At 71.3% G+C, this 40,964-nt stretch carries 38 protein-coding genes, 2 tRNA genes, 2 pseudogenes and 1 riboswitch; of the genes and pseudogenes, 18 read left to right on the plus strand and 24 right to left on the minus strand.

Annotated features, from left to right (window positions below; genetic code table 11):
• Window positions 1-249, plus strand: a pseudogene (locus ACFXPK_RS15515) (RNA helicase); the annotation flags it as partial.
• Between the two features lie 250 nt (window positions 250-499).
• A tRNA-Lys gene (locus tag ACFXPK_RS15520) sits at window positions 500-572 on the plus strand.
• 603 nt (window positions 573-1,175) lie between these two features.
• Here the strand turns inward: ACFXPK_RS15520 and ACFXPK_RS15525 are convergent.
• From ACFXPK_RS15525 to xerC, 3 genes and pseudogenes are all read right to left on the minus strand, one after another.
• Window positions 1,176-1,997 carry a hypothetical protein gene (locus tag ACFXPK_RS15525; protein ID WP_385075539.1) on the minus strand — a complete coding sequence of 274 codons (822 nt, stop codon included), beginning with the start codon at window positions 1,995-1,997 and terminating at the stop codon, window positions 1,176-1,178.
• Between the two features lie 61 nt (window positions 1,998-2,058).
• Window positions 2,059-2,829, minus strand: a complete 771-nt coding sequence (locus tag ACFXPK_RS15530; RefSeq protein ID WP_385075542.1) for a hypothetical protein — start codon at window positions 2,827-2,829, stop codon at window positions 2,059-2,061.
• Window positions 2,830-3,075: 246 nt separating this feature from the next.
• Window positions 3,076-3,957, minus strand: a pseudogene (gene xerC / locus ACFXPK_RS15535) (tyrosine recombinase XerC); the annotation flags it as partial.
• Between the two features lie 55 nt (window positions 3,958-4,012).
• Between xerC and ACFXPK_RS15540 the strand changes: the two are divergent.
• Window positions 4,013-4,858 carry an ImmA/IrrE family metallo-endopeptidase gene (locus ACFXPK_RS15540; RefSeq protein ID WP_385075545.1) on the plus strand — a complete coding sequence of 282 codons (846 nt, stop codon included), beginning with the start codon at window positions 4,013-4,015 and terminating at the stop codon, window positions 4,856-4,858.
• 153 nt (window positions 4,859-5,011) lie between these two features.
• On the opposite strand, the gene ACFXPK_RS15545 is transcribed toward ACFXPK_RS15540, so the two are convergent.
• The 6 genes from ACFXPK_RS15545 to ACFXPK_RS15570 form a co-directional block, all read right to left on the minus strand.
• On the minus strand, window positions 5,012-5,449 hold the full coding sequence (locus ACFXPK_RS15545; RefSeq protein ID WP_385028357.1) for an NUDIX domain-containing protein: 438 nt from the start codon (window positions 5,447-5,449) through the stop codon (window positions 5,012-5,014).
• A gap of 30 nt (window positions 5,450-5,479) precedes the next feature.
• Entirely contained in the window at window positions 5,480-6,271 is a 792-nt protein-coding gene (locus ACFXPK_RS15550; RefSeq protein ID WP_385075548.1) for an SDR family NAD(P)-dependent oxidoreductase, read from the minus strand.
• Window positions 6,252-7,316 carry a hypothetical protein gene (locus ACFXPK_RS15555; RefSeq protein ID WP_385075551.1) on the minus strand — a complete coding sequence of 355 codons (1,065 nt, stop codon included), beginning with the start codon at window positions 7,314-7,316 and terminating at the stop codon, window positions 6,252-6,254. Before ACFXPK_RS15555 ends, ACFXPK_RS15550 begins: the two co-directional genes overlap by 20 nt.
• Before the next feature lie 50 nt (window positions 7,317-7,366).
• The gene (locus tag ACFXPK_RS15560; RefSeq protein ID WP_385075554.1) at window positions 7,367-8,059 is read right to left on the minus strand and encodes a nucleotidyltransferase domain-containing protein; all 693 of its coding nucleotides are present in this window, start codon (window positions 8,057-8,059) and stop codon (window positions 7,367-7,369) included.
• Entirely contained in the window at window positions 8,029-9,273 is a 1,245-nt protein-coding gene (locus ACFXPK_RS15565) for a hypothetical protein (RefSeq protein ID WP_385075556.1), read from the minus strand. Before ACFXPK_RS15565 ends, ACFXPK_RS15560 begins: the two co-directional genes overlap by 31 nt.
• Before the next feature lie 121 nt (window positions 9,274-9,394).
• Window positions 9,395-9,580 carry a hypothetical protein gene (locus ACFXPK_RS15570; RefSeq protein ID WP_385075559.1) on the minus strand — a complete coding sequence of 62 codons (186 nt, stop codon included), beginning with the start codon at window positions 9,578-9,580 and terminating at the stop codon, window positions 9,395-9,397.
• Window positions 9,581-10,144: 564 nt separating this feature from the next.
• On the opposite strand from ACFXPK_RS15570, the gene ACFXPK_RS15575 reads away from it, so the two are divergent.
• Entirely contained in the window at window positions 10,145-11,170 is a 1,026-nt protein-coding gene (locus ACFXPK_RS15575) for a tetratricopeptide repeat protein (protein ID WP_385075561.1), read from the plus strand.
• Window positions 11,171-11,950: 780 nt separating this feature from the next.
• Here the strand turns inward: ACFXPK_RS15575 and ACFXPK_RS15580 are convergent.
• Together ACFXPK_RS15580 and ACFXPK_RS15585 are read right to left on the minus strand one after the other, a co-directional pair.
• Window positions 11,951-12,412, minus strand: coding sequence for a cupin domain-containing protein (locus ACFXPK_RS15580; RefSeq protein WP_385001831.1), 462 nt, complete (start codon window positions 12,410-12,412; stop codon window positions 11,951-11,953).
• 9 nt (window positions 12,413-12,421) lie between these two features.
• Window positions 12,422-13,381 (minus strand): helix-turn-helix domain-containing protein, encoded by a 960-nt coding sequence (locus tag ACFXPK_RS15585; protein ID WP_385075563.1) that lies wholly within the window; start codon window positions 13,379-13,381, stop codon window positions 12,422-12,424.
• A 239-nt stretch (window positions 13,382-13,620) separates the two neighbouring features.
• Here ACFXPK_RS15585 and ACFXPK_RS15590 point away from each other — a divergent pair, with 239 nt between their 5' ends.
• Together ACFXPK_RS15590 and ACFXPK_RS15595 are read left to right on the plus strand one after the other, a co-directional pair.
• The gene (locus ACFXPK_RS15590) at window positions 13,621-14,295 is read left to right on the plus strand and encodes a class I SAM-dependent methyltransferase (protein ID WP_385075566.1); all 675 of its coding nucleotides are present in this window, start codon (window positions 13,621-13,623) and stop codon (window positions 14,293-14,295) included.
• A 70-nt stretch (window positions 14,296-14,365) separates the two neighbouring features.
• Entirely contained in the window at window positions 14,366-14,893 is a 528-nt protein-coding gene (locus ACFXPK_RS15595; protein ID WP_385075569.1) for a GNAT family N-acetyltransferase, read from the plus strand.
• 55 nt (window positions 14,894-14,948) lie between these two features.
• Here the strand turns inward: ACFXPK_RS15595 and ACFXPK_RS15600 are convergent, their stop codons facing one another.
• The 6 genes from ACFXPK_RS15600 to ACFXPK_RS15625 form a co-directional block, all read right to left on the minus strand.
• A complete protein-coding gene (locus ACFXPK_RS15600) occupies window positions 14,949-15,554 on the minus strand; it encodes a DNA-binding response regulator (protein ID WP_385075572.1) in 606 nt (201 codons plus the stop codon).
• Window positions 15,551-16,762: a sensor histidine kinase gene (locus ACFXPK_RS15605; RefSeq protein WP_385001816.1), complete on the minus strand. Its 1,212-nt coding sequence runs from the start codon at window positions 16,760-16,762 to the stop codon at window positions 15,551-15,553. Before ACFXPK_RS15605 ends, ACFXPK_RS15600 begins: the two co-directional genes overlap by 4 nt.
• An 86-nt stretch (window positions 16,763-16,848) precedes the next feature.
• The gene (locus ACFXPK_RS15610) at window positions 16,849-17,667 is read right to left on the minus strand and encodes an ABC transporter permease (RefSeq protein WP_385001813.1); all 819 of its coding nucleotides are present in this window, start codon (window positions 17,665-17,667) and stop codon (window positions 16,849-16,851) included.
• A complete protein-coding gene (locus tag ACFXPK_RS15615; RefSeq protein WP_385001810.1) occupies window positions 17,664-18,590 on the minus strand; it encodes an ABC transporter ATP-binding protein in 927 nt (308 codons plus the stop codon). The genes ACFXPK_RS15610 and ACFXPK_RS15615 overlap by 4 nt, the downstream gene beginning before the upstream one ends.
• A gap of 156 nt (window positions 18,591-18,746) precedes the next feature.
• On the minus strand, window positions 18,747-19,649 hold the full coding sequence (locus ACFXPK_RS15620; protein ID WP_385075577.1) for a serine hydrolase: 903 nt from the start codon (window positions 19,647-19,649) through the stop codon (window positions 18,747-18,749).
• On the minus strand, window positions 19,639-20,619 hold the full coding sequence (locus ACFXPK_RS15625) for a LysR family transcriptional regulator (protein ID WP_385075580.1): 981 nt from the start codon (window positions 20,617-20,619) through the stop codon (window positions 19,639-19,641). Before ACFXPK_RS15625 ends, ACFXPK_RS15620 begins: the two co-directional genes overlap by 11 nt.
• A 144-nt stretch (window positions 20,620-20,763) precedes the next feature.
• Here ACFXPK_RS15625 and bla point away from each other — a divergent pair, with 144 nt between their 5' ends.
• From bla to ACFXPK_RS15640, 3 genes are all read left to right on the plus strand, one after another.
• Window positions 20,764-21,741: a class A beta-lactamase gene (gene bla / locus ACFXPK_RS15630; RefSeq protein WP_385075583.1), complete on the plus strand. Its 978-nt coding sequence runs from the start codon at window positions 20,764-20,766 to the stop codon at window positions 21,739-21,741.
• Window positions 21,742-22,014: 273 nt separating this feature from the next.
• Window positions 22,015-22,887 carry a phytanoyl-CoA dioxygenase family protein gene (locus tag ACFXPK_RS15635; RefSeq protein ID WP_385075585.1) on the plus strand — a complete coding sequence of 291 codons (873 nt, stop codon included), beginning with the start codon at window positions 22,015-22,017 and terminating at the stop codon, window positions 22,885-22,887.
• A 19-nt stretch (window positions 22,888-22,906) separates the two neighbouring features.
• Window positions 22,907-23,542, plus strand: a complete 636-nt coding sequence (locus tag ACFXPK_RS15640) for a DUF6309 family protein (RefSeq protein WP_385001794.1) — start codon at window positions 22,907-22,909, stop codon at window positions 23,540-23,542.
• On the opposite strand, the gene ACFXPK_RS15645 is transcribed toward ACFXPK_RS15640, so the two are convergent.
• A complete protein-coding gene (locus tag ACFXPK_RS15645; RefSeq protein WP_385075588.1) occupies window positions 23,471-24,241 on the minus strand; it encodes an SDR family oxidoreductase in 771 nt (256 codons plus the stop codon). The two genes, ACFXPK_RS15640 and ACFXPK_RS15645, sit on opposite strands and share 72 nt — an antisense overlap.
• Window positions 24,242-24,417: 176 nt before the next feature.
• On the opposite strand from ACFXPK_RS15645, the gene ACFXPK_RS15650 reads away from it, so the two are divergent.
• Both ACFXPK_RS15650 and ACFXPK_RS15655 read left to right on the plus strand, forming a co-directional pair.
• Window positions 24,418-25,869, plus strand: a complete 1,452-nt coding sequence (locus tag ACFXPK_RS15650; RefSeq protein ID WP_385075591.1) for an aspartate aminotransferase family protein — start codon at window positions 24,418-24,420, stop codon at window positions 25,867-25,869.
• Window positions 25,870-25,947: 78 nt separating this feature from the next.
• Window positions 25,948-26,163, plus strand: a complete 216-nt coding sequence (locus ACFXPK_RS15655) for a hypothetical protein (protein ID WP_385001784.1) — start codon at window positions 25,948-25,950, stop codon at window positions 26,161-26,163.
• A gap of 88 nt (window positions 26,164-26,251) precedes the next feature.
• Here the strand turns inward: ACFXPK_RS15655 and ACFXPK_RS15660 are convergent, their stop codons facing one another.
• The gene (locus ACFXPK_RS15660; RefSeq protein WP_385001781.1) at window positions 26,252-26,893 is read right to left on the minus strand and encodes an HAD family hydrolase; all 642 of its coding nucleotides are present in this window, start codon (window positions 26,891-26,893) and stop codon (window positions 26,252-26,254) included.
• A gap of 62 nt (window positions 26,894-26,955) precedes the next feature.
• Between ACFXPK_RS15660 and ACFXPK_RS15665 the strand changes: the two genes are divergently transcribed.
• From ACFXPK_RS15665 to ACFXPK_RS15685, 5 genes are all read left to right on the plus strand, one after another.
• A complete protein-coding gene (locus ACFXPK_RS15665) occupies window positions 26,956-27,150 on the plus strand; it encodes a hypothetical protein (RefSeq protein WP_385001778.1) in 195 nt (64 codons plus the stop codon).
• 96 nt (window positions 27,151-27,246) lie between these two features.
• Window positions 27,247-27,320, plus strand: a tRNA-Met gene (locus ACFXPK_RS15670).
• Between the two features lie 115 nt (window positions 27,321-27,435).
• A complete protein-coding gene (locus ACFXPK_RS15675; protein ID WP_385075594.1) occupies window positions 27,436-28,182 on the plus strand; it encodes a MerR family transcriptional regulator in 747 nt (248 codons plus the stop codon).
• Between the two features lie 317 nt (window positions 28,183-28,499).
• Window positions 28,500-29,663, plus strand: a complete 1,164-nt coding sequence (locus ACFXPK_RS15680) for a PP2C family protein-serine/threonine phosphatase (RefSeq protein WP_385075615.1) — start codon at window positions 28,500-28,502, stop codon at window positions 29,661-29,663.
• A 297-nt stretch (window positions 29,664-29,960) separates the two neighbouring features.
• Window positions 29,961-30,115, plus strand: a riboswitch (cyclic di-AMP (ydaO/yuaA leader).
• 11 nt (window positions 30,116-30,126) lie between these two features.
• Window positions 30,127-31,176 carry a M23 family metallopeptidase gene (locus ACFXPK_RS15685; RefSeq protein WP_385075597.1) on the plus strand — a complete coding sequence of 350 codons (1,050 nt, stop codon included), beginning with the start codon at window positions 30,127-30,129 and terminating at the stop codon, window positions 31,174-31,176.
• Window positions 31,177-31,276: 100 nt separating this feature from the next.
• Here ACFXPK_RS15685 and ACFXPK_RS15690 read toward each other — a convergent pair whose 3' ends face one another.
• The 4 genes from ACFXPK_RS15690 to ACFXPK_RS15705 form a co-directional block, all read right to left on the minus strand.
• Window positions 31,277-32,620 (minus strand): PrsW family intramembrane metalloprotease, encoded by a 1,344-nt coding sequence (locus ACFXPK_RS15690; RefSeq protein ID WP_385005189.1) that lies wholly within the window; start codon window positions 32,618-32,620, stop codon window positions 31,277-31,279.
• A gap of 120 nt (window positions 32,621-32,740) precedes the next feature.
• Entirely contained in the window at window positions 32,741-33,538 is a 798-nt protein-coding gene (gene trmB, locus ACFXPK_RS15695) for a tRNA (guanosine(46)-N7)-methyltransferase TrmB (protein ID WP_385075600.1), read from the minus strand.
• 106 nt (window positions 33,539-33,644) lie between these two features.
• On the minus strand, window positions 33,645-34,862 hold the full coding sequence (gene lhgO, locus ACFXPK_RS15700) for an L-2-hydroxyglutarate oxidase (RefSeq protein ID WP_385075602.1): 1,218 nt from the start codon (window positions 34,860-34,862) through the stop codon (window positions 33,645-33,647).
• Between the two features lie 198 nt (window positions 34,863-35,060).
• Window positions 35,061-36,563, minus strand: coding sequence for an MFS transporter (locus tag ACFXPK_RS15705; RefSeq protein ID WP_385075605.1), 1,503 nt, complete (start codon window positions 36,561-36,563; stop codon window positions 35,061-35,063).
• A gap of 686 nt (window positions 36,564-37,249) precedes the next feature.
• Here ACFXPK_RS15705 and ACFXPK_RS15710 point away from each other — a divergent pair.
• Both ACFXPK_RS15710 and ACFXPK_RS15715 read left to right on the plus strand, forming a co-directional pair.
• Window positions 37,250-39,361, plus strand: coding sequence for an asparagine synthase-related protein (locus ACFXPK_RS15710; protein ID WP_385075607.1), 2,112 nt, complete (start codon window positions 37,250-37,252; stop codon window positions 39,359-39,361).
• A 45-nt stretch (window positions 39,362-39,406) separates the two neighbouring features.
• The gene (locus ACFXPK_RS15715) at window positions 39,407-39,826 is read left to right on the plus strand and encodes a VOC family protein (RefSeq protein ID WP_385075610.1); all 420 of its coding nucleotides are present in this window, start codon (window positions 39,407-39,409) and stop codon (window positions 39,824-39,826) included.
• Window positions 39,827-40,073: 247 nt separating this feature from the next.
• On the opposite strand, the gene ACFXPK_RS15720 is transcribed toward ACFXPK_RS15715, so the two are convergent.
• On the minus strand, window positions 40,074-40,964 hold an 891-nt coding region (locus ACFXPK_RS15720), incomplete at its 5' end, for an NPCBM/NEW2 domain-containing protein (protein ID WP_385075612.1).

Below are 40,964 nucleotides of genomic sequence, written 5' to 3' on the forward strand. Positions count from 1 at the left end.
GGTGGTGACGACCGTGGCGGCGACCGCCGTGACGGCGCCCGTCCCTTCGAGCGCCGGGACCACCGGGGCGGCAGCGACCGCCCGTTCAACCGCGACCGCCGCGACGACCGCCCCTCCGGCGGCTTCCGCTCCGGCGGCCACGACCGCCCGGCGACCCGCCGTGACGACCACCGTGGCGGTACGACGGGCACCGGCACCGGCTCCTTCGGCCGCCGCGACGACAAGCCCCGCTGGAAGCGCAACGGCTGACCGCCCGCGCTCCTGACACCCCACCAGGGCCCGCGCCCCACCCCTCCCAGGGTGGCCGGCACGGGCCCTGGTGCATTGCCGGGCCCCTGAGACGGCGCCGTACCCCGCAGGGCCCCACTCCGCACCCCGCACCCCCGGCGCCCCTGACTTCCCCCCGAACCACCCCTCCCGGCGCCACGCGACATCCCCAGGGGGGATACCCGATCGGCGCACGACCCCGGGCGGGCTATGCTCGTATGTGTTGTGTCGAGGGCCGTTAGCTCAATTGGCAGAGCAGCGGACTTTTAATCCGTTGGTTGTGGGTTCGAGTCCCACACGGCCTACCGACAGCAGGGCGGGGGAAACCCCTCTGACCTGCTACTTAGCGCCTCGACCGGCTTCGGCCGGTCGGGGCGCTTTATCGTTTCCGGCCTCGTGCGTGAGCGATGCGTGAGCGGACAGCCCGACAGCAGGCACTAGCAGCGCCGTTCTGCGGGGACTGCGGGCTGCGAGGAGCGCTGGGCGGCGCCTGAGCGCACATGTCCAGGAGCCGGTCATGGAGTAGCCAGTGCCTCTTCAATGGCGTCTGCGGCTTCGGCAAGGTGGCGGAAGACCTGTGTACCGAGCCCCAAGCGCCTGAGGCCGTGGGTCAGAGGGTCACGCATGTGCCGTTCGCACACGACGAAGTCGGCGTACCCTGCGGCGCAGGACAGATAGACCATGTCCGTAAGGTCGTTTATGCGCCACTTGGTTCCCTTATTGAGATGCCGGTTGTGGAGCATCTCGCGGAACAGCCCCAGTGCTGGGAATCGGCGGATGTCGTCGGCGGCCTCCGTCAATATCCAGTGACGGAAATCCTCGATAGGGAAGGCTGCGGCGTGAGCTTCCTCGGCTAGTTCCGCGCTGATATCTGACAGGAGGAAGGCGTCGATGGCCTTCCGCTTCTGCTAAGAGTCGAGATCTTGTTCGTCGAGCCAGTCGCTGAAACGTTGATTCGAATCAGCCCAGCCTGTGGCCGGTCCCGGCTCGATGCGCTCGGTGTCCAGCATGGTGTCGATCGATGCCGTCGCGGAGACCAAAGCCTCAGTCGCGAAGGCTAGCGTTGGCTCGAAGGTTGTTGGCGCCGCATAGTGCTGCATGCCGCGTACAGCGGTTGAATGCAGTGCGTCCGGGGACAGCGTAAACACGGGAGCTGGGCGGACTTTCGCGAGTTGCCCAGAACGACGGCAAAACTCGGCATGGAGTTCGTTGCGTCGCGTCTGCAGGGCGTCGCGCATCTGCCAGCCTCGGCTGAGCGTCAGGACCGTCAAACCGAGGCTGTATCGCTTGGTGGTGTCGAAGCGCTTGGTGGTTTCGGAGTAGTGGCCTGCGGATGCAGGTAGGACGATGCGTTCCTCTACCACCCACTGCGCCAGCCTTTTAGCGGCACTACGACTGGCATCGCTCACCTTTGACGGCGCGTGGAAGGCATTGCTGATCTCGCTCCACTTGTTCTGGTCGAGATACACGACGAGGCGCCCAGCCAGTTGATCTTGTGCGCCATCGCGCTTCGGCAGCTCAAAGTGAATGTTGTCGCCTGCCCGCGTGACGGCCAGCAGCATGTCGAGAGACGGAGTGACATGCAGTCTCGACAGTGTGCTGCTGGACTCGAACGGCGAAGACTCCATAGGTATCCGCGCCTCCTTGCCATCCGAGCGAGACAGGACGATGGATGCCGTCTCTCGGTCCATCGTGATTAGGACCACGGTGGGTTCCTCTTCGGTGCTCACGACGGCATCCTCCGGTAGATCGCGACGCAGTGCGCAACGGGTGAGCGTTCGCTCGGAGGGGTCACGGGAGGTCGTCCCCGGTCGGGACCACCCGAAGTTCCTTGCCACCACTATCCGAGACAGTGCGGTGGTGGATCTTCTTGCCGTCCCACCAGGTGATCGTGGCCCGCCACTGGCAGTCGTAACGCTGGGTGCGTCCCACCAGGAAGAGCGAGTAGAAGTCGTCAGCTGCGACGGTGTGGGGCAGACTCAGCGACTGGCCCATATCTTCCTCCATCTGCCGTGCAGCCTTCTGCTGTGGGCTGCGAAGCAAATACGCGGCGGGGACAGGGCGGTTTAGTGGCAGCGTGTCCAGGTCGACCACCAGGTACGCGGGTTCTTCGGGGCCAGCCCCGCAGCCAGGTGGACCGGTTACCGTGCCATGCGCGGGCTTTACCCGGCGCGTCACCGTGACGGAGATGTCGCGGATCTCGACAGACGAACCGGCGTTGCCGTGGACACTGACGGCTGCCTCCAGCCCGCCTGCGTGGGCGATTCGGCCTTCCCGTCGCCAGGTCGTGAGTTGCTCGGGAGCAGCCGTGCCGCCGACGCTCGAACGAAGCTTGGCGTCGGTGTCGGGGACATACCAACGGGTCATGCAGTTGTGGTCGTTGGGCGTGACCAGCAATGTGGCCGTGTCATCAGGGAAGAGCGTCTGCCAGGCAGAAGCGGTGATGGGGGCGGCGAAGGCGAGCGCAGCGACGACGACGGCCCAAAGGGCGAGCTTGTTGCCGGTGGAGAGGACACGATAGCTGCGGCCCGCGCGCCGCAGGCGGTTGTCGGGCGTGGTCACGGGAGACGGCGGATCCGGGGCAGGGGTGGGTGCCTGACCAGGGACCGGGGCTATCGGTGACGTTCCCCCAGCGGTACCACCCTGTTGTGGATCCCCCGCTTGACCTGCCATGGAACGCCCTCCCCGGTTGACGGTCCCGGGACCGTCTCGCGCTTGGCCTTGACCAGCCCCTCGGTTGCCACAGTCTACGAACCGTCGACCATCCGACGCCCTAGCTGTGCAGGGGCGTTGACAGTGGGTAGCCGCTCACTCGGTCTCTTGCGAGAGCGTTACGTGAGCGGACGGCCCCACGGTAGGTGCTACGAAGGGGGCCTTACGGGGACGCGGCACCAGGGCGGCTGCGGCTTCGGCTGCAGCCTTGTCGACCTTGGGCAGCAGGCTCGCGTAGGTGTCCGAGGTCAGTGTGATCGTGGAGTGGCGCAGCGTCTCCTTGATCGTGTGCAGGTCGCCGCCCCCGCCATGAGTGAGAGTGGCCGCGACGTGACGCAGATCGCGAAGGGTGATGGGCGGCAGATCCCTGGTGGCGAGGATGCGCCTGAACGTCTCGGAGACCGCCTCCGGGTGCAGCCAGGAGCCGTCCTCGCGAGTGAGGACCTTGCCCGTCTCGTTCCAGGCGTCGCGCCACTCCTCCCGAGCGCTCAGCATGGCCTTGTGCTGCTCCCGCAGGAGAGCGACGTTGACGCTGTCCAGGGCGATCGTCCCGGCGCTGCCGTCCGTCTTGGGGACGGACTCGTACGGATCCCAGCCGTCGACCACGATCTCTTTGGCCGGTGTCATGAGGCCGGCGTTCAGGTCGACGTCCGTCCAGTTCTGGCCGACGGCCTCGCCCCTGCGAAGACCACGGGTACCCACAAGGTGGAAGAGCGCGTAGAGCCGGTCGGATTCGGCTGCGTCCAAAAACGCTCCGAATTGAGCTGGCGTCCAGACCATCACCGGCGACGGCAGCTCACCGGTGGCACGCCAGCGCTCCACCCGCTGCGCGGTCCAGAGGAGTGGCTTGGGGCGCTTTCCGGACTCCAACTCGATGTGGGCGGCCGGGTTGAAGGTGATGAGCTGCTGGGCGATGGCGGAGTTCAAGGCCGCGCGGGCACGCAGTTGGTCCTGGTCCCTTTGCCTGCAACGCCTCCGAACTCCTTGAGGCGTACTGGGGCATCGCGGCGCTCGGGATGAACCGACAGCTGGAGTGGGCAACCGTCCCGGAGCCGCTCCACCTGCCTCAGGAGGTCACCTCGTACACCCTGCGCCCGATCAGCATTCCGGGCCGGGTCACGGCACACACCGGCTTCGCCGAAGGACTCGAACCCACTCTTACGCTGTCCTCTCGTACCGCCTCGGACCAGGCCCTGCACGTACCCGTGCAGACCGAGGCAGAACCCGTTGCGGACCAACCCAGCGAAGACGATGCGAGGAGTCCCACGGGATCGTGGTGGTCCTGCCGCCTGCTAGCGATCCCTCCGCCGCGAGCGTGGAGGCCTATTCCACCCGGGCAGCACGGCCGCTCGTGGTCCTGACCGCAGCCAGGGCCGACGACATCTACCGGCACCGGTTCACGGCTGCCCATGAGCTGGGCCACCTTGTGCTTCACGCCGATGCCACCGGTGACAGCCGTCAGGAGAAGGAGGCGGATGCCTTCGCCGCCGAGTTCCTGACCCCCCAGGACAGCATCCTGCCGTTCCTGCCGGGGCGAATGGATCTTGCACGCCTGGCCGAGCTAAGGGGCGTCGGGGGAGTCTCCCTCCACTCGCTGGTCTACCGATGCCGCGAGCTGGGGCTGATCTCCGACGCGACTGCCAGCCGGACGTATCAGCGTCTACGCGCTCTCGACGGCCAGCCGGGCTTCACCGCCGAATCCGTCTCGAACTTCCCCGGTGAACGGCCTTCGCTGCTTAGGCAAGCCTTCGAGCTGGCTGCCAAGGAGGCGGGCCTATCGGTTTTCCAACTGGCTCATGAGCTGGCGTGGACAAGCGGGAGAGCGCAGGACTTGCTGGGCGTTCAGGAACAGAGGCCGGTGCTCCGGCTGGTCCAGTAGCAGCGTCTTTCGACCTGAGTAGCCGTGGGGCACGGTCGTTTCCCGATGCTGCTGTCGAGAGTCTCCAGCGCCAAGCCAACAACACGTAGCGACGTCATCAGGGCCGACTCACCTCGGAGTCGGCCCTGATGACCTGCTGACGCACTCGGATGTTCAGAGCGATGCCTCAACTCCGAGGCTTCCGGCCCTGATGGCTCCTCGTAGGACGTGGACGATGTCCTCGGGCTTGAGGTCGATACCGTCGAGACCCGCCAGGGTCAGCGGGATCTCCTCCAGCGCGTACTCACCGCGGCCTTCGGTGCTGAACTCGGGACCGGTGCGGTCGTCGAAGGACCAGGTCGCGATGCGGGCGAGGTAGAAGAGCTGACGCTCGTCGTCGGACTCCATCGTGTGGAGCAGACGGATGATGTCGGCCTTTCCCGCGATCTCCTCGTGGATCTCGCGGTGGAGGGCGGCCTCGCGTGACTCATCGGTGGGCTCGACGCCGCCGCCGGGCAGGACCCAGTACTCGGGGATGCCGGGCCTGGTGCGGCGGATGACCAGCATCGTGTGGTCGCGGGTGACGAGGACAGCACGGACTCGTTCGATCATTTCGCTGGGTCTCCTTGCTTGTTGACGTTCTCAGTGGAGCAGCCAGCCACCATCGACGTGGACGGACTGCCCCGTAATGAACGAGGCGGAGGGGCCTACGAGAAACGCCACCAGGGCGGCGACGTCCTCGGGGCGGCCACGGCGCGGGACGCACTGGCGCTTGATCTGGTCCTCCGGCCGCGCACGGTGCCGGGCGGGGAGGGCGTTCTCGGCCTCTACCTGGATGGCGCCGGGCATGACGGTGTTGACGCAGATCCCGAACGGACCCAGTTCGCGGGCGAGGGAGCGGGTCAGTCCCAGCAGCCCGGCCTTCGCGGTGCTGTATGCGACGAGGTTCGTTCGGCCGGCGCGGGCGTTGACGCTGCCGATGTTCACGATCCGGCCCCAGCGGCGTTCGATCATGCCGGGGGTGAATGCGTGGCAGGTGCGGTAGTGGGCGGTGAGGTTCACGTCGAGGGAGTAGTTCCAGGCGGTCTCGTCGGTGTCCTGCCAGGCGACGCGGGGGTAGGAACCGGCGTTGTTCACCAGGATGTCGACGGGTCCGATCTCGGCGCGGACGAGGTCGGCCATGGTCCGAACGGAGCCCGGATCGGTCAGGTCGGCGTTCACCGCGATCCCAGGGCTGCCCGCGCGTTCGAAGGCGGCGAGGAGGGCGTGGGCGTCGGGGTCTTGGCCGAGGTGGTTGACCGCCACGGTTGCTCCGGCGGCCGCGAGCGTCCGTCCGATCTCGGCGCCGATGCCGGTGGCCCCGCCTGTGACGAGGGCGGTGCGCCCCTGGAGGGGCCGACTCTGGAGAGGACTCTCAAGCAGTGGCAGGGACATTGCCGCTCCGTTCGCCGGGGTGGGGGTGAGAGGCCGGTGTAGTGGTGAAGAAGGTGTCGAGGGTCATGTGCGGGTCCTGGCTCTCGGCGAGTTTGATCAGAACGAGCAGAAGGTCGTGTCCGGTGAGCCGGGAGGGCGGGATGACGCCGAGGACGCGCAAGGCGAAAAAGGCACGGATCTCCTCCATGCCGCCGCTGCTCTCGATGCGGAGGCCGTCCAGGGCACGAGTGATGGCCGCAGCGCGGCCGGGGCTGGTGTTCCAGGAGTATCGGACATCGATGTGGCGACTGCTCCTGTGCAGTTCCAGGTGCTCGATGCGAGGGCGGGCCAGAGGCGGCAGGGCAAGGCGGAGGGTGCGGGCGTACACGTCGGGCTGGTAGCGAGGGACGAGCCAGCCGCCCAGGGACACCAGGTACCAGAGCAGGTTGGCGGCCTCGCCCGCGACGGTGTTGCGCCCGGCGTACTCGAAGTCGAGCCAGCACAGCGGGTCGGCGATGTTGGGTTCGGTGGGGTCGCCCTGCGTCAGGCCGGCGCGCAGGCGGCGGTCAGGGGCCAGCGCGTCACGGAGGCGCTCGATGGTGTCGGCGACATCCAGCGTCAGCGGTCTGCCGTTGGCGGTGAGGGTGAAGTCGGCCAGTTCCCGGACGGTGAGGGTGGTATCGGTGTGGGGCAGAGCGATGGGCAGGTCGCGGCGCAGGTACCAGCGGTCCAGCCGTCCCCCGGGGCGGATGCGGTCGAGGTAGAGGTCCGGTACACACTCGGCCAGTGGCATGTGCTTCCCGGTCTCCTCGGCCGCCGCCCGCAGGTCGGCGCAGACGCCGTCCACGAGGCGGGCCAAGCGGGGCTGGACGGCCGGATCGCGGTCGGCGAGGGCAATCACGTCGCCCATCAGCAGCTCGCACCGGCCGGTAGCGAAGACATCCTCGTAGACGAGGATCTGCCTGTCCGGTAACGCGATCTGCCCGCAGAGGGCCGGAACCGCGACGCGAGAGGCGAGCCGCGCACGCCCCTTCGCCTCGTTCTCGGCCTGCTCGCGGGTAGCCACCGGCTTGTGGAAGATACCCGTTGCTGCCGTGGCCCACCTGCCCGTCGCGCTCACCGCGTCTCTCCGGGAAGAGTGTCCAGCCATCCCTGGAGAACGAGGAGCGCGAGCGCTTCGGCAGCGAGCGGCTCGGTGCGAGCGGTGGTGACCAAGCTTGTGTCCTGCCGTGTGGCGTCGAGGAGGACGGTGAGGGCGTCGCTGTCGGAGGGGCACTCGATTCCCTTGAAGCGGAGCTGGATCTTCGCGAGCAACGCCGTGACCTTGTAGAGGGCGCGGAGGTCCGGGCTGCCTTTGAGGAACTGGCGGCGGATCTCGATGGCGGCCTGGATACCGTCGCGCAGGCTTGCTGCGATGTCGGTTGCCGCGTCCGGAGCGGGCAGAGACAGACCGGGGGTGCACCACAAGGGGACCAGCGACCCGCTACCGATGAGAGCGAGGACGTGAAGGAGTCGAGAGGTGATGGCGCCGGCCCGGCACTCGGCACGGGTCAGTACGGTGATGCCCAGCTTGACCCCGCCGAGTTCGGTCGCCAGATCCGCGAGGATCTGGCGCATCTCGTCGAGGGAGGAGGTGTCGGCCACGACGAGGACGTCGAGGTCGCTCCAGCCGTGCTGGTACTTGCCCCGGGCGCCGCTGCCGGTGACGGCCAGCAGATCGATCAACGGGCGGAGGCCGGTGGTGCGGTCGATGAATTCGGCCAGATAGGACTCCAGGTTCACGGGGAGTCCGAGCGCGTTGACCGGCATGGTCGAGGGCTCGTGTTCCGGCCAGCGGCGATCGAGCGCGATGCGGTCCAACCGCCGCTCCAGCTCCAGGCGCGGTCCGTCGTTGCTGATGACCTCATGGGCGATCGAGACGATCTTGTCCGCGCCTCGTGCGCATTTGGTGAGGTCGCGGTCGACGACGTCCTGGGAGCCAGCAGTACCTCGCCGGATGCGTGTGGCCTCGGAGGCGTCCAGGTACGCGATGGTGAGCTGGGGCCCGAGCATCCGGGCGAGTTCGGCGGTCGAGTCGAAGTCGTGCAGCGACTCGATGCTGACGGAGTCGAGGAAGTGGTGGGCCTGGTAGAAGCGGTCCAGCGAGTCACGATCAACTCGGCCTGCACGACTGGACCCAGTCGGTACGGGTCGCCGATTCCGGCGTGGCTGGCGGAGTTCTCGATGAGATACCCGATCTTGAGGCGGGCGTGGCCGTGCTGGGTGCGCAGATACTCGCCAGCCGTGCTCTTGCCGCTCTCCGACATCCCGCCCAGCGCGGTGACGTGCACTCCGGCCAGGGCACGGCCGGGCACCTCCGGATGCAGCGGTGCCAGAAGCCGGCGCACCTCGTCCTGGACGGCGACGGTCGGCCGATCCCCGATGCGGATGGCCATCGGGAAGCGCCCCTCGTCGACGAGGCGGTTGATCTGCTCATGGAGGTGGCGTTGGTAGGCCGCGTAGATGTCGGTGACGGACACCTCGTGGGCCAGGCTCCGGCGGGCACCTTCCTCCGGATCCTCGCAGTGCAGGAGGACGAGGGCGTGCTCGTCCTCCTCGGCGGCCCGCAGGTCGGTCTCGTACGGGGCCAGCAGGATCCGGGCCCGGTCCGTGGCCTGCGCGGCGTCCAGATCCTCCCGTACGGCGACCGTCGCGGCGACGGACGCCTCCAGCATCGGGATGCCCCGGTCCAGCAGGCGCACGGGTGCGGAGAAGGGGAGGCGGGAGCGTTCGAGGTAGGAGGTGGCGAGGACGTCGGCGACCTCCTCCACCGGGCCGGTCTCGAACCACCAGCGAGCCATGCCGTCGGCCTTGATGACGTTCCAACGGGGGTCGTAGCGGTCGAGTGGGCCTGCTGAGCTCGCGGCCGGGCCCATGCGCCGGGCGAGGATTCCGATCTGCTTGGTCTTCCCGGTGTTGTCGGGGCCGCTGAACGCGACCGACACGGGGAGGGGATACGTGTCGCTGTTGTACGGACTGGACATCGGCTTCCCTTCACGGGTGATGCGGAAAGGGGGGGTACGTCGGTGAGGCATCGTGGATGGCCTGCGGCAAACGAGGTGGGCTCCGGCCCCGGCCGGGGAGGACAGACCGAGGCCGAAGGGTTTATACGGTTCCGTCGGCCGACGGAACGTCCTCAACGCTGAGCGTCGGCTGCGCCGACGGGGCCGACGCGGAGGGGTGCTCGGTGTGGGCCAGAAGGCCGACCGCGACGAGTCCGGAGGCCGTGCCGAGGGCCCAGATCCAGCTCAGGACTGTCTCCAGCGGGTCGGATAAGGGGGAACGGCTCACCGCGTAGCCTCGGGTACGACAGGGTGCCGAGCGGCACTGGGCCGTCGCGTGAAAGGGATCGTGCGGGTCCGTGCGCTGTCCGTGGGCATCTCCACCATCGGGTCCTCTCACGTGTTCGGGCAGGCACCAATAGGCCCTGAACAGGGCCTATTCGAGCCATTCGGAGATCTGCGGGGTGATGTTCAGTGAACGACGGGCCGCGCTCCCGGGACAGGGCCCAGGATGTAGTCCTGCGTAATCCCGCGTAATCCAGGTGGGGAGGGTGACGGGGTGCCGAGGAACCCGGCCATCGCGGAACTGATCAAGCGGGCCTGCCAGGAACGAGGCTGGGGACCCTCGGAGTTGGCGCGTGCTCTCGGCCTAGCCGAATGCGGTGACCCGCGTCGCCTGCAGCGACAGCACGCCCGGCGGTGGATAGAAGGCGAACGAACCCCAGGCCACTGGTGGCCCTACATCGCGCAGGTGCTGGCACTGGATCCCGAGGCGATCAACCTCCCGGAGCCCACGCCTGCGGCACCCCACACAGATACCGTTGCATCAGTCCTGCACCTGGGAAGGAGCGACGTGGAACGCCGGGAGTTCATCCTCGCCTCCAGCGGATACGCGCTGTCCGCACTCGGCCTGCCCGACATGGACAGCATCACTCGCCGGACCAAGACCGCCCTTCCCAGTGCTGTCCGAGTCGGTCAGGGCGAGGTGGCCGCCGTACGGCACATGGTCAAGGCCCTCGGCGACTCCGCCTCCGAACTCGGTGGCGGGCACGCCCGCCACCTGGCCGTCCGCTACCTCACCCAGGACGTCGCTCCCTGGTTGGAGGGTCACTTCACCGAAGCCACCGGCCGCGACCTTTTCGCCGCGACCTCCCAGCTCGTTCATCTCGCCGGCTGGATGGCTCAGGACGAGGGCGACACCCCCGAACTGCGGGGACTCGCCCAGCGCTACTACGCCCACTCCTTCCGCCTGGCCGCCGAGGCCGGCGATCCGGAACTGTCGGCAACGGCTCTCCGGGGTCTTGCTGTTCAGTGCGTCGATCTCGGCTACCGGGCCGAAGCCGTTCAGCTCGGCGAAGCCTGCGTGGAGTACGGCCGCCACCTCGACAATCCGCGCGCCGTCGCTTACTACGAGGCCACTCTCGCCAACGCCGCCGCCCAGGATGACGATCGCCGTATGGCAACCAAGCACCTGGCCTTGTCAGAGGCCGCCATTGGCAGGCCGACCGCCGCAGCCGGCGATTCCTGGGCCGCCCACTACTCCCCTGGCCGCTGGGCCCATGAATCCGGCATGATCCTCTCCCGCCTCGGCGACCTCGACGCCGCCGAGGAACACCTACACCTCGCTCTCGATATCCACGGCCTCGACCGCCGCCGCACCCGCGCCATCGTTCTCGCCGACCTCGGCGGCGTCCGCCTGCGCCAAGGAGACGTCGACGGCGCCATGGCCACCTGGCGCGACTTCCTGGACTGCGCCGACGGCATCCGCTCGGTGAAGGTCCAGGCCGCGCTTCAGGACATGCGGGTCCGTCTGCGCCGGTACAGCGGCGTCCCGGAGGCCCAGGCGCTCCGCGAGCAAGCGGCTCGCTTCTCCGATTGAACTAGAACCCATTGCCATCTTCAGTTTCTACACCCCCCTTCGATTGTCAGTGGTGACTGCTAGCGTTTTCCTGACGCTGGCGCCACGCGGCGCCCAAGGGGGATGAAATAGCAGAGTTCGTCGAGCACGCCTTTCTGTCTGATACTGCGCTGGACGTAATTAAGGAAGCTTCAAAATCTCAGCTGTTTGGGTGCAAAGAGTCGGGCCGTAAGCGGTTCGATTTTTCGTGCGACTTGGTGCTGCGCGACGTACTCGCGGACGGGCTTCTCGCCAAGGCCGGTGTAAGGCGATCAGAATGTCGACGCAGGACCGGCACGCGCGGATCAAGGTCTGTCCCTCGGGGATGACGATCTCGCCGATGCGGGTGGTCTGGACGCTGGTGCGCTCGCAGCGGAAGCGGTCGCTCAGGGCGAAGTCGAGCGCGTCGAGGTGCCCGGTGGTCACGCGCGTTCCGGCGCCTCGTGCCGGGTCCACCCCGCGGCGACGGCCTCGGCCCGCTCGTCCTCGCCGATGGAGCTGCCCGGTTGCACCCCAGCGACGGGGTGTCCCAGATGGGGAGTCACTTACCGCCCGAACTGAACGTACGGAAGCGCACCGCCCTCCCGGAGGCACCGGCGGTTCCCGGGCCGGGAGGAGGCTCGTGCACGTATGTCCGAGGTCAGGGCGATGGTGCCGTCGCTCGGACGTGGACGTGAACCTCGTCCGGACCCGGGCGTGGTGGCTCGAACTCGGCGAGCCGCGTCACCTCCGGGCCGCCGTGGGGGTCGGGTGGAAGGCGCTTCACGAGGCGTATTCGTCCGAGATCTCGGTGGCGTAGTTCTTCCAGAGCGGTTTCATGGTCTCGGCGTCGACCGGCTGTCCGGAATCGATCATGGCCTTGAAGTCGCGGAAGTACTGCACATACAGGTCCGGCGTGAAGGTGTTCAGCATGACCGCGTTCTCGTCGCCGACGTTGGCGAACGTGTGCGGCGCCCCGGTCGGCACGATGACCCAGGTGCCCGGCCCGGCGTCGTACCGGTCCTCGCCGACGGTGAACCGGAACGTTCCCGCCAGCACGTAGAAGCCCTCGTCATGCTGGGCGTGGCGATGCTGCAACGGGCTCGGGGTGCCCGGCGGAATGGTGACCTCGGCGAATCCCAGCCGGTGTTCGGTGTGTTCGCCGTTCTCCAGGATGCGGATCTGCTGCGCCCCGCTGCCGAGGATCTCGCCCTCACCGGGGCGGACGATGTTTACCTTCGCCACGACTTTCTCCTACTGCTGTTGCCTGCCTTGGTCACCACCATCCTTTTCCGGGCCGGCTGTGCGCGTCCTGGTCGTCCGTGCACGGTTGCTGGTGACCAGTGCGCGGGCGTTGTAGCCGTACGTCGCCTTGAAGAGCTTGCTGAAATGGGTGGGGTCGGAGAATCCCCACCGGGCGGCGACGGCGGTGACCGTACGTCCGCTTCCGGTCAGCTCGGCCCGGCAGCGCTCCAGGCGGCGACGGCGGATCAGGGCCGCGACGGTGAGCGGCTGGTCCTCGAACAGTTTGTGCAGCCGGCGTACGGAGATGTGGTGGGCGGCGGCGATGGCGGGCGGGGACAGTTCGGGATCGGCCAGCCGGGCTTCGATGTAGCCGGTGATCCGGCTCCGCAGCCACTCGTCCGGGGCCGGTTGTTCGTCGCCGAGCCGGGCCTCCAGCGCGACCGCGATCAGCTCGACGACGGCCGCCGCCGACCGCAGCGCCTCCGCCTCGCGGAACTCGGTCGCCGACCACGCCGACTGCCGGGCCAGCACGGAGACGAGCGCGCCCGGACCGTGGCTGCCGTCGATGCGGACGCCGACGAGCCGGTCGATCTGCGCGGGCCGGATCCGAAGCTCCCGGCGCGGAACCAGGATGGTGACGTGCGCCGCGGCGGTGCTCTCGAACCGGAGCGTACGCGTGGGATCGAGCAGTACCAGGTCGGTCGGCCCGAGTTCGGCGTCGCCGCGTCCTTGCTCGATCCGCGTCCGGCCCCGGGTCATCACCTTGACGGCCAGGTTCTTGTCGTCGGAGGCGTCGCGCTCCCGCCCGATGCAGGCGCTCTCGGGCGTGTCGAGGGAGACCAGCCGCAGCGGCCCGAGGTCACGGGTGGCGATCCCGCCCCGGAAGCCGGCCCCGGCCAACTTGTTTACCAGCGGCGGAAACCCGCTGGCGGCCAGCTCGTCCTGGAACGACTCAAGGTTGCCGATCACCGGTCAACGATAACGGCGGCGCTTCTGCGCGGGCACGGTGTGCGGCGGGGGCGCGAGCGACGCCGGACCGCGTCCCCCTCCACCAGGCTCCGGTGCACGTGGTGGGCGCCGAGGAGTTGACGGCGCGTCAGCTCAGATCGGGTCCCGTCGGCGGGGCGGGGCCTCGAAACGGGCACTCTTGAGGTGAGGAAGGGCGGGCGCCGGACGCCTGCCCGCCTCCACCACATCAGGAGACCGCCATGGCCGAAGCGGTGTCGCATCCGCTGTTCGCACGGATCTATCCGCGCATGAACGCCTTCGCCGAGGCGCACGGCTCCGTCGACCATCGCCAGGAACTCCTCGCGGGCGTACGCGGCAGGGTGATCGAGGTCGGTGCGGGGACGGGCGCGAACTTCAGGCACTATCCGCCCGAGGTGGAAGAGGTGGTCGCGGTGGAGCCGGAGCCCCGGCTGCGCGCCCTCGCGGAACAGGCCGTCACCGGGGCGACCGTACCGGTGCGGGTGGTGTCCGGCCGGTCCGAGGAGCTTCCCGTACCGGACGGAAGCTTCGACGCGGCGGTGATCTCGCTCGTGCTGTGCACCGTCCCGGACGTCCCGCGCTCGCTCGCCGAGGTCACGCGCGTCCTCAAGCCGGGCGGGGAGCTGCGCTTCTACGAGCACGTCCGGTCCCGGAAGCGGAGCGCCTTCCGCCGGCAGAGGCTGCTGAATCCGCTCTGGCGGCTGCTCTGCGGCGGCTGCCGCCTCACCCGCGACACGGAACGCGCGATCATCGAGGCGGGGTTCGGCGTCGACGGGATCCGCCGCTTCGACTTCCTCATCAACGGCCGGAGCGGCCCGGCCTCCCCGTCGGTCATCGGAGTCGCCCGCCCGCCGGCCGCCGGTCAGGGGCGCGGGGGTGTCACCACCGGGTCGTGAGGACCCTTGCGCCGGACACGAGCCGCGCCCAAGAGTGGGGAGACCGCTGCCGAAAGGGAGGGAGACGACCGTGAGCGCCGCCGATCTGGACGTCCGCCACTACGCCCGTGAAGACCTGCCGAGGATTCGGCAGACCGTCATCGACGTGCACGCCGAGGCCCGGGGCGGCGACCCGGATGACGAGGTCACGAGGAAGTTCCCCTGGTTCGTGGACCATTGGGGCGGCCACCCGGACTACTCCTGCGTGATCGCGTACGACGGTGACGAGGCCGTGGGCTTCGCGTACGGGGCGCCGTCGACGCCTCGGCGGGAGTGGTGGCGCGACTGTCTCGATGGGGCTCCGGTGAAGTCCCGGACCTACTCCTACTCGGAGTTGGCCGTCAGCACGAAGTGGCGGAAGAAGGGTGTGGCGGAACTGCTCACCCACGCGCTTCTGGACGGCCGGGACGAGGACCTCGCCGTACTCCTCGTCGACGTCGGGCACCCGAGGGTGCGGGCGCTGTACGAGTCCTGGGGCTTCCGGAGGATCGGGGAGCGCCGGCCCTTCCCCGACTCCCCGCTGTACGCGGTGATGCTGGCCGAACTTCCTCTGGGCTGAACTCGCGGGTGGGCAGGACGAGTTCGGCCCAGAGGCCATGAGCGGGCGTCCGGTGTCAGAGCCATCCCCGTTCGCGGGCGCGGCGCGCCGCGACGTGGCGGTTCTCCGCGCCGAGTTTCGTCGCCGCCGACGAGAGATGGTTGCGGACCGTTCCGGTGGACAGGCGGGCGCGGGTGGCGATGTCCGCGACCGGGGCTCCGTCCTCCGCGTACGACAGGATCTCCGCCTCGCGGGGGGTGAGCGGGGATTCGCCCGACGCGATGGCGTCGGCCGCGAGTTCCCGGTCGATGTAGCGGCTGCCCGTGTGGACCGTACGGATGATCCGGGCCAGGTCGTGGGCGGAGACCGTCTTGGTGACGAAGCCGCGTACCCCGATGCTCAGCGCGCGGGTGAGGGAGCCGGCGCGGGCGTGACTGGTGACGATCATCGCGGCGCATTCGGGGACCGTGTCGCGCAGGCGTTCCGCGACCGTCACTCCGTCGAGGCCGGGCATCTGGAGGTCCAGGACGGCGACGTCGGGGCGGTGTGTCCTGGCGAGGGCCAGGGCCTCGTCGCCGGTTCCGGCCTCGGCGACGACGGTGATGTCGTCCTCCAGGGTGAGGAGGGAGGCGAGCGCGCCCCGGATGAGGTGTTCGTCGTCCGCCAGCAGGACCGTGATCATGCGGGTTCCTCCCAGGGGACGCGCGCGGTGAGGCGGAAGATCCCGCCGGGATGCTGTTCGGTGGTGAGCGTGCCGTTCAGGGCGGTGAGGCGTTCCTTCAGCCCGTTCAGGCCGGTGCCCGTGCCGGACGGGGGGTCGGAGGCGCTGTCGTTCTCCATCACCAGCAGGGCCTCGGTCGGGCCCGCGGTGCGCAGGGACAGGGCGCAGCGGGACGCGCCCTGTGCGTGGCGGAGCACGTTCGTCGTCCCCTCGCGGACCACCCAGCCGAGGGCCGCCTGCACCTGGTCGGGCAGGCGGGCCGCCGGGCCGTACTCGATGCGGCAGGCGATGCCCGCCGCCTCCAGGACGGAGCGGGCTCCGGCGAGTTCGGTGTGCAGGTCGGCGGTGCGGTAGCCGCGTACCACCGAACGGATCTCCCGCTGGGAGTCCTGCGCGATGCGCTGCACCTCCAGCATCTGCTCCCTCGCCTCGGGGCGGTCGCGCTGGGCCAACTGGGCGGCGAGTTCGCTCTTGAGCGCCACGACCGCGAGGTTGCGGCCCAGTACGTCGTGGAGGTCGCGGCCGAAGCGCAGCCGTTCCTCGGCGACGGCGAGCCGGGCCTGTGTCTGCCGTGCGGCGGCCAGCTCCTCGATCAGCCGGACGCCCCAGCCGGAGACCCGGAACGCCAGGGCCATGATCGGCGCCATGAAGACGGTGCCCCCGATGACGAGCGCCAGCTCCGTCCCGGAGAGCCCGGCCGCCACGCTGCCGACCGCGAGGGCCGCGGAGACCGCCGTGACCAGCGTCGCCGCCGCCCGGCGCGAGAGCGCCAGCGTGGGCGGTCCGGCGTAGAGCATCGACAGCCAGAACAGGTACGGCGCCAGGCTCTGGTCGTCGATCCGGCCGGTGACCAGCAGCGCGATCCCCCACGCCATCATGGCCACCGTGACGGCCGTGTACGCCGCGACCAGCGGGTAGGGCCGCCGGCCCGCGCCGATGTAGTGGCGCAGGGCGGCGCGGGAGAGCGCGACCTGGACGGCGGCGTGCGTCACGCCGAGGACGGCGACGGATGTCAGGGTGAGCGTGTCCGCGTCCGTCTGCATCAGCCACAGCAGCCACAGGCCGACTTCGAAGAGGGCGAAGTAGGCGAGGCTGGCGAGGGTGTACCGGCGGTAGCGTTCGAGGCCGTCCGGCCCGCCGAGCCGCTCCACCCAGTCGTTCACGCTCATGGTGCCGCTCCGCTTCCTCGCCCTGGTACCGCCGTGCGTACGCGTGCCGTGCCTTCCCGTGCCGTACGCAGGCGTGCCGTACGTGCTCAATGGCGCGGGCTCCAGCGGAACCACCGCCGCACACCGAACGCCACGACGCAGGTCCAGGCCAGGGCGGCGAGCACCGGGCGCCCCTGGTCCAGGGCGCCGAGGTCGCCGGTCCAGCCGCCCTGGAGGAGATCCATGACGGGCGAGAACGGCAGCCAGGCGCCGATGTCGGCGGCCACGCCGGGCAGCACCTGACGCGGCATGAAGACCCCGGAGCCGGCCATGCTCACCAGCATGAACGGCAGGAACGTCAACTGCGCGCTCTCCGCCGTCCGGGTGAAGGCGGCGGTCAGCGCGGCCGCGGCCACGAGCAGCACGATACCGAGCAGCAGACCGAGGACCACCAGGTGCGGGGCCTTGGGCAGGGGCGCGTCCAGGGCCACGGTCAGCCCGATCCCCAGCAGCACGCTCTGCACCAGCGCCAGCACCACCGCGGGCAGCGCGCCCCCGGCGAGGATCTCCCAGTCGCGCACCTCTCCCGTACGCAGCCGCTTCAGCACCAGGCTCTCGCGGCGCGTGACGTACACGCCGACCAGGTTGGTGTAGATGGTGAAGAAGAGGCCCATGGCCAGGGTGCCGGGGACGAGGACGGTCGCGATGGACAGTCCGGTGCCGGCCAGGTCGATGCCCTTGACCAGGCTGCGTGCCGACAGCGGCATGATGAGGGGCAGGACGAGCGCGGTGAACAGGGCCGCCCGGCTGCGCAGCAGCAGGGACAGCTCCGCGCGGGCGAGGGCGGTCATCCGCGCGGCGGGACCGGGCTGTACGGGCGCCGCGGCGGCCTGCGGCCGGGCGGGCGTGGTCGTGGTGGTCGTCATCGGATCTTCTCCTTGTCCAGGTCCTTCGCGATCTCCATGAACGCCTCTTCCAGCGACGCCGACCGGGCGTCCAGGGCGTGCAGCGCGACCCCGCTCCGCTGGGCCCAGACGAGCAGTTCGGTGGCGGTGCGCTGGAGGTCCCGGGTCTCCAGGTGGACGGTCCTGCCCGCGGTCTCGTGCCGGACCACGCCCAGTGGCGCGAGCGGCGGCAGTTCACCGAGGAAGCGGTCCTGGGGCAGCTCGAAGCTGATCCGGGACGGCCGTTCGGCGACCACGTCGGCGACCCGTCCGGTGGTCGCGATCAGCCCCTGGTGCATGATCGCCAGCCGGTCGGCAAGCTGCTCCGCCTCCTCCAGGTAGTGCGTCGTGAGCAGCACGGTCGTGCCCTGGTTCTTCAGCTCGCGGATCAGCTCCCAGGTGTCGTGGCGGGACTGCGCGTCGAGACCGGTCGTCGGCTCGTCGAGGAACAGCACCTCGGGGCAGCCGAGCAGGGCGAGCGCGAGGTCGAGGCGGCGGCGTTCACCGCCGGAGAGCTGCTTGACCCGTACCGCGCTGCGGGCACTCAGGTTGGTCAGCTCCAGGGCCTCCTCGGCGGGGCGGGCGCCGGTGGTGCAGCCCGCCCACATCCGTACGGTCTCCAGGACCGTCAGCTCGGAGGGGAAGCCGCCCTCCTGGAGCATCACCCCGATACGGGGCCTGATCGCGGCCCGGTCGCGGTACGGGTCCCGGCCGAGCACCCGGACGGTCCCGCCGGTCGGGGCGGCCTGGCCCTCCAGGATTTCGAGTGTGGAGGTCTTGCCGGCTCCGTTGGTGCCCAGCAGGGCGAACAGTTCGCCGCGGGCGACCGTGAAGTCGATGCCGCGTACGGCGTCGAACCCCTGGTAGCTCCGCCTCAGTCCGACGGTTTCGATGACTGCGTTCATGGACTCCACACTCCCGGCGCGGCGGGCGCGGCGGCAGTGCGGTCTGTCATCGGTTCCGCTGACAGACGTCAGAAGATCGCATGACAGACCGCACAGCGGAGGCCCGGGAGCGCGTGCGTGGCGCCTCCCCGCAGGAGGCACTTCGGAACAACTCGTCTAGAGCTGGCGGAGGTGGTCGCGGAGTCTGCGGGCGGCCTGTGCCATGAGGGCGTCCGCGCCGGGCTGGTTGCCGGCGGGGACGCGGGACTCGGTGAGTACGGCGACGGCGAAGATCTGGCCGTCCGCGTGCTCCACGACGCCGACCTCGTGGCGGAGGTTCATGAAGGTGCCCGTCTTGGACGACCAGGTCGAGGCGTCCGAGCTGAAGTCCGGGGCGAGCCGCTGCCGCATCAGGTTCTCGCTCATCAGGGAGCGCAGGCGCGCGGCGACCTCGGGGTGGACGGCGGACGGGGTCCACAGGAGTTGGAGCAGTTCGACGAAGGCGCGCGCCGTGCCGGAGTTCGCGCGGGTGACGTCGAGCTGCGGCACGCGGTGGCCGCGGCCGCCCGTGCCGGACTCGATCGCCAGCGCGTGGGCCAGGTGGAGGTCGGCGGCGTTGAAGCGCTTGACGGGGGTGTCGGTGAGCGCGTTCATCGTGTGCCGGACGAAGATGCCGCGCACCCCGAGCCCGCCGAGCATCTCCGCCACGTCGGACGGCGGGGTGAGCGCGAACAGGGTGTCGGCCGCCACGTTGTCGCTCACCGCCATGCTCAGGTAGAGCAGGTCGTCGAGGGCGATACGGGCGGGGTGACGGAACCGGCTCAGCCCCGTGGGTCCCGCGTCGGTCGCCCGCCCCGGGGGCACCTCGACGGGGGTGGCGCCGTCCAGCTCGCCCCGGCGGATGCGGTCGAGGGTGGCGAGCGCGAGCGGGACCTTGATGAGGGAGGCTGCGGGCAGCTCCGTGTCCGGGTCGATGCCCAGCTCCTCGCCGGTGCGCAGGTTCCGTACGAGCATCGAGGCGGTGAGACCGCCGTCGTGCAGCTCCCGCCGCAGTGCGCCGATCAGTCGTTCAGGCTTCACGTGGGGCGCCGTCCTCCGTTCCCGGTCCTGTTCCCGTCCCGGTGCTGGTGACGGTTTCTGTTCCCGGTACGGTTCCGGCTCGCGGCGCGGTCACGGCCCCGGCCCGTGCGTCGAGGCAGCGGCCGATGTGCTCGCCGAGCCGCTGCCTGATCCGGTCGGACTCCCCGCCCGTGTCCGCGACGACGGCGAAGCCCCGGACGAGTTCGACCTCCCCGAGCGGCCGCCAGGCGAGCCGGAGATCGGCGGCCTCGGCGCGGGAGCAGAGCAGCAGGTCGTCCGAGTACAGCGCCTCCGCCGCGCCGGCGGCGAGCCCGCTCGCCATGAGGTGCTGCGAGGGCCGGAGCCCGACCGCGTCGCAGAGCCGCTTCAGGGGGTCGCGGATGTGCGGGACGTCGTCCTCGGGCTGGATCCAGATCCGGCGGTACGGGGCGGTGTCCGTCCGCCCGGGGCGCAGCGTCTCCACGTAGACGCGCTCCACCTCCGGGTCGCGGGCACCGGCGAGTCCCAGGGGCACCTGCCAGGTCGCCTCGGCGGGCGGCAGGGCGATCAGGGCCGCCCGTACCTCCTGGGAGTGGAGGAGTTCGGCGCGCCGCGACGGGGTGGCGAGACAGAGTTCGAGGGGGACGCCGTCGCGGCGGGCCCCGGCGACGAGACGGGCGAGGCGCCCCGTCGAGCAGGTGTCGGGGACGGCGAGCCGCAGCCGTCTGCCCCTGGCCGTCTCCGCCTCGTCCTCCAGGGCGTCGGCGGCCCGCAGCAGACGTCGCGCCGCCGGGAGCACGTCCTGGCCGAACGGGGTGAGCGCGACCCGGCGCCCGTTCCTCTCCAGCAGGACCTCACCGAGGTGCCGCTCCAGCGCGGCGACCCGGCGGCTGGCGACCGACTGGGACATCCGCGCCGCCGCCGCGCCGATCGTGAAGCTGCCGCGCTCGCTCACATGGACGAACGCGAGAGCGGCCCTGACGAGATCCATGGCGCGTGATCCTATGCGGAAACAGCATCGCACCGCCCATTTCTGGCTTGGACCGCATAGCCGCACCGCCGTCAGGATGCTTCCAGATCACCGGCCCGCACTCCGGCGGGCCGGTGCGCCATGCGCCAACGGAGGTTGAAAGCCATGCGTGACGTTCCTGCTCGCCGTATCGCCCTGGGCACCCTCGTCCTCACGCTTCTGCCGCTCACCGCGTGCGGCGGGGCGGAGAGCGCCGCCGGAGCGCGGGAGGAGCGGACCCGTACCGTCGCGTCCGTCTCCGACCTGAGCGGCGCCGACGTGTCCGGCTCCCGCGCCTCCTCCGGCTCTCACGCCTCCGGCCTGTACGACAGCCGGTTCAAGAAGCTGGAGAGCAAGTTCGACGCGCGTCTGGGGGTCTACGCCCTGGACACCGGCACCAACCGCGAACTGGCCTTCCGGGCCGACGAGCGGTTCGCCTACTGCTCCACGTTCAAGGCGCTCCAGGCGGGCGCCGTCCTGAAGAAGCACAAGCTGGCGGGTATGGGCCAGAGGATCAACTACACCGAGGACGACATGGTCCCGGACTCGCCGGTGACCAAGGACCACGTCGACACCGGCATGACCGTGGGCGAACTCGCCGACGCCTCCGTCCGCCACAGCGACAACACGGCGGCCAACCTGCTGTTCGACACGATCGGCGGACCTTCCGGCCTCGGCGCCTTCCTGAAGACCATCGGCGACGACGTCACCCAGGTCGACCGCTACGAGCCGGACCTCAACGAGGCCACTCCCGGGGACACGCGCGACACGAGCACGCCCCGGGCGCTCGCGAAGGACCTCCGCTCGCTCGTCCTGGGCGATGTCCTCGGCAAGGGGGAGAAGGCGCTGCTGACGAAGTGGCTGACGACCAACGTGACGGGCGCGAACCTCATCGCCGCCGGGATGCCCGGCGGCTGGACCGTGGGCGACAAGAGCGGTGGCGGGAGGTACGGCACCCGTAACGACATCGCCGTCGTGTGGCCCGACCAGGGCGCGCCCATCGTCGTCGCGGTGATGTCGACCCGTGACGAGCCGGACGCCACGCGCGACGACGCGCTCGTCGCCGGGGCCGCCTCGGTGGTCGCGGACGCCATGGACCGCTGAACGGCGGTTCGCGGGGCCGTTCTCCGGCCGGCTGCACATGCGGGCGGGCCGCGTTCCGGTATTCGCGTATTTCTTGCCATGACGGCATGCTTCGGCCATTGTCTTCCGCTCCGGGTATGACCGGATGAATTATTGGCTACCTTTGGGCGCTGTTCCGGAGCATTCCGGAACAGCGTGGCCATCTCGGGTTCCTCGGTGCGCGCGTGCCGCGCATATGCCGCGAACGGTTGCCGACGAAATTCAGTGGAGAGCGGAAGAGAGGGGTGTCGCACCATGCGCGAAAGAATCTCCCCGGAACCGGAGCTCGACGGGGATCTGCTGGAGCAATTCGAGGAACGGGGGTATCTCGTTCTTCCCGGATTTCTTCCGTCCGCTTCGCTGGATCGGCTGGAGCGGGAAGTGGATCTCTGGGTGGACAGCGGTCTGCGGCAGAAGTCGATCGACGCGTGCAGGGAACCCCAGGAGTACGGGACCCCCGATGTGCTGGAGATACAGCTCGAAGCACATGGCGAACTGGCCGTGCACGCCCCGCTGATGGCCCTGCTCTCCGAGGTGATGGGGCCCTCGTTCGTCTTTCACCACATGCACTGCGACCGGCGTGCGCCCGGTGCTCCCGGCAAGGGGTGGCATCACGACTACGAGCAGGTCCCGCAGCGGGGCCGGGACCGGATCATGGTGCACGCGCTGCACTACATCCGCGGTCTGCGCCCGGAGCTGGGCGGGCTCGCGGTGCTGCCCGGCTCGCACCGGGAGATCGCCGAGAAGACCGCCCGTGCCCATCTCGGGACCCGGGAGCTGCCCTCCGAGACCGTCATCGACGAGCTGCCCGCCGGGTCGACGGTGGTGATCCACTCCGCGCTGTTCCACGCCCGCCGCTCCGCCCCCGGCGCCACGGGCGGGCCCCGGTACATGATCGACGCCTCCTACTGCCAGACCGGCACGCGCTGGCCGCCCGTCAAGCCGTACTGGCGTCATGTGCTCGCCACCGCGCGGGGCCTGGGGCTCGACCGGGGGTGGCCCGATCTGTTCGACGAGCGTCACTTCACCGAGTACGGGGCGACGGGCGCCGGGGTGACGGGCGCCGGGGCGACCGACGCCGGGGCGGCCGAGGACGGGGAAGCCACGAGAGGGGCGCGCGAGAGGTGAGAGGGGTGTGGTCCGCCGTATGAAAGTGGTCGCTTCCGTTCCGTTCGAGACCGTCCAGCACCGTTTCGCACGGGCGCATCCGCTCGAACTCGCCCACGAGGCGAACACGAACGACGAGGCCGAGGAGCACATCCGGCAGGCCCAGCACACGCTGGGGGCGTGGCAGCGCGTACTGCTCGACCGGGACGATCTCCTCGGGATCGTGCTGCCGTGGCACCTGGGCGAGGGCGGCACGTGCGAACTCGTCCCCGCGTCCGGTCTGACCGTCGCCGAAGCGGTCCACCGGTTACGGGAGCTGGCCGGCACGTACGCCCGTACGAACCCGGTCTGCGCCCGCAAGCTCGAACGGATGACCACCATGCCCTTCACCCCGCTCTTCCTCAGCACCCGCGCGGTGCCCGGGGTCGACTACGAGGGGCTGGTGGTGCGGGAGGGGCTGATCCATCTCGACGGGCTGCACCGCGCGCTCGCGTGGGAGCGCGCGGGCCGGCTCACGCCGGGCACCCGGATCGAGGCGTTCCTCGCGCACGCCACCCCGGCCGGAGCGGAGCCGGGGCAGGGACCGCCCGGACCGGGGCAGGGCCTACCCCCGCCCCACGTACGGCATCGCGCTGGGCATGACGGCGACGGACTGGATGTTCACGCCCCTCGGTAGGTTCGCCATGACCAGCACCATCTCCACCACATGGCGGATGTCCATCGTCGGCTCCACGCGCAGCGTCCCGTCCGCCTGCCGGACCGCAGGCTGCTCCCGGCCCACCGGGGTCACGTTGCCGATGTCGATCTGGCCGCACGAGATGTCGTAACGGCGGCCGTCCAGCGACAGCGAGCGCGTGATCCCGGCGACGGCGTGCTTCGCCGCGGTGAAAGCGATCGAATCCGGTCGCGGGACCTGGGCGGAGGGGGCGCCGTTGTTGATGATCCGGCCACCGCGCGGCGTCTGGTCCTTCATCATCCGGTACGCGGCCCGCGAGCAGAGGAAGGTGCCGGTGGCGATGGAGTCCATGACGCGGTGCCAGTCCCCGGCGGAGACATCCTCCGTCGGGGTGTACGGCATGGTGTCCGCCGCGTTGTTGAACAGCAGGTCCAGCCGGCCGAACCGCGCGCTCACCTCGTCGAACAGCCGGGTCACGGCGTCCGCGTCCGTGATGTCCGCGGGCACCGGAAGCGCACGCTCCGCCGCCGGGCCCGCGAGCGCCGCGGTCTCCTTCAGCGCGTTCTCGCGCCGCCCGGCCAGTACCACCGTCCAGCCGTCCGCCAGCAGCCCCAGCGCACAGGCGCGCCCGATGCCGCTGCCGGCACCGGTGACGACGGCGATCGCGATCTTTTCGGCCAATTCGACGGGTTCGGGCATGCCCGACTTCCTTTCGCCGCATTCTGGATCTCCGTGAGGACGGAGACGGGCCGACGAGTCTGGGGATTGACCGTGAGGCCCGTCAAGACCGCGTGAAACGTGAATCCCGCCGAGTTCGCCCACCTCTTTTCGAGTTCACCCACCTCTTTCGAACACATTCCCGGGCAGGAGCGATCATGACCTCGATGAATCCATCCGGCGTACCTGTTTCCGGCGTTCCCCGCGTTTCCGGTGAGCCCGGTGCTTTCGGTGTTCCCGGATTTCCGGGTGTTCCCGCCCTCGGCGGAACCGCGAACAGCAGCGCCCTGTTCGAGCGCGCCAAGAAATCCCTCGCCGGAGGAATCAGCTCCTCCTCCCGGCTCACCTCCACCGGGCCGCACCCGTATCCCCTCTACATCACCAGTGGATCCGGCGCCCGCATTCGCGACGCGGACGGAAACGAGTACGTCGACTACCTCGCCGCGTACGGCAGCGCCGTACTCGGCCACGCGCCCCCCGCGCTCACCGGCGCCCTCACCGCGGTCCTCGCCGGCGGGACCATGTTCGGCACCTGCAACGTGCCCGAGGTGGAACTCGCCGAACTCATCCGCGCGATGGTCCCCTGCGCCGACCTCGTCCGCTTCGCCAACTCCGGCTCGGAGGCCGTCCAGGGGGCGATACGGGCCGCCCGCGGCCACAGTGGGCTGTCCAAGGTCCTCAAGTTCGAGGGCCACTACCACGGTTGGACGGACACCCTCGCGATCTCCAACCGCCCCCCGGAGGCGGCGGCCGGGCCCTACGAGGCCCCGCACTCCGTGCCGCACTCCCCGGGCATCCCGGCCGGAGTCAGCGGCGATGTCGTCGTCTGCCCGTGGAACGACCCGGACGCCCTCGTCGCCGTACTCGACGCCCACCGCGGCGAACTCGCCGCCGTCATCTGCGAACCCGTCGTCGCCAACAACGCCTGCACGATGCCCGCCCCCGGCTATCTGCGCTTCCTGCGCGACGAGTGCACGGCGCGCGGCGTCCTCCTCGTCTTCGACGAGGTCTGTACGGGCTTCCGTACCGGACCCGGCGGCGCGCAGGCCCTGTACGACGTCGTGCCCGACCTGGCCGTCTACTCCAAGGCCCTCGGCGGCGGGCTGCCCATCGCCGCCTTCGCGGGCCGCCGCGAGGTGATGGCGGCGCTCGCCAACGGCCGGGTCAAGCACGGCGGTACGTACAACGCCTCACCGCTCTGCGCGACGGCCGCCCTCGTCACGCTCACCGCGCTCGCCGACCCCGCCGTCGTCAAGAAGATCGACGACACCGGACAGCGGATCATGGAGACCATCCGCAGGGCCGCCGCCGACCACCGCGTGGAGTGCGCGGTGCAGGGCGTCGGCGCGATGTTCCAGGTCGTGTTCTCGCCGGGCGGCGCCCCCACCCGCAACTACCGCGACACCCTCCACCTGGACCAGCGGCGGTACGACGTCTTCCGCCACGAGCTGCTGCGCCGCGGCATCCACACCAACGCGCACGGACTGGCCTGCTGGTTCGTGTCGGCCGCGGTGACGGAGGACGACACGGACCGGACCTGTGCGGCGATCGACGAGGTCTTCGCCGTCCTGGGGGGAGGGGGAACACCGGGTACGGAGGGGCGGATGTGACGCACGCTACAGCCCGGTGCGGAAGACGGCGCCGCCGAGATGCTGCGGACGGGGCGGGATCGTCGCACTCTTGGCCGTATGAGTGATGCACCGATCGTCGTCCACCGGGCGTCCGGGACCGGCGGGCGGCGGGTCACGGTCCGCGGGCGGATCATGGGACTCGCCCATTCCGACGACCACCTGGTCGAATTCCTGCGGCTGGCCGGGCTGCCCGACGCCTGGGAACTGCTCGACGACCCCACCTGGGTGGAGTGGCAGGGCGGCCCCGCGCACGAGTACAGCGTGGTGGTGTGAGGGCCCCCGGCCGTCCCGCCGTCCCGCTGTCCTGCCGCTCCGCCGTCCCGCCCGGCCTCCCTCGGCCCCCGCGGGGCCCCGGCGCCGGTCAGTCCGCCATGATCGCGGCGAGCTGCGTCAGGCTGTCGATGCGCCAGTCCGCCGCCTTGACCACGGCCGGGTCGTCGGCCCACAGATACCCCCACGGACCGCGCCGCAGATGCGCCGTGCGCAGGCCCGCCTCCTTCGCGGGGAACAGGTCGTACGCCGGGTGGTCGCCCACGTACACCGTCCGGTCGGGCGGCGCCTGCGCCACGTCGGCCACCCGCGCGAAGAACTCCGGGGACGGCTTCGCGACGCCCCACTCGTCCGAGGTGGCGACGAGATCGGCCGGCAGGTCCAGTCCGCGCAGCAGCTCACCCGCCCGTACGGTCTGGTTGCCCGCCAGGACGACCCGGGCGCCGAGCTTCCGCAGGCCCGCGAGGGCCGGCCGGACATCGGGGTAGAGGTCGGACTCGTCGAGATGCTGGCCGCGCCCCGAGGCCTCCCTGGCCCGGTACGCCTCGGCGACGTCCATGCCGGGCCGGATGAGGCGCAGGGCGTCCGTCTCGTCCCTGTCCTGGACGGTGGCGGCGCCGACCAGCGCGGAGACGGTATGGCGCGGAATGCCGAGCCAGTCGGCCCAGGAGGCCCAGTGGCGGTCGTCGCGCACCAGGGTCTCGCCCACGTCGAACACGATGGTTTCGATCATCGGCCCCAGCGTAGAGGGATACGCTCCGCCGATTGTCAGTGGCTGGCCGTAGCCTTGCTCCTATGTTCGCTTCTTCTTCTCACCCGAAGTCCGCGTCCCCGTCCCCCGTCAGATCCGCCGCGGTGGTGAACGCGGAGATCCGCGCGCTGTGGGCGCGCGCGGGCAGCGCGCTGTCCTCGGCCGAGCAGGAGCGCTACCAGCGGCTGCTGGTGGAGTGGGCCGCGGCCGTACGGGCGGACGTGGTCGAGGCCGCGTAGCGCGGCGCCTTTCCCGGCGGTCCCACGGGAAAAGGGCGGCTCCACGGGAAAGTGGTCATGACCGTGCTCCGGATGGCGTAGAGTTGCATTCAACGGCGCGGGGTGGAGCAGCTCGGTAGCTCGCTGGGCTCATAACCCAGAGGTCGCAGGTTCAAATCCTGTCCCCGCTACTGGAAGAAAACGAAGGCCCGGATTCCTGGTGAATCCGGGCCTTCGTCGTGCCCGGAGCCATGGGGGAGACCGGGGCTTGACCTTTACGTAACGTCAACTTCTACCGTGAACGTCATGGAGTGGTCGATCCAGGACATCGCGAAGAAGGCCGGCACGACGAGCCGTACCCTCCGGCACTACGGCGAGCTGGGACTGCTGGAGCCCAGCAGGACCGGCGCCAACGGGTACCGGTACTACGGCCAGGAGGCCCTGGTCCGGCTCCAGCGGATCCTGCTGCTGCGGGAGCTGGGGCTCGGGCTGCCGGAGATCGCCCGGATACTCGACGGCCGGCAGGACACGGCCGCCGCCCTGCGCGGCCATCTGGACCTGCTGGAACAGGAACGCGAGCGCATCGGACGGCTGATCACGTCGGTGCGGACCACTCTCCACAAGACCGGGAACGGAGAGGAACTCATGGCGGAAGAAGTGCTGGACGGCTTCGCGCACACGCGCTACGAGCGGGAGGTCACCGAGAGGTGGGGCCGTCCCGCCTACGAGAGGAGCGACCGCTGGTGGCGCTCGCTGAGCGGGGAGGAGCGCCGGGCGTTCGGGGCGCGGCACGAGGCGATCGCCCGTGACTGGGGGCGTACCGCGGCGGCCGGTCACGGCGCCGCGAGCGAGGAGGCGCAGGCGGTCGCCCGGCGTCACTGCGACTGGCTGTCGGTGACCGTGGAGCCCACCAGGTCCTATGTCATCGGCGTGACGGCCATGTACGTCGATGATCGACGTTTCACCGCGGCGTATGACCAGTACGGTGAAGGTACGGCTGTGCTCGTGCGGGACGCCATGAAGGTGTACGCCGAGCGCCACCTGACCGACTGAGCTTCTGTACAACGGTGCTCCGTGGTCCCAGTACCGGTCCCCTACCGGTCTTTCGTAGCCCAGTCGGCCGAGGGCGGGTCGCTGCCCGGCGCGGCAGCGACCAGCCTGGGTGGAGCGCGGTACCGTCCGCAGCCGTCGGCGGACCGGGCAGGAGACGACTGGTGGGGAAGCTCAGGAAGATCGGAGAGCGCCTCGGCGGCAGGAGCAGGCGGGACGCCGACGGAGCGGGTGTCCTCGGTGCCGACGGCGCCGGCTTCTGGGCGACCACGGGCAACGGGCGCGACCACCGGCGCGACCCCGCCCGCAACCTCGCCCAGGTGGGCGAGGCGGCGCCGTACGGGCCGCACGGACCGTACGGGTACGCGGCGCGGCGTCTCGCCGGGCGCCGGCTGGTCCGGTTCCTGCCCGCGCTGGTGATCATCGGCGGGGTGGTCCTGGATCTGGCGACCCCGGCGCGGGTGACCGGGGCGCCGCTCTTCGCCGCCGCCCCGCTGATCGCGGCGCCGTTCTACCCGATGCTCGGCACCCTGACGGTGGCCGTGGTCTCCCTCGTGGCCGAGGCGGTGCTGCGGGTCCACACGGACACGCTCTTCTCGGTGGTGTCGTACAGCGAACTGCTGACGGTGCTGCTCGTCTCCGCCCTCGCGCTCTACATCAACGGGGTCGTCAGACGCAGCGGCGAACGGCTGGCGTCCGCCCGCATCATCGCGGAGACCGCCCAGCGCGCCGTGCTGCCCAGACCGGCGGAGCGGATCGGCGGGCTGCGGATCGCGGCGCGGTACGAGGCGGCGCAGGAGGGCGCGTTCATCGGGGGGGACCTGTTCGCCGTGCAGGACACGCCGTACGGGGTACGGCTGGTGGTCGGCGACGTACGGGGGAAGGGGCTGGAGGCGGTCGAGGCGGTCGCCGTGATCATCGGGTCGTTCCGGGAGGCGGCGGAGCAGGAGAGCTCGCTGGAGGGTGTCGCGGAGCGGCTGGAGCGCTCGCTGCTGCGGGAGGGGACGCGGCGGGACGGGCTGGATGTCTTCGAGGGGTTCACCACGGCCGTACTGGCGGAGATCCCGCACGGCGAGGACGTCGTACGGCTCGTCAACCGGGGCCATCCCGAGCCGCTGCTGATGTGCCACGACGGGGCGGTCCGGATGCTGGCGACGCGCGATCCGGCGCTGCCGCTGGGCATGAGCGAGCTGGGCGCGTGGCCGGACCGGGCGGAGCAGTCCGTGTACCCGGACGGCGCGACGCTGCTCTTCTACACGGACGGGCTCACCGAGGCGCGCGACGCCCGGGGGGTCTTCTACGTACCGCGTGAACGGCTCGACGGGCGGATCTTCCAGGGGCCCGACGAGATGCTCCAGGCGCTGATCGACGACGTACGGCTGCACACGGGCGGCGGCAGTCAGGACGACATGGCGCTGCTGGCGGTGAGCCGGCCCGCGGAGGGGGAGCCGGAGCGGCGCAGGACGATGCGGATCGTGCCCTGAGGGCAGCCGGTGATCGCGCCCCGACGGGAGCCGGGGGCGGTACGGCTCCGGCCGTCCGGTCGCGGAGGGTGATCGGTACGTACCCCTCCGCATAACATATGACATACCGTCAGGTATGTGGAGTGGATCGATCTGCTCAGGTTGTCGATCAACTCGCCCTGATGTGGACTCTTGTGTCCCGGTACATCCGATGCGAAGTCGTTAACGATCACCGGGAACAGCTTGGAATAAAGCCCTGGTCTCTATTAACGTTCGATAACGCAGCGCGGTCGTCCCAGCCGTCGTCAGAGATGGCACCGTGCGCGTGCGCCGAATCCCGCGAGGGAACCGGGGAACCACCAATTGGGGTGAATCGGGAGCTACTTGCCGTCCTGGACGGCAGGGGGCCTCCGTAGGAGACCTTCCTGCTCCGAACCCGTCAGCTAACCCGGTAGGCGAGAAGGAAGGAAAGGAGCACGCCTCAGTGGCGTCCAACCAGCCTGCCCCCACGGCCACGGCGACCTTCGCACCCCACTCCTTCGGCAGCGGCGGTGAGAACGAGGCGCCCGGCACCTGGGGGGAGTGGAACCCCACCGAGGAGTCCGTCCGCCCCGTACGCGGCAAGCACCGCGTCGCCAAGCAGCGCAACGGACTCGCCCGCAGCTCCACCGTCCTCGGCGTCGGTGTCATCGCCGCCGTCGGCGCGGGCGGCATCGCCACCGCCCAGGACAAGCCCGCGGTCTCCATATCTCTGCCCGATGCCATCGCGGACAATCTTCCCGACGCCAAATCCCTGCCGGGGATGGGCTATCTCGGCTCGGACGACTCCGACTCCGAGGTGCTGGCCGGCGCGCCGCTGACGACCGCCGGGCTGACGGCCTCGGACACCGAGCAGGGCGCCACCGACGCCGGCGAGGCGCTGCGCGCCCGCATCCTCCAGCAGGCCGAGCGGCAGCAGACCGAGGCCGACGCCACGCAGAAGGCGGCGGCGCAGGACGCGGCGGCCGAGAAGGCCGCGGCCCAGGCCAAGGCGCGCCAGACCGACGCCGAGAAGAAGATCGAGGCGGCCAAGAAGAAGGCCGAGGCGGAGGCCAAGGCCAAGGCCGAGAAGGAGCGCCTCGCCAAGCTGGCGGCCAGCTACTCGCTCCCCACCTCCTCGTACACCCTCACCTCCTCCTTCGGCCAGTCCGGCTCCCTCTGGTCCTCCGGCTACCACACCGGCCTGGACTTCGCGGCGCCGACCGGCACCCCGATCAAGGCCGTGCACAGCGGCACCGTCAAGTCGGCCGGCTGGTCGGGCTCGTACGGCTACCGCACGGTCCTGGAGCTGGATGACGGCACGGAGATCTGGTACGCGCACCAGTCCTCCCTCTCCGTCAGCGCCGGGCAGAAGGTCTCCACCGGTGAGGTCATCGGCCGCGTCGGCGCGACCGGCAACGTGACCGGGCCGCACCTCCACCTGGAGGTCCACACGGCGGGCGGCACGGGCATCGACCCGATGGCCTGGCTGAACGGCAAGGGCATCAACCCCTGAGACGCGCCCCCGCCCTCGCGGGGGACTCCTCCGGCGAGGGGCTCCTCCGCAAGGGACTCCTCCGAGAGGGACCCCTCCGCGAGGGACCCTCCGCGGAGGATCAGTACTGCCGGTACGGGTTGTAGCCGTCGTAGTCGATGTACGGCGGCGGCACCCGCACCCGGCCCGTGGCCCGCGCCGCGTATGTCAGCGCGGGCCCGGCTATCTCCTTGCGTTCCCACAGGTGGTGCAGCAGCTCCTGCTCGCGCTCCACGAAGTCCGGGCCGACCCGGTCCCGCCCGGCCCGGTGGCGCAGGAACGCCAGGGACGTCGCGAACGCCTCGTACTCCCCGACCGCCCGCGCCGCCGCGCGGCCGTGGCCGCGGTTCGCGAACCCCCGCGCCATCGCCCGCGCCCGCATCGAGGAGAGCGCCAGAGGCGCGGCCGGGGGCAGCCACCCCGCCGCGGCGTACGCGGGCAGCTCGGCGGCGAGCGTCCGCAGCTCGCGCTGGCGGCTCCAGATCACCAGCCAGGTCAGCAGCCCGAAGACCGGCACCATGAACGCCCCGTACACGGCGTAGAAGCCGAAGGGCCCGAAGAGCGACGCCGAGGCGTTCCACAGCGCGTGCATGCCCATCGCGAGGACCAGCCCGAGCAGCGGCAGCACCACCCGGCGCACCTTCTGGTGCCGGGCCGCCACGGCCGCCAGACCGAAGCCGATGCCCGTCGCCGCCGTGAAGAGCGGGTGCGCGAACGGCGACATCACGACACGGACGAAGAAGGTCGCCGCCGTGACCGAATTCAGCCCGGAGTGCCCCTGCGTCTGGTCCTCGCCGAAGGCGTTGCCCAGATAGAGGATGTTCTCCGTGAAGGCGAAGCCCGTGGCGCTGAACCCCGCGATCACCACGCCGTCCACCAGTCCCGTGAAGCTCCGGCGGCGGAAGAGGAAGATCAGCAGGATCGCCGTGGCCTTGGCGCTCTCCTCGACGACCGGCGCTATCACCGTGGCGCCCAGGGACTCGGCGCCGGCCGGGTCGGCGGTGGCGGTGGCGATCCACTCCGTCGCGAAGGAGTTGGCGATGATCGCGACGAGCGCCGCGGCGAAGGCGCCCCAGGCGAACGCGAACAGCAGATTCGTCCACGGTCCCGGCTCCACCCGGTCCAGCCAGCGGAAGGCGGCGGCCAGCAGCGGTACGGGCAGCACGGCGAGCCCCAGCCCCACCAGGAAGCCCTGGGGCCCGGTCTGTTCCCGGACGAGCGCGAGGATCACCAGCGCGCAGAGCGCCAGCACCGTGATCAACGCCCCGGCCCTGACCCCCCTGTTGCGCCAGAGCGCGCGCGTCGGCCGGTAGCGCCTGCGGGCGGGCGGGGGCACGGCGCTCCACAGATCGCCGCGCAGCTCCTGCTGCTCGTAGACGGGGATGGCCGGGTGCGGGTCGAGGCGGTGCGGGGACGGTTCTGACACCTGATGACCCTAACGAGGGACACTGACACCTGGCGATCACCCCGGGTGATCCCGGGGCCCGGCATCCGGTCCGGAACCCTCCCGGCAGGGGCCCTACGGGCCTTTTGGGTCTTACGGGTCTTACGGCGCCCGGCGGAACAGCAGGTCGTGCACCACATGCCCCTTGTCGAGCCCCTGGCCCTCGAACCGGGTCAGCGGGCGGAACGCGGGCCGCGGCGCGTAGCCGCCGTCCGGCGCCGTGTTCCCGAACCGCGGATGGGCCGTCAGCTCGGCGAGCATCTGCTCGGCGTACGGCTCCCAGTCGGTCGCGCAGTGCAGTACGGCCCCGGGCTTCAGCCGGTCCGCGGCCAGGTCCAGGAACTCCGGCTGGATCAGCCGGCGCTTGTGGTGGCGCTTCTTGGGCCAGGGGTCGGGGAAGTAGACCCGTACCCCGTCGAGCGAGGCGGCCGGCAGCATCTCCCGGAGCAGGATGATCGCGTCGCCGTTGGCCACCCGTATGTTGGACAGCCCGTTCTCCTCGGCGAGCCGGAGCAGATTGCCCTGGCCCGGGGTGTGCACGTCGACGGCGAGGATGCCGGTGCCGGGGTCGTCGGCGGCCATCCGCGCGGTCGCCTCGCCCATTCCGAAGCCGATCTCCAGGACGACCGGCAGCCCGTCGAAGAGCGCGGCCGGGTCGAGCACCCGCTGTCCGTCGATGTCCAGGCCCCAGGCCGGCCACAGCCGCCGCAGCGCCTCGGCCTGCCCGGTGGTCACCCGGCTGCGGCGCGGCTGGAAGCTGCGGATCCGCCGCTCGAAGTGCGACCCGGCGGGGTCGGCCGCGGGGCCCGTGCCCTCGGGGAACATCCGGCTCGCGGGACGGCTCGCGGGACGGTCCGCGGGACTGCTCGCGCTGCGGCTCGCTGTGGGGTTCTCGGTCATCTCGGCAATCCGGGCTGGTGGGAGCGGCTGGTGGTACGGGTGGGGGCGGCCGGGACCCGGTCGCGATGCCCCAATTCTACGGACCCCGGCGGACCGCCCCGGGGCCCTACTCCTGCGCCAGCGCCGCGAGCGCCCGGCGGGCCACCTCCCGGCCGATGGGCAGCGACGCGGTCGCCGCCGGTGACGGCGCGTTCAGGACATGGACCGTGCGGCCCGCCCGCCGGATCAGGAAGTCGTCCGCCAGGGTGCCGTCCCGCAGGACCGCCTGGGCCCGCACCCCCGCCGCCGCCGGGCGCAGATCGGCGTCCCGCACCGCGGGGAGCAGCCGCCGTACGGCCGCCGCGAAGGCCCGCTTCGACAGCGAGCGGCGCAGCTCGCCCGCGCCGTACCGCCAGTGCCGGCGCGCGATGCGCCACGACCCCGGCCAGGCCAGCGTCGTGGCCAGCTCCGCCGGGCGCACGGCGGCCCAGGTGTAGCCCTCCCGGGCCAGCGCGGGGACCGCGTTCGGGCCGACGTGGACGCTGCCGTCGACGGACCGGGTCAGATGCACCCCGAGGAACGGGAACGCCGGATCCGGCACCGGATAGACCAGCCCCCGGACCAGCTCCGGCCTGGCCAGCTCGTAGTACTCGCCCCGGAACGGCACGATCCGCATCCCCGGCTCGTCGCCCGCCAGCCGGGCCACCCGGTCGCACTGCAACCCCGCGCAGTTGACCAGGGCGCGCGCCCTGACCACCGCCCCGGACGCGGTGCGGACCGCGACGCCCCAGGGGCGCCGGTCGACGGCGGTGACCTCAGAGCCGTACCGTACGGACGCGCCCGCGGCCTCCGCCGACGCGGCGAGCTGCCGGGCGACCGCCGCGAAGTCGCAGACGCCCGTCGTGCCGACCTGGATCGCCGCGACGCCGCGTACCTGCGGCTCGTACTCCATGATCTGCGCCGGACCCAGCTCCCGTACCGGCAGGCCGTTCTCCCGGCCGCGCTGCACCAGGGCGTGCAGCCGGGGCAGCTCCTCGCGGCGGGTGGCGACGATCAGCTTGCCCGTGACCCGGTGCGCGATGCCGTACTCCGCGCAGAACTTGACCATCTCGGCGGAGCCGCGCACCGCGTACCGCGCCTTGAGCGACCCCGGGCGGTAGTAGACCCCGCTGTGGATCACCCCGCTGTTGTGGCCCGTCTGGTGGCGCGCCGGTCCCGGCTCCTTCTCCAGCACGACGACACGCGTGCCGGGGGCCGCGCGCGTGATCGCGTACGCCGTCGACAGACCGACGATCCCGCCGCCGATCACCAGTACCTCGCAGTCGAACCCCACGCGTGTGCCCATCGCGCGCGTCACCTCCCACCCCGATAGTGCACTGGCCCGGGGACGGCGTGCTCAAACCCGCGCGCGGGCACCAACGCGACCGGGGGCCTTTCCGACCCCGCCGGCGGACCTCCTCGTACCGCCGGTGGGACCTGGACGAGTCATTCCGAAGTCCCGTCCGCGGGGAGGGGCGGACGACGCCACTTCGGAACGGCTCGTCTACGCGGGCGCCACCAGCAGCGGCCTGGCCCGCTCCCGCAGCTCGACCACCCGGGGCTCGTCGCCGTACGGCTCCAGCCGGTGCAGCAGATCCCGTACGTACTCGGTCGTACGGGCCGACGAGATCCGCCCCGCGACCTCCACCGCCCGCGTACCGGCCGCGCAGGCCGCGTCCAGATTGCCCGACTCCAGCTCGGCCACCGCGCTCACCACCAGCCGCAGGCCGTGCGAGCGTACGAACTCCTCCGTCGGCCGGGAGAGCGCCTGCTCCGTGAACTGCCGTACCTGGCGCGGCGCCTTCAGATCGCGGTAGCACTCGGCGGCGTCGGCCGCGAACCGGTCGTACGAGTAGAAACTCAGCCACCCCGGATCCGCGTCACCGTCCCGGGAGCGCTCCAGCCACCCCTCCGCGGCCTTCAGCGACGCCCCGGCCGCGACCGCGTCGCCCGCCTTCGCGTGCGCCCGCGCCTCCACCAGCCGGAAGAAGCTCATCGTGCGCGCCGTGGCCAGCCCCCGGTTGCGCTCCAGCGCCGCCTGCGCCAGGTCGACGCCCTCGTCGGCGAAGCCCCGGTACGTCGCCTGGAGCGACATCGACGCCAGCACGTACCCGCCCAGCGGCACGTCGGCCGCCGCCCGCGCCAGCCTCAGCGCCTGGATGTAGTAGCGCTGCGCCGCCTCCTGCTGACCGGTGTCGAAGGCCATCCACCCGGCCAGCCTGGTCAGTTCGGCCGTGGCGCCGAAGAGCCCCCGGCCGACCTCGTCGCTGTACGCCCCGAGGAGCAGCGGCGCCGCGTCGACCCGCAGACACTCCGGGACCATGGACGAACGCCAGTCCCCGCCCCCGTACTTGGAGTCCCAGCGGCGGGCGTCGGACGCCGCCTCGCGCAGCTTGGCGACATCGCTGTGGCCCACGCGCAGCGGGGACAGCTCGCCGGGCGCCCCGGCCTGCGCGGTCGCGTCGGAGGCTCCCTGCGCTGCGGGTCCGCCCCCGCCGTGCGCTCCCTGCGCCGCCTCCGCGACCGCCGGATCACGGGCGACCGAGGAGTCGGCGGGTGTTATCAGCCACCGGGACGCGGGCGTCGCGTAAGCGCTCACTGCGAAAGATCCGGCCAGCGACTGCCAGATGCCCCCGCTCCCCGCCCGCCGGCCCGCGAGGTCCAGCCGGTACAGCTCCGTCGCCGTGCGCACCGCCTCCCCGACGTCGCGCGGGAAGGCGAGCCCGACCTCGGGGGCCGGGTCCGCGTCCGCGAGCCCTATCTCGTGGAGCGGGACAGGACGTCCTAGTTTCGCCCCGATGGCTGCCGCGATGAGATGGGGCGCCGCACCCTGCGGAACCATCCCCTTGGAGACCCATCGCGCCACGGAGGTCTTGTCGTAGCGAAGTGTCAGACCGCGCTGCGCCCCGAGGTCGTTGACCCGCCGGGCGAGGCCGGCGTTGCTGATTCCCGCGAGGGCGAGAACGGTGCCGAGCTTCTCGTTCGGCCCGCGTAGCTCCCTGGACATGCGTCACCCCTCGACACACAGACGGCCGCCGCTTTGCGGCATAGGCGCGCGGCATTCGTAAACCCAGCGTAGTTCGCCACATCCCGACCGTTAAGGGGCGGACTTCCGGATGGCGGGATTGTTGTCCGTCGGGGAGGCCGCGGAAGGGCCCCCGGAGGGACGCCGCGTGCTCCGGGTGTGTAGCGTGCGCCCGGCCGTGCGCTCTTGGCCGCGCGGGACCGGGAACGCTTCCATGAGACCTGCGTGGGTCGGCCCACTGCGTACTGGAACGAGTGGGCTGGGGGATACCGCCGCCCCAATCCCCGCGGGCGGTGGACCGGTCCGGGAGGCTAATCCCGCCTCCCGGACCGAACGTTCGCCGGCGCCGGAGCCCTTACGGGGTCCGTCCGGCGCGCCGCGCCGCGTTCGGAGATTGGCTGAATGCTGCCCATCGGTTGTCGGTCGGGAGAGCGCCGTTTCTCCGCCACATGGCCAATGCCAGGGGCGCATTCCCCTTCGCGCGCACGCTTCCGTAGGCCCTCCCGTGCGCTGTTGTCATGGCAGCATGGTCCTGAACGGCTTCGGTTCGAGCTTCTCAGCTTGAGCTTCGACGCGGGATCATGGAACCGGGACCGCACGATCCAGGTTCCAGGGGGCCCCGGTCCGGGCCCGATTGATCCACAGGCTGTGGAAGCGTGGAGGCGGCGATGCGGTGGTTGGTGGGATGGAGCAGTATCGCCGCCCGCTTCGGCACGGCCGGGGCGGTCGGCCCCGTCGGCGACTCCGAGAGCGGCAGCGTCCACCCGGTCGGCTCCCAACTCCTGTGGGGTGACCCGGATCCGCTGTGGGCCGTCGGCGACTGGCGCCCCGACGAGGTGAGAGTCGTCACCGTCGACCCCTTCACCCGGCTCGCCGTGCTCGGCTGCTGCGGGGCCACCGACGAGGAGCTGCGCGTCGGCCTGTTCGCCGCGCGCGGCGGCGCGCTGCGCCATCTCACCGCCTGGTCCGGGAGTTACACCGCCGTCGCCCAGATCGGCCGCCGCGTCACCATCGCCGGCGATCTGGCCGGGGCGCGCCCCGTCTTCTACACCCCCTGGGCGAGCGGCACCGCGTACGCCACCGCCGCCCTGCCGCTCGCCGACCTCATCGAGGCACAGCTCGACATCGGCCACCTCGCCGCGCTCCTCGCCTGCCCCGAGACCCCGGAGGCGCTGCGCGACTCCACCCCGTACGAGGGCGTCAAGCGCATCCCGCCGGGGCACGCGCTCGTCCTGCGCGAGGGGTCGCGCGAGATCACCGGGTACGAACCGGTCGCCTCGCTCGCCGTCGCGGGCCCCCAGCGCGACCCGGACCTGGCCGTCGAAGGCGTACGGGACGCCCTCGTCGACTCCGTACGCGCCCGGCTCCTGGCGCCGCGCCACGCCCCCGAGACCCTGCCGCAGGACCCCGGGCCCGTCCCCGGCATGGGCCCCGCCGACCGGCGCGCCGCGCGCGGGGGCGCCGGACCCGTCCCCGGTATCGGCGCCGACCTCTCCGGCGGCAGCGCCTCCGGCACCCTCGCGCTGCTCGCCGCCGGGCTGCCCGGCGCGCCCGGCACGATCCTCGGGCACGGCACCGGCGCGGGGGAGCGGCTGCTCGCCGTCACCTTCAACGACCTCTCCACGGCGGGCCGGGACGAGGCCGAGCTGGAGCGGGCCAGGGCCATCGCCGCCAACCCCCGGCTGCACCACGTGGTCGTCGCGGCGGGCGAGGAGGCCCTGCCGTACGCGGAGCTGGAAGGCCCGCTCACCGACGAGCCCGGCCCCTCCCTGGTCACGGCCGAACGCCACCGGCGGCGCCTCGCGGCGGGCAGCGCCGACCACTTCACCGGGGCGGGCGCCCGCGAGGTCCTCGACGCGCACCCGGCGCGCCTGGCCGATCTGCTCCTGGACCGGCGCAGACGCCACCTCCTGCATCCGGTCACCGCACTGGCCAGAGCCGAGGGCCCGTCGCCCGCCTCGCTGTTCGTCCCGGTGACCGTCTACCGGGCGGCGCGCAGACTGGCCCGTACGCCGTACCGCACCGGCCTCGAAGAGGCCGCCGCCCGGCTCCCCGAGGCCAACCGGGCCCTGCTGTCGGCCGCGTCGAACGGCCCGCTGGGCGCGTCGCTGGCCGCGCTCACCTGGTCACGGCCGGGGCCCGCCGCCCGCTGGCTGACGGGGGAGGCACTGGCCGAAGTATCGGTTCGCCTGCTCTCCGGCGCGACCCGCCCCACCTCCGTCCAGCGCCCCGGCGAGGCCCGCGCCCGCGCCGCCCTCGCCCGCTTCGCCGCCGACCACCGGGTCTTCGAGCAGGCGGGCGAGATCCGCAGCCAGCGGCTGCACGCACCCTTCCTCGACAACCAGGTCGTACGGGCCTGCCGCGAACTCCCCGAAGCGCTACGGGTCCAGCCGGGCGCCCGCGCCGAGATCCTCCGCACGGTCCTGGCCGGTACGGGCATCCACGACCTCCCCCCGGGCTGGGGCGCCACCTCCCGCGCGGGTTCGGCGGCGGCCACCCGGGTCGGGCTGCGCGCCTCCATCGGCGACCTGATCTCCCTCTTCGACGCCCCGCTCCTCGCCGACGCGGGCCGGGTCGAGGCCCGCGTCGTCCGCAAGGCCCTGCGCGCGGCGGCCGAGGGCGAACCGGTCCCGCTGGACGGCATAGCGGACCTGGTCTCCACCGAACTCTGGCTGCGCCGGCTCCTCTCCCGCCGCGGCACCTGCTGGACGGGAACGGCGGCCCCGCGCCAGCGCGCGGTCGCGGGCGGCGTGGTCCCGAGGCCGACGCTGCGGTCGTGACGGCCTCATAGACTGAGCCCCGCGTCCGCACTCTCCGGGGGAGACATGGCCAGCAGGTTCACCGAGTTGGTCGTCGACTGCCACGATCCGGAGCGGCTCGCGGCCTTCTGGTGCGCGGTCCTGGACTTCACGGTGATCGACCGGAGCGAGGGCAAGGTCGAGATCGGCTCCTGGGAGCCGACCGCCGAGGAGGTCCGGGCCCGTCAGATGCCGCCCACCCTGATGTTCATCCGGGTGTCCGAGGTCAAGGCCGTGAAGAACCGCCTCCACCTCGACGTCAGCCCGATCGACCGCAGCACCGACGACGAGGTGGCCAGACTGCTCGGCCTCGGCGCCACCACGGCCGACGTGGGCCAGGGGCCGGGCCGGAGCTGGGTGGTCATGGCCGATCCCGAGGGCAACGAGTTCGACGTCGTGCGCACCCTGGCCCCCTCCGACGACAGCACCGGTCCCGAGGCGCGGTGACCGCGGGCGGGCGGTGAGCCCGGAGAACGGCGTCCGGCCGCCCTTCGGCGGCCGGCAGGAGGCCGCGACGTGATGCGGGGACAAGCGAGACACCTGCTCCCACTCATGGAGGAGCTCATGGAGGAGCCCGCACATCCGCTGCCGGCGCCCCGTCGCCGGTACGGACGACGCCGTCACCGTGGCCCGGGAACACCAGCCGGACCCGGAGGGCGTCATCGGGTTCGCCGGGCGTTCCTCACCCCCGGGCTCAGCGACAACTGATCCGGGACCGCGCCCAGTCCGCCAGGGCGACGGCGCCGAAGGGTGTGTGCGGTTCCACGACCAGGCGGATGGTGCGCTGTCCGGAGATGCCCACCTGTACGGGGACGGCCGCGTCGCCGCCGTTCAGCACGGGCGAGCGCCACAGACGCGCGCCGTCGCCGTACAGGGAGAAGCGCACGGAGCCCCGGCCGAGCGTCATGTCGTCCACGCCGACCAGCGCCGCGTACGTGGAACAGCTCCGGTTGAGGTCGATGGTCACCGAGGACGCGGCGTGCATGGTGACGCCATGGCCGTAGCGCGTGCCGCCGATGGACACGCTCGACCGCTGCCAGAGCCAGCCGCTCTGCGCGAGCCGCACCTCGGGCTCGTCGCCGTCGCCGAGGACGCTGTACGACAACTCGTTCACCTGGTAGTCGGCGGGCGCGGGCGGCGGTGGGCTCGGCGTCGGCGTCGGCGTCGGCGTCGGCCGGGGCCTCGGCTTCGGCGGGGGAGGTGTGGGCGTGGGGGTCGGGGCGGGTGCAGGGGCGGTACGGCTCGGGCTCGGCGCGGGCTTCGTGGGCGCCGGGGTGGTCTTCCTCGGCGTCGGTGCCGGAGTCGTGGGCGGCGCCGGGGCCGGGGCGGAGGAGGCCGGGGGCGGCTCCGGGGGTGCGGACGGCGCGGGCGGCGCGGACGAGGGGACCGGCACCTGCGGTACGAGCGGCTGCGCGACCGGCGGTTTCTCCCGGGGCTTGGCGTCGGGCTGGGGGCTGTTGCCCGTCAGCGCGTACACCAGGCCGGCGGTGGCGACCACCAGCAGCCCGGCGATACCCGCCTTCGCCGGGGCGCCCAGCCCCTCGGACGCGGCGCCCGCACCGCCGGCCCCCGCGCCCGCCGATCC

Source organism: Streptomyces sp. NPDC059142, assembly GCF_042755665.1.
In the GTDB taxonomy this organism is placed as follows: domain Bacteria; phylum Actinomycetota; class Actinomycetes; order Streptomycetales; family Streptomycetaceae; genus Streptomyces.

Coding starts and splice junctions, on each gene's coding strand:
- ACFXPK_RS15545 (WP_385028357.1), bottom strand. CDS start 5,449: ATGATCGAACGAGTCCGTGCTGTCCTCGTCACCCGCGACCACACGATG.
- ACFXPK_RS15550 (WP_385075548.1), bottom strand. CDS start 6,271: ATGTCCCTGCCACTGCTTGAGAGTCCTCTCCAGAGTCGGCCCCTCCAG.
- ACFXPK_RS15560 (WP_385075554.1), bottom strand. CDS start 8,059: ATGCCGGTCAACGCGCTCGGACTCCCCGTGAACCTGGAGTCCTATCTG.
- ACFXPK_RS15565 (WP_385075556.1), bottom strand. CDS start 9,273: ATGTCCAGTCCGTACAACAGCGACACGTATCCCCTCCCCGTGTCGGTC.
- ACFXPK_RS15590 (WP_385075566.1), top strand. CDS start 13,621: ATGGCCGAAGCGGTGTCGCATCCGCTGTTCGCACGGATCTATCCGCGC.
- ACFXPK_RS15600 (WP_385075572.1), bottom strand. CDS start 15,554: ATGATCACGGTCCTGCTGGCGGACGACGAACACCTCATCCGGGGCGCG.
- ACFXPK_RS15605 (WP_385001816.1), bottom strand. CDS start 16,762: ATGAGCGTGAACGACTGGGTGGAGCGGCTCGGCGGGCCGGACGGCCTC.
- ACFXPK_RS15610 (WP_385001813.1), bottom strand. CDS start 17,667: ATGACGACCACCACGACCACGCCCGCCCGGCCGCAGGCCGCCGCGGCG.
- ACFXPK_RS15615 (WP_385001810.1), bottom strand. CDS start 18,590: ATGAACGCAGTCATCGAAACCGTCGGACTGAGGCGGAGCTACCAGGGG.
- ACFXPK_RS15625 (WP_385075580.1), bottom strand. CDS start 20,619: ATGGATCTCGTCAGGGCCGCTCTCGCGTTCGTCCATGTGAGCGAGCGC.
- bla (WP_385075583.1), top strand. CDS start 20,764: ATGCGTGACGTTCCTGCTCGCCGTATCGCCCTGGGCACCCTCGTCCTC.
- ACFXPK_RS15635 (WP_385075585.1), top strand. CDS start 22,015: ATGCGCGAAAGAATCTCCCCGGAACCGGAGCTCGACGGGGATCTGCTG.
- ACFXPK_RS15640 (WP_385001794.1), top strand. CDS start 22,907: ATGAAAGTGGTCGCTTCCGTTCCGTTCGAGACCGTCCAGCACCGTTTC.
- ACFXPK_RS15645 (WP_385075588.1), bottom strand. CDS start 24,241: ATGCCCGAACCCGTCGAATTGGCCGAAAAGATCGCGATCGCCGTCGTC.
- ACFXPK_RS15650 (WP_385075591.1), top strand. CDS start 24,418: ATGACCTCGATGAATCCATCCGGCGTACCTGTTTCCGGCGTTCCCCGC.
- ACFXPK_RS15655 (WP_385001784.1), top strand. CDS start 25,948: ATGAGTGATGCACCGATCGTCGTCCACCGGGCGTCCGGGACCGGCGGG.
- ACFXPK_RS15660 (WP_385001781.1), bottom strand. CDS start 26,893: ATGATCGAAACCATCGTGTTCGACGTGGGCGAGACCCTGGTGCGCGAC.
- ACFXPK_RS15665 (WP_385001778.1), top strand. CDS start 26,956: ATGTTCGCTTCTTCTTCTCACCCGAAGTCCGCGTCCCCGTCCCCCGTC.
- ACFXPK_RS15675 (WP_385075594.1), top strand. CDS start 27,436: ATGGAGTGGTCGATCCAGGACATCGCGAAGAAGGCCGGCACGACGAGC.
- trmB (WP_385075600.1), bottom strand. CDS start 33,538: ATGACCGAGAACCCCACAGCGAGCCGCAGCGCGAGCAGTCCCGCGGAC.
- lhgO (WP_385075602.1), bottom strand. CDS start 34,862: ATGGGCACACGCGTGGGGTTCGACTGCGAGGTACTGGTGATCGGCGGC.
- ACFXPK_RS15705 (WP_385075605.1), bottom strand. CDS start 36,563: ATGTCCAGGGAGCTACGCGGGCCGAACGAGAAGCTCGGCACCGTTCTC.
- ACFXPK_RS15710 (WP_385075607.1), top strand. CDS start 37,250: ATGCGGTGGTTGGTGGGATGGAGCAGTATCGCCGCCCGCTTCGGCACG.
- ACFXPK_RS15715 (WP_385075610.1), top strand. CDS start 39,407: ATGGCCAGCAGGTTCACCGAGTTGGTCGTCGACTGCCACGATCCGGAG.